General features: G+C 35.1%; 51 protein-coding genes (1 of these 51 running past the window's edge). 34 read left to right on the forward strand and 17 right to left on the reverse strand.

Going from position 1 to position 57,671, the window contains the following annotated elements; all coding sequences use genetic code 11:
- From L3049_RS11705 to L3049_RS11740, 8 genes are all read left to right on the forward strand, one after another.
- The coding region (locus tag L3049_RS11705) for a hypothetical protein (RefSeq protein ID WP_275110004.1) at positions 1-582 on the forward strand (582 nt) is incomplete at its 5' end.
- Between the two features lie 18 nt (positions 583-600).
- Positions 601-1,290: a hypothetical protein gene (locus L3049_RS11710; protein WP_275110005.1), complete on the forward strand. Its 690-nt coding sequence runs from the start codon at positions 601-603 to the stop codon at positions 1,288-1,290.
- A 19-nt stretch (positions 1,291-1,309) separates the two neighbouring features.
- Positions 1,310-2,119, forward strand: a complete 810-nt coding sequence (locus tag L3049_RS11715; RefSeq protein WP_275110006.1) for a hypothetical protein — start codon at positions 1,310-1,312, stop codon at positions 2,117-2,119.
- 28 nt (positions 2,120-2,147) lie between these two features.
- On the forward strand, positions 2,148-3,002 hold the full coding sequence (locus L3049_RS11720; protein WP_275110007.1) for a hypothetical protein: 855 nt from the start codon (positions 2,148-2,150) through the stop codon (positions 3,000-3,002).
- 86 nt (positions 3,003-3,088) lie between these two features.
- Positions 3,089-3,838: a hypothetical protein gene (locus tag L3049_RS11725; protein WP_275110008.1), complete on the forward strand. Its 750-nt coding sequence runs from the start codon at positions 3,089-3,091 to the stop codon at positions 3,836-3,838.
- A 6-nt stretch (positions 3,839-3,844) separates the two neighbouring features.
- Entirely contained in the window at positions 3,845-4,528 is a 684-nt protein-coding gene (locus L3049_RS11730; protein ID WP_275110009.1) for a hypothetical protein, read from the forward strand.
- A gap of 42 nt (positions 4,529-4,570) precedes the next feature.
- Complete coding sequence (locus L3049_RS11735) at positions 4,571-7,093, forward strand: T9SS type B sorting domain-containing protein (protein WP_275110010.1); 2,523 nt, start codon at positions 4,571-4,573, stop codon at positions 7,091-7,093.
- A 212-nt stretch (positions 7,094-7,305) separates the two neighbouring features.
- Entirely contained in the window at positions 7,306-8,364 is a 1,059-nt protein-coding gene (locus tag L3049_RS11740; RefSeq protein WP_275110011.1) for a PorP/SprF family type IX secretion system membrane protein, read from the forward strand.
- A gap of 68 nt (positions 8,365-8,432) precedes the next feature.
- Here the strand turns inward: L3049_RS11740 and rsmI are convergent, their stop codons facing one another.
- Together rsmI and L3049_RS11750 are read right to left on the reverse strand one after the other, a co-directional pair.
- Positions 8,433-9,146, reverse strand: coding sequence for a 16S rRNA (cytidine(1402)-2'-O)-methyltransferase (rsmI, locus tag L3049_RS11745; RefSeq protein WP_275110012.1), 714 nt, complete (start codon positions 9,144-9,146; stop codon positions 8,433-8,435).
- A gap of 2 nt (positions 9,147-9,148) precedes the next feature.
- Positions 9,149-9,802 (reverse strand): hypothetical protein, encoded by a 654-nt coding sequence (locus tag L3049_RS11750; RefSeq protein ID WP_275110013.1) that lies wholly within the window; start codon positions 9,800-9,802, stop codon positions 9,149-9,151.
- A 211-nt stretch (positions 9,803-10,013) separates the two neighbouring features.
- Between L3049_RS11750 and L3049_RS11755 the strand changes: the two genes are divergently transcribed.
- Positions 10,014-10,604 carry a thymidine kinase gene (locus L3049_RS11755; protein ID WP_275110014.1) on the forward strand — a complete coding sequence of 197 codons (591 nt, stop codon included), beginning with the start codon at positions 10,014-10,016 and terminating at the stop codon, positions 10,602-10,604.
- Positions 10,605-10,615: 11 nt separating this feature from the next.
- On the forward strand, positions 10,616-13,090 hold the full coding sequence (locus tag L3049_RS11760; protein WP_275110015.1) for a bifunctional UDP-N-acetylmuramoyl-tripeptide:D-alanyl-D-alanine ligase/alanine racemase: 2,475 nt from the start codon (positions 10,616-10,618) through the stop codon (positions 13,088-13,090).
- A 185-nt stretch (positions 13,091-13,275) separates the two neighbouring features.
- Here L3049_RS11760 and L3049_RS11765 read toward each other — a convergent pair whose 3' ends face one another.
- A complete protein-coding gene (locus L3049_RS11765; RefSeq protein WP_275110016.1) occupies positions 13,276-13,992 on the reverse strand; it encodes a Crp/Fnr family transcriptional regulator in 717 nt (238 codons plus the stop codon).
- Positions 13,993-14,565: 573 nt separating this feature from the next.
- Here L3049_RS11765 and gldB point away from each other — a divergent pair.
- Genes gldB through L3049_RS11780 form a run of 3 tightly spaced genes read left to right on the forward strand, consistent with a single transcriptional unit; the run spans position 14,566 to position 16,921 of the window.
- Positions 14,566-15,579, forward strand: a complete 1,014-nt coding sequence (gldB, locus tag L3049_RS11770) for a gliding motility lipoprotein GldB (protein WP_275110017.1) — start codon at positions 14,566-14,568, stop codon at positions 15,577-15,579.
- A gap of 11 nt (positions 15,580-15,590) precedes the next feature.
- A complete protein-coding gene (locus tag L3049_RS11775) occupies positions 15,591-16,364 on the forward strand; it encodes a nitrilase-related carbon-nitrogen hydrolase (RefSeq protein WP_275110018.1) in 774 nt (257 codons plus the stop codon).
- An 8-nt stretch (positions 16,365-16,372) separates the two neighbouring features.
- On the forward strand, positions 16,373-16,921 hold the full coding sequence (locus L3049_RS11780) for a 5-formyltetrahydrofolate cyclo-ligase (protein ID WP_275110019.1): 549 nt from the start codon (positions 16,373-16,375) through the stop codon (positions 16,919-16,921).
- Between the two features lie 55 nt (positions 16,922-16,976).
- Here the strand turns inward: L3049_RS11780 and L3049_RS11785 are convergent, their stop codons facing one another.
- The gene (locus L3049_RS11785) at positions 16,977-17,147 is read right to left on the reverse strand and encodes a DUF362 domain-containing protein (RefSeq protein ID WP_125029604.1); all 171 of its coding nucleotides are present in this window, start codon (positions 17,145-17,147) and stop codon (positions 16,977-16,979) included.
- A gap of 202 nt (positions 17,148-17,349) precedes the next feature.
- Positions 17,350-18,531 (reverse strand): M20 metallopeptidase family protein, encoded by a 1,182-nt coding sequence (locus tag L3049_RS11790; RefSeq protein WP_275110020.1) that lies wholly within the window; start codon positions 18,529-18,531, stop codon positions 17,350-17,352.
- 458 nt (positions 18,532-18,989) lie between these two features.
- Here L3049_RS11790 and L3049_RS11795 point away from each other — a divergent pair, with 458 nt between their 5' ends.
- From L3049_RS11795 to L3049_RS11830, 8 genes are all read left to right on the forward strand, one after another.
- Positions 18,990-20,090 (forward strand): DUF1573 domain-containing protein, encoded by a 1,101-nt coding sequence (locus tag L3049_RS11795; RefSeq protein WP_275110021.1) that lies wholly within the window; start codon positions 18,990-18,992, stop codon positions 20,088-20,090.
- A gap of 153 nt (positions 20,091-20,243) precedes the next feature.
- Positions 20,244-21,371, forward strand: coding sequence for a methylmalonyl Co-A mutase-associated GTPase MeaB (meaB, locus tag L3049_RS11800; protein ID WP_275110022.1), 1,128 nt, complete (start codon positions 20,244-20,246; stop codon positions 21,369-21,371).
- A 91-nt stretch (positions 21,372-21,462) separates the two neighbouring features.
- A complete protein-coding gene (locus L3049_RS11805; protein WP_275110023.1) occupies positions 21,463-22,557 on the forward strand; it encodes a redoxin domain-containing protein in 1,095 nt (364 codons plus the stop codon).
- A 249-nt stretch (positions 22,558-22,806) separates the two neighbouring features.
- Complete coding sequence (locus L3049_RS11810) at positions 22,807-23,673, forward strand: metal ABC transporter solute-binding protein, Zn/Mn family (protein WP_275110024.1); 867 nt, start codon at positions 22,807-22,809, stop codon at positions 23,671-23,673.
- Positions 23,674-23,683: 10 nt separating this feature from the next.
- Positions 23,684-24,424: a metal ABC transporter ATP-binding protein gene (locus L3049_RS11815; RefSeq protein ID WP_275110025.1), complete on the forward strand. Its 741-nt coding sequence runs from the start codon at positions 23,684-23,686 to the stop codon at positions 24,422-24,424.
- A gap of 3 nt (positions 24,425-24,427) precedes the next feature.
- Entirely contained in the window at positions 24,428-25,291 is an 864-nt protein-coding gene (locus tag L3049_RS11820; protein WP_275110026.1) for a metal ABC transporter permease, read from the forward strand.
- 58 nt (positions 25,292-25,349) lie between these two features.
- A complete protein-coding gene (gene lpdA / locus L3049_RS11825) occupies positions 25,350-26,744 on the forward strand; it encodes a dihydrolipoyl dehydrogenase (RefSeq protein ID WP_275110027.1) in 1,395 nt (464 codons plus the stop codon).
- Positions 26,745-26,877: 133 nt separating this feature from the next.
- Positions 26,878-28,266 carry a C1 family peptidase gene (locus L3049_RS11830; protein WP_275110028.1) on the forward strand — a complete coding sequence of 463 codons (1,389 nt, stop codon included), beginning with the start codon at positions 26,878-26,880 and terminating at the stop codon, positions 28,264-28,266.
- Positions 28,267-28,368: 102 nt separating this feature from the next.
- Here L3049_RS11830 and L3049_RS11835 read toward each other — a convergent pair whose 3' ends face one another.
- Positions 28,369-28,824: a hypothetical protein gene (locus L3049_RS11835; RefSeq protein WP_275110029.1), complete on the reverse strand. Its 456-nt coding sequence runs from the start codon at positions 28,822-28,824 to the stop codon at positions 28,369-28,371.
- A gap of 165 nt (positions 28,825-28,989) precedes the next feature.
- Positions 28,990-29,448 carry a hypothetical protein gene (locus tag L3049_RS11840; RefSeq protein WP_275110030.1) on the reverse strand — a complete coding sequence of 153 codons (459 nt, stop codon included), beginning with the start codon at positions 29,446-29,448 and terminating at the stop codon, positions 28,990-28,992.
- 244 nt (positions 29,449-29,692) lie between these two features.
- On the opposite strand from L3049_RS11840, the gene L3049_RS11845 reads away from it, so the two are divergent.
- Complete coding sequence (locus tag L3049_RS11845) at positions 29,693-30,172, forward strand: Dps family protein (RefSeq protein WP_275110031.1); 480 nt, start codon at positions 29,693-29,695, stop codon at positions 30,170-30,172.
- A gap of 36 nt (positions 30,173-30,208) precedes the next feature.
- On the opposite strand, the gene L3049_RS11850 is transcribed toward L3049_RS11845, so the two are convergent.
- Entirely contained in the window at positions 30,209-30,856 is a 648-nt protein-coding gene (locus L3049_RS11850; RefSeq protein ID WP_275110032.1) for a DEAD/DEAH box helicase, read from the reverse strand.
- Positions 30,857-30,969: 113 nt separating this feature from the next.
- The gene (locus L3049_RS11855) at positions 30,970-32,844 is read right to left on the reverse strand and encodes a vWA domain-containing protein (protein ID WP_275110033.1); all 1,875 of its coding nucleotides are present in this window, start codon (positions 32,842-32,844) and stop codon (positions 30,970-30,972) included.
- Between the two features lie 147 nt (positions 32,845-32,991).
- On the opposite strand from L3049_RS11855, the gene L3049_RS11860 reads away from it, so the two are divergent.
- Both L3049_RS11860 and L3049_RS11865 read left to right on the forward strand, forming a co-directional pair.
- Entirely contained in the window at positions 32,992-33,582 is a 591-nt protein-coding gene (locus L3049_RS11860; protein ID WP_275110034.1) for an RNA polymerase sigma factor, read from the forward strand.
- Positions 33,572-34,909, forward strand: coding sequence for a carboxypeptidase-like regulatory domain-containing protein (locus L3049_RS11865; protein WP_275110035.1), 1,338 nt, complete (start codon positions 33,572-33,574; stop codon positions 34,907-34,909). Before L3049_RS11860 ends, L3049_RS11865 begins: the two co-directional genes overlap by 11 nt.
- 12 nt (positions 34,910-34,921) lie before the next feature.
- Here L3049_RS11865 and L3049_RS11870 read toward each other — a convergent pair whose 3' ends face one another.
- Positions 34,922-35,797 (reverse strand): DMT family transporter, encoded by an 876-nt coding sequence (locus L3049_RS11870; RefSeq protein WP_275110036.1) that lies wholly within the window; start codon positions 35,795-35,797, stop codon positions 34,922-34,924.
- Between the two features lie 94 nt (positions 35,798-35,891).
- Positions 35,892-37,064, reverse strand: a complete 1,173-nt coding sequence (locus tag L3049_RS11875) for a MalY/PatB family protein (protein WP_275110037.1) — start codon at positions 37,062-37,064, stop codon at positions 35,892-35,894.
- A 173-nt stretch (positions 37,065-37,237) separates the two neighbouring features.
- Between L3049_RS11875 and L3049_RS11880 the strand changes: the two genes are divergently transcribed.
- On the forward strand, positions 37,238-38,341 hold the full coding sequence (locus L3049_RS11880; RefSeq protein WP_275110038.1) for a pyridoxal phosphate-dependent aminotransferase: 1,104 nt from the start codon (positions 37,238-37,240) through the stop codon (positions 38,339-38,341).
- A gap of 36 nt (positions 38,342-38,377) precedes the next feature.
- Here L3049_RS11880 and L3049_RS11885 read toward each other — a convergent pair whose 3' ends face one another.
- Positions 38,378-39,124, reverse strand: coding sequence for a hypothetical protein (locus L3049_RS11885; protein ID WP_275110039.1), 747 nt, complete (start codon positions 39,122-39,124; stop codon positions 38,378-38,380).
- A 259-nt stretch (positions 39,125-39,383) separates the two neighbouring features.
- Here L3049_RS11885 and L3049_RS11890 point away from each other — a divergent pair, with 259 nt between their 5' ends.
- The 4 genes from L3049_RS11890 (at position 39,384) to L3049_RS11900 (ending at position 45,136) form a co-directional block, all read left to right on the forward strand.
- Positions 39,384-40,376, forward strand: coding sequence for a lytic transglycosylase domain-containing protein (locus tag L3049_RS11890; protein WP_275110040.1), 993 nt, complete (start codon positions 39,384-39,386; stop codon positions 40,374-40,376).
- A gap of 33 nt (positions 40,377-40,409) precedes the next feature.
- Complete coding sequence (locus tag L3049_RS21645) at positions 40,410-41,927, forward strand: excinuclease ABC subunit UvrA (RefSeq protein WP_425440816.1); 1,518 nt, start codon at positions 40,410-40,412, stop codon at positions 41,925-41,927.
- The gene (gene uvrA / locus L3049_RS21650; RefSeq protein ID WP_425440817.1) at positions 41,878-43,269 is read left to right on the forward strand and encodes an excinuclease ABC subunit UvrA; all 1,392 of its coding nucleotides are present in this window, start codon (positions 41,878-41,880) and stop codon (positions 43,267-43,269) included. The genes L3049_RS21645 and uvrA overlap by 50 nt, the downstream gene beginning before the upstream one ends.
- A gap of 199 nt (positions 43,270-43,468) precedes the next feature.
- Positions 43,469-45,136 (forward strand): nucleoside kinase, encoded by a 1,668-nt coding sequence (locus L3049_RS11900; protein WP_275110041.1) that lies wholly within the window; start codon positions 43,469-43,471, stop codon positions 45,134-45,136.
- A gap of 294 nt (positions 45,137-45,430) precedes the next feature.
- Here L3049_RS11900 and smpB read toward each other — a convergent pair whose 3' ends face one another.
- The 3 genes from smpB to L3049_RS11915 form a co-directional block, all read right to left on the reverse strand.
- On the reverse strand, positions 45,431-45,877 hold the full coding sequence (gene smpB, locus L3049_RS11905; protein ID WP_275110042.1) for an SsrA-binding protein: 447 nt from the start codon (positions 45,875-45,877) through the stop codon (positions 45,431-45,433).
- A 33-nt stretch (positions 45,878-45,910) separates the two neighbouring features.
- Complete coding sequence (locus L3049_RS11910) at positions 45,911-46,501, reverse strand: YIP1 family protein (protein ID WP_275110043.1); 591 nt, start codon at positions 46,499-46,501, stop codon at positions 45,911-45,913.
- Between the two features lie 92 nt (positions 46,502-46,593).
- Positions 46,594-47,166: a Yip1 family protein gene (locus tag L3049_RS11915; protein ID WP_275110044.1), complete on the reverse strand. Its 573-nt coding sequence runs from the start codon at positions 47,164-47,166 to the stop codon at positions 46,594-46,596.
- Between the two features lie 154 nt (positions 47,167-47,320).
- On the opposite strand from L3049_RS11915, the gene miaA reads away from it, so the two are divergent.
- The 5 genes from miaA to L3049_RS11940 all read left to right on the forward strand — a co-directional run bounded on the left by miaA (position 47,321) and on the right by L3049_RS11940 (position 54,940).
- Positions 47,321-48,232, forward strand: a complete 912-nt coding sequence (gene miaA / locus L3049_RS11920; RefSeq protein ID WP_275110045.1) for a tRNA (adenosine(37)-N6)-dimethylallyltransferase MiaA — start codon at positions 47,321-47,323, stop codon at positions 48,230-48,232.
- A 516-nt stretch (positions 48,233-48,748) separates the two neighbouring features.
- The gene (locus L3049_RS11925; protein ID WP_275110046.1) at positions 48,749-49,813 is read left to right on the forward strand and encodes a sensor histidine kinase; all 1,065 of its coding nucleotides are present in this window, start codon (positions 48,749-48,751) and stop codon (positions 49,811-49,813) included.
- Positions 49,814-49,833: 20 nt separating this feature from the next.
- Positions 49,834-50,532 (forward strand): LytR/AlgR family response regulator transcription factor, encoded by a 699-nt coding sequence (locus tag L3049_RS11930; protein WP_275110047.1) that lies wholly within the window; start codon positions 49,834-49,836, stop codon positions 50,530-50,532.
- Positions 50,533-50,838: 306 nt separating this feature from the next.
- Positions 50,839-51,672 (forward strand): hypothetical protein, encoded by an 834-nt coding sequence (locus tag L3049_RS11935; protein ID WP_275110048.1) that lies wholly within the window; start codon positions 50,839-50,841, stop codon positions 51,670-51,672.
- A 148-nt stretch (positions 51,673-51,820) separates the two neighbouring features.
- Positions 51,821-54,940, forward strand: a complete 3,120-nt coding sequence (locus L3049_RS11940) for an ATP-binding cassette domain-containing protein (protein WP_275110049.1) — start codon at positions 51,821-51,823, stop codon at positions 54,938-54,940.
- Positions 54,941-54,944: 4 nt separating this feature from the next.
- Here the strand turns inward: L3049_RS11940 and L3049_RS11945 are convergent, their stop codons facing one another.
- Entirely contained in the window at positions 54,945-55,859 is a 915-nt protein-coding gene (locus tag L3049_RS11945; protein WP_275110050.1) for a DMT family transporter, read from the reverse strand.
- A gap of 121 nt (positions 55,860-55,980) precedes the next feature.
- On the reverse strand, positions 55,981-57,671 hold the 3' portion of the coding sequence (gene dpp5, locus L3049_RS11950) for a dipeptidyl-peptidase Dpp5 (RefSeq protein WP_275110051.1). It continues 403 nt past the right edge of the window; only the last 1,691 of its 2,094 coding nucleotides appear in the window; the start codon falls outside the window, past its right edge; its stop codon occupies positions 55,981-55,983.

Raw genomic sequence — 57,671 nt, forward strand, 5'->3', positions numbered from 1 at the left:
GCTCCAGTAGCTCCTGTTTTGGCAGATGCAACCGGTGAGTGTACAGCTACTGCTGTAGCACCAACTACAACGGATAATTGTTCAGGTGTAATTACAGGAACAACTAGTGATCCATTGACTTATAATACTCAGGGGACTCATGTAATAGCTTGGACGTTTGATGATGGAAATGGTAATTCAATTGTGGTTAATCAAAATGTTGTTATTACTGATATTACAAATCCTGTTCTTGCTGATTTATCAGACCTTGCAATTGTTGATTGCGCGGAGGATGAAAGTGTTTTGCCACAGGTGAAGAGTTTTACAGGAATGGATCTTCAATCTTCAAGATATACAGATAATTGTTCTGCAACTTTTGTTGTTCAATATAGTATACAATTACCTAATTCTTCCTTTGCAAATGCTTATGGTGTTCAAGCAATGGGAGCAGTATCATCTGCTGATCCTTCAGGTTATAGTTTTCCGGAAGGTGTCTCGACTGTTCATTTTAGAGTATTGGATGCTAGTGGAAATGTTTCAAATGTTAGAACATACACGGTTTCGGTAAATCATAAGCCGATTCCATCAGGAATAATTTATTAAAAATTAAATATAGTCAACATGAAAACAAATTTTACAAAACTTTTAAGCGTATGCTTCTTCCTACTCCTTGGATATACCGCCTCTGGTCAGACGGATAATCAGAGTGTTGGGGCAACAAACGTTTATACTGTTACTCCAGAGAGTGGAAGTAATGGTTTATTATGGGCCATATCGGGAACGCAAGGCACTGACTGGAGTGTTACTGCAGGATCATTAACTTCAGCTTCAATTACAGTAGTCTGGATGAAACCAGGGACTTACAACATGACTTTCACAGAAACGGAGAGTCATACAGGTGCAACTTGTTCTACCACACAAAGCTTAACTGTAATAGTTGATGCTGACTTTAGTGTTGCAATTGCTGATGCTACGATTTCAGGATCTACGATTACTGAGAGTTGTGCGACAGGGTCAACTGGAAACACTGATGTTACTTACACTCTAACTAAAACAAATGGATCGGAAAATTGGACATTTGATTATACAACAAATGGGTTAGCTTCTGAAATTACAGGTGATGATGTTGCAGCGACAGGTGCAACTTATGATCTAATAATTTCTTTAACTAATACTGCTGATGGTAGTGATCAAATTTTCACAGTAGAAATTACTGATGTGAAGGATAGTTTTGGCAATCCTGCTGGTGATGTTAGTGCAAATAGTGTTACTATTTACGGAGTGCCAAATACAAGTGTAATTGGATATTAATAGCATAAAATAAATCGATATGAAATCTCTTTTTAAACTTTTAATGGTTTTTGTTGGAGTATTAGTATTTACTAATATTCAAGCACAAAATACAGGTATTGCTCCTTATGTAGGATCAACACACCCATATACTATCACAAAAAGTAGTATAGCAGGAACAACTTTAGCTTGGAGTGTAACCTCAGGTTCTGCTGGTGCAGAATATAATTTTATTGGTGCTACCGATGGAGTTACTGCCAATGTAGAATGGTTAGTTGCTGGTACATATATTTTACAAGTAGTTGAAACTAGAACTGATGTTACTCCAGCTTGTCCAACGACACGTCAGATTTCTGTTACTGTGACTGCAAATACATTTGATGTTGTTACTGCTTTAGCATCGGCTGCTACTGATTGTGCGACAGTTTCAAATCCAGTTGTAGATATTTCTGCAGATGGAAATAATACAGATGATGTATTTGGTACAACCAGTAGAGAATATACTGTTAGTATGGCAGGTGGTGACCCAACAAAAACATGGTCATTTGATTACGCTATTAGCGACATTGCAACTTCAGATAAGGTAACTGGTGTTCTTGTAAATGGAGCGGCTGCACTGACAGGTACAATTAACGTTCCTGCAAACACTGCTTCCCAAACAATAACGGTTGTGTATAGCACAAATAAAAACACTTTAGGCACTAACGGACAAGATCCAGATATTTCAATTGCACTTACTATTACTAATGGACAAGATGAATTAGGAACGCCAGATAGTAATGCAGCAAATGATGTTGCCACTTATATTGTGAATGCTGTTCCAGCAACTACAGGTATTACAACTGACTAATTAAAAACTCTGATAAAATTAATATATCATGAAAAGATTATTAAAAATTACTCTAGTTCTTGCAATTTCTTTAATTGCATTTGGAACATACGCACAGGATGCTACTCATGCAGTAGGTTCGGTACATAAATTCAAAACAAATGTAGATGGTAGTAATGTGCATTTAGGAGATCACGTTGGCAACACCTATACTTGGGCTGTTTATCAAGCGGATGGTACAACAGCAGCTGTTGATAATACTGATTTCACTTTCACTACTGCAGATAATGGACTTAATATCAATACTACAGATATCCAGTGGTTACAAGCGGGTACTTTTTATGTAGAGGTAACTGAAGCAAATGCTGCAGGAGCCTGTACAACATTAAGAAGATTACAGATTTTAGTTTCTGCTAGTGCTCTTGATTTGGCAGTGATTGCTTCTGATAATGTTGGAGCAACGATTACGGGAGCTGCATTGACAGATTGTAATGATATGAGTGGTAAAGTTATAGCAAATGCTGCTGTTGATTTTGGAACTACGACTCGTTATTTTACTGTGAAAATGACAACTGATACGCAGCCATGGACAACAGGGGCTTGGGGATTTAAATTCACGACTTCTGTAGCTTCAACAGTTACGTCTTCAGCTGGAGGGACAGTAACTGGTTCTGATGTTGCAGTTGCTTTAGGAACGTCTGAAGTTGTATTAACTGTTGTTACAGCTAACACACCAGGTGTATCGCCAGCAAGTGATATTACTTTAAATCTTGTTGCTACTGATGCATTTATTACAACTGGTGCTGGAAATACAAATGAAGATGGAGCTAACTTAGCTAATAACACATCAGAATCATTCGTAATAACAGCATCACCAGAAACTAATGTGATTACTATTGACTAAATATTGTAAAGTTTGTTGACTTACATATAGAATCCTTCCCGGATTTCGATCCGGGAAGGTAATTCAAACATAAAAAATAGAAAGATTTGTTAAAAGGTATACTACATAAAATTCTGATTGTCATTGTCTTTACAATGATGGCTTTGGCTTCTGCTAAGGCACAGAGTCCGTATGTAATATTGCCTGGAAGTACGCATAAACTTACAATAACAAATCATGTTGGGAATACTTATGAATGGAATGTTTATAAAGTAACTGATTGGGCAGATCAAAAAGATGCTCTTTTAGCTGACAATGATGGATTAGGTGGGGATGATGACTTTTTATTTGTTGGGGGAGAATTTAAAAACGCGGAAGTTGACATTACCTTTTTAAATGAGGGGAAATATTATGCAATTGTAGAGGAGTTTAATTCAGGAACTAATTTCTGTTCTTCTCGTAGAGCAATACCTATAGAGGTGTTTGGAAATGAGGCGACAATTGCATTTAAAAATTTAACATCAGATGATTGTGCTGATACTGATCCACAATTTGCTACAGAATTGGTAGCGATGTTTAATTCCGGTACCGAGTTGCCAGAATCACAATACCCGATTACAGTTAACTATCGATTAGATGGAGATACTGCTGATCGAACTGCAATTGTAAATTTTGCAGATAAAATGCTCCAAGTGGTGGGCATTATTGAAAATGAAATTAATGATACAACAAATCATATAAGCATAACAAGTGCGACCAATAGTTATGGAGGGATTTTGAAAATAGTTCCTGGTCAAGAAGTACATACAAGAGAAATTTATAAGAAACCTATTATATCAACGATACAATTAAACTAAACTACTATGAAACTGACTAAAATATTTGGAGTACTATTTATTAGCTTAATAGCATTTGTGGGAACTGCTAATGCACAAGATCAAACGGTGACTATCAACACGACTCATACTTATAATGTTGATGCTGTTGCAGGAGTAACATACACATGGGCTACAACAGGAGGTACAAGTACTGATTTAGTGGCTCAAACCGGAAATTCCATAACAATAGTTTGGGATGCGGCAGGAACCTTTGATTTAACAGTTTTTGGAACCGATGCTAACGGCTGTTTAACTGAAACAAGAACATCTGAAATTGAAGTTGTAGGAGCAGCTACTGTAATGTTTGCTAATGCACCAGCAAATGATGCTGTTATTGATTGTTCTCCTCTATTAGGTGGAGCTATTACGACAAGTAATTTTACAGTTGAATTTACTGGCGGAGTTGCACCATTTGATTTAGAGTATGAAATTACTGCAATTGATGGAACTAAAACAACTCAAAATGTTTCAATGGCTGCAAGTGGAACTATTTCTATCGATGATTGGGAAAATGTATCAGGTGGTGATGAAACTGTAAGTATTCAATTGATTAGCGCGACTACTTCTGATGGAGGTACTGTGACAGTTGATCCTGATGTTGCCGATAATACAAGAAGTGTTACTGTTCATTCTAAGCCAACAATTTCAGGTGCAATTACGCTTAACTAATAAAATAACAATTGCGTTTTAAATAATTTTAATAAAATATAGATGTTAAGAACTTTACTACATAAAACACTGCTTACTGCAATAGCCATCCTTCTTGGAGGATTGGCTGCTGTGGCGCAGCAGTATGTAGTTAAAGGAACTTCGCTTAATTTTAAGGTGGAGGAAGTTGCTGGCTATGCATATCATTGGTCAGTAACGCATACATCTAAAGGTTCTGTGGCATATCTTGCTTCAAAAACTTTTGAATCTGATAATTATGTATTTGATACGGAAGGTACATATGAAGTTAAGGTATATCCAGAGGATTTAGGAACACATTGTTTTGGAGATGCATTAATCATGCTAGTAGTTGTTGATGGCGCTGCCCCAACAGCTGAGTTTGATGAATTAGAGGTACCATATGTTTGTGCAGCAAACAACGGTGGTGATGGAAATGGTAAGATTAATATTACAGTAAAATATACTGGACCGAAACCATGGACGTTTAAATATTCTGTTGATCGTGCACCTGCTGAAATGCCAGTCGGAGCAGATGAATTATATGTTAATGAATTTGAATTCGAATTAGAAATTCCGAATACAACCGGTAAAACTCATCGAGCTGAAATCTTATTAGTGGAAGCAAAGACACTATCAGGAATTGCAGTTGCTGAAGATTTACCAAATCAAACTTTAGAAGTAGATGTATTGGCTCTTCCGAATACTTTATTTGGAGATTTTACTCCAGTAATTCAGGCAGGAACAATTCAAACCTATACAGCTACAATTGAAAAGAACGAAAATTACGAAATATTTGTTCCTACTGGAGCTACAGTAATATCTGAATCAACTAAGAAGCTAAGTGATAAGTTCCACAGCGAATTAACATTTGATGTACAATGGGGAACAACATTAGGTGATTATCAAATTAAATTAATTGAACGTACAGCTTTTGATTGTGCAGGAGATACAATTTATGCAGATATAACATTAGTTGAGTCATTTGTTGTTAGTTTGGGTAGTGATATAGAAATTTGTGAAGGAGAAAGTGCAACATTGACTCCTACTATCGATTTTGATGGTAATTATACTTACTTATGGTCAGATGGATCTACAGGTTCTACTTTATCAGTTACTGAAAATGGAACTTATTCTGTAACAGCAACAGATTCGGATACAGGAAAATCTTCTTCTGCGACTGTAAATGTTACAGTATATAATAAACCAGTTGTAGATCTTGGTCCAGATTATGTTTTGGCTGATTCGGAAACGAAAGTATTGGATGCCGGAAATGCTGGAATGACTTACTTGTGGTCTACTGGAGATACTGATCAAACTATAACTGTAGGTACAAGTGCTACCTATAGTGTTGAAGTTACAAATTCAAATTCTTGTGTTGGAACTGATGAGATTATCATCTCGAGTGTGAATGATATGTTTGCCATTAATCTTGGAGAGGATATGAATATTTGTGTTGGCGATGAAGTTATTTTAAATCCAAATCCAACAATATCTCAAACGTATACTTATTTATGGTCCAATGGAGCTTCAACATCAACCTTAACAGTTACTGAATCTGGTATTTATTCTGTGACATTAATGGATGGTGCAGGCAATGAAAAAACAGATGAAATAGAAGTAACTGTTAATGCATTACCAATTGTTGATTTAGGAGATGATATCGTATTGTATGATGGTGAAACAGCAGATTTAGATGCAGGTAATCCAGGTTCTACTTACGATTGGAATACAGGTGAAAACAGCCAAATAATAACTGTTACTGACGAGAATATATATTCTGTAGAAGTAACCAATGAATTTGGATGTAAGAAAGCTGGAGAGATTAGTGTTGATAGAAGAGATGGTCATAAATTCTCTGTTGATTTAGGTGGTGATATTGAAATTTGTGAAGGTGATAGAGTTTATCTTGAAGCAAGCATTGATAGAACATTTAGTTCAGATCCTACTTACAAGTGGATTCCTTCAGAATCTACAGAAAAAGGAATATTTGTTGATAAATCTGGTAAATACTGTGTTGATGTAACAGATCCATTCGGAAATGTTGAACAAGATTGTATTGAGCTGACTGTTAATTCTTCTCCAATAGTTGATTTAGGGGATGACCTAACTGTTGAAGCAGGTGAGATTGTAACATTGGATGCTGAAAATGATGGAAGTTTTTACAAGTGGTCTACAGATGATATTTCGCAAACCATAGCTGTTGAACAGGCTGGTGAATATTGGGTAGAGGTTACCAACCAGCAAAGATGTATGGGTAGAGATACTATTCTAGTTAGCTTTCCAGAAGGTGATCAGTTTGTAGGATTAGCCACAGGATTCTCTCCAAATGGTGATGGCGAAAATGATATTCTATTCGTAAGAGGAAATAATATTAGTGCTATGAATTTGATTATTTATAATCGATTAGGACATAAGATATTCCAATCTAATAGACAAGATGTAGGTTGGGACGGAACCTTCCGTGGACAAAAACAAGATATGGATGTTTACGTTTATTTCTTACAAGTAACCTTCTTAGATGGTACATCTGTGCAAAAGCGCGGAAATGTTACACTATTGTATTAATATAGTTGATGAATAAAGTAAATTTTTACTGTTAAGTTTCATCATATTAATTATATTTAACCCCAAATAATTTGTCCCCAAAAATTAAATGTAAAATAAAAAAATCAATTTGGGTAATAGGCAATTATTACCCAAATTTATATTTTTGCCTGGGTTTTTTCGTCATTGTGTTAATATGATACTTTCATGACAAAAAGCCCCTAAAATTGCGTATGAGGAAGAGTTTAATAGTTCTAATACTTATGTTGTTATATGGTGGCTCTAAAGTCTCCGCTCAACGTGTGCACTCTTCTCAATTCTATTCTGTACCATTATTGTTAAATCCAGCACTGACTGGTAATTCTGATTATAACCTTCGTGGTGGGATGAATTATCGTAATCAATGGAACTCAGTTACTACTCCTTTTGTTTCTCAAGCTGTTTTTATCGATGGTAAGTTATCTACTCAATTGTTAAGCTCTTCATGGCTTGGTGTTGGAGGAATGATTTTTAATGACAAAGCAGGTGAGGGAAGTTTGAAAACAACTCAGGTTATGCTTGCCGGTTCCTTAAATAAAAGTTTGAACGCTGGAAACACACTATTTATTCATGCCGGTTTGGGTGTGGAGATGGTAAATAAATCAGTTGATTACAACAAGCTAGTTTTCGATAACCAGTGGACAGGAACAATATTTGATCCTAACGAGGAAAGTTTTGAGATACCTAAATCTCAATCTTTATTCTATGCTGATTTTTCTGCAGGAGGTATGATAACCTATTTTAGAGGGAAATCAAAATACTTCATGGGGGTTGCTGTTAGTCATTTGAACCAACCAAATGAGTCCTTCTATGAGATTACAAACAATCTGAAGAGACGCTTTGCTTGGCACGGAGGTGTAGAGTCAAGATTAACGCCACGATTGTATGTGAAGCCTGAGATAATGCATACAACAGAAAAAGATGCCAATGAGTGGATTGCAGGTGCAAATTTCATGATGTTGTATGGAGAAAAAGGAACCATTCTTCACTACGGTTTATGGTATCGATTTACACAGGATATTATTCCAACCTTTGGATATGAGAAAAAACGTTTAAAACTGATGATCAGTTACGATGTTAATATTTCAGATTTACAAGCAGCTTCTTCTAATCGTGGAGGTCTAGAGATATCACTTACCTATAATTACAATTACTCTAACCCTAGAGAAATTCGTAAGTTAAAACGACGTCAAAAAGTTAAGAAACTTGGCGATAAGGCAATTTCTTGCCCTAAATTCTCACACGAAGACTAAATTCAGTTATCAGTTGAACTTGCGTAATTTTGTTCATGGCTAACTGTTCTCTGTTCACTGCTCACTGTTTAAAGACGGTCTTTCTTAATATATTCTTTCTTCTTTTTCTCAATAACTTTACCTGAAAGTACAATTACAATTTCGCCTTTAACTGTTTTTGCCGAGAAATGAGCTACTAATTCGGTTAAGGTTCCTCTTGCATTTTCTTCGTGTAATTTGGTTATTTCTCTGGAAACAGAAGCTTTTCGTTCCTCACCAAATACCTCAGCAAACTGTGTTAAAGTCTTAACTAAGCGGTGAGGAGATTCATAAAAAATCATTGTTCGTTGTTCTTCACTAAGCTCTTTTAGTTTGTTTTGTCGACCTTTCTTTTGAGGAAGAAAGCCTTCGAAACAAAAGCGTTCATTAGGAAGTCCGGAATTAACCAGTGCTGGTACAAATGCTGTTGCGCCTGGCAAGCACTCTACTTCAATATCATTTTCTATACAATGTTTTACCAAGAAATATCCGGGATCGGATATGGCTGGTGTACCTGCATCAGAAATTAATGCAATAGATTGTCCTGCTAATATTCTATCGACAATTTGTTGAGAACTTTTGTGCTCGTTGAATTTATGATGAGAATGAAGAGGTTTCGAAATTTGGTAATGTTTTAAAAGAAAGCCAGATGTCCTAGTATCCTCGGCTAGAATTAAATCTACCTCTTTTAATATGCGTAAAGCTCTTAGTGTAATATCTTCTAAATTCCCAATTGGAGTAGGAATAAGGTATAATTTAGACATGCTTAAAATTTTCTTTTTGTGATTTCAAGGAATTGAACAACTGTTGGATCTTCAAGGTCCCAATTTTGATCATTTTTAACCCAACTCATAACGGAATCAAAATTAGTAGCCTCATTTACGAATGAAATGGCAGAATGATAGGCCTCACTATTATTCTCAAATAATTCTCGCGTAAATAAAAAACGATCATTAATACCTATGGCCGATTGAATATCTGAAAGTTTTTGGGCCGATAACTTTTCACTAATAATTTTTATTGGTTCAGCCTGAGCATGGTCATTAACAATTGGCATCTCAAATTCTTCCTTGTTTTCTATTTCTGTTATTTCTTTTTCTTCAAGAGAGAGGACTTCCTCTTTAGGTGGAGCAATTTTTTCAATTTCTTTGCTCTCTTCTTTTATGATTTCTGTTGGTTTCAGTTCAGTTTCAGAAATATTTTTCGCAACAGGCTCATTAATTTCTTTTACTTGATGAGTTGGTGCTGGTTCAATATTTCTTTTAAGAATTTCAAAATCTTGAGATAATCCATTAATTCTCGACTCTAATAATTCTATTCCACCCTCTAATTCGAGAGGTTTATCAGCAAAATGATCCAAAAGATTTTGGATTTCACATGTTTTGCTTTTAAGAAGTTGAATGACCAATTTACTGTCCATGAGCAAGGTTTTAGAGTAATTAGAATATGAAATTCTAATGTACAAAAGTAAAGCTATTTTTTGTATAATGTACTTGTGTGATGCATCAATTAGATAAAAACGCTTTCTTTCTGCAAAGTATTGTTCAAAAGTTTATCAACACAGTAAGGTAAGTCTGAAAGTGTTTTCCTATTTTTGTGTATCTATGTAAAATAAGCTAAAAGTTGTCTACATGTTTCTTGAGAATGATATAAATAGAGCTGGAAAAAATGGTTGGGTCGAAGTAATTGTTGGTTCAATGTTTTCTGGTAAAACTGAAGAATTAATTCGTCGTTTAAACCGTGCTAAAATTGCACGTCAGCAGGTCGAAATTTTTAAACCTCATATCGATGTGAGATATTCTGAAGATGAAGTGGTTTCTCATAATTCTAACTCTATTCGTTCAACTCCTGTTGAAACTTCTGCAAATATTTTATTGCTTGCAAGTAATGTAGATGTTGTTGGTATTGATGAAGCACAATTTTTCGATGAAGGTTTAGCTGAAGTGTGTAACGAATTGGCCAATCAAGGCATTCGTGTGATTGTAGCTGGCTTAGATATGGACTTTAAAGGAAATCCATTCGGACCAATTCCTTCTTTAATGGCAACAGCAGAATATGTCACAAAAGTGCATGCCGTTTGTATGCGTTGCGGAAATTTAGCAAATTACTCTCATCGTTTAGCAGAAGCTGATAAGTTGGTTTTGTTAGGCGAAAAAAGCGAGTATGAACCTCTTTGTAGAAACTGTTACCAGAAAATTTATCAGGATACTTCAAATAAATAAATGGCTGCAAAATGACTTCTGCTCAATTGTACACTATTGAATCGATTGCTTCTCTTGTTGGAGGTGAAATTTATGGGAATGTAAATGTTAAAATTACTTCCTTATCGATTGATAGTAGAGCTTTACAATTGCCAGAGGAATCGCTCTTTTTTGCAATCGTAGGTGAAAGACACGATGGGCATTCTTATATAGCAGATTTGTATCAAAAAGGTGTTCGAGCCTTTGTAATTAGTGAATCGGAGAGTACCAATTCTATTGATTGTCCTGATGCAGCATTTGTACTAGTAGACGATACCTTATTGGCACTTCAAAAACTAGTTTGTCAGCATAGAGAAAAATTTACCTATCCGGTAATTGGCATAACAGGAAGCAATGGAAAAACCATTGTGAAAGAATGGTTGTACCAATTGTTGAACGAATCCTATTCTATCGTTCGTAGTCCCAAAAGCTATAATTCACAGGTTGGAGTTCCTTTATCGGTTTGGAATATGAGTGCCGATGCTGAAATGGGAATTTTTGAAGCTGGAATTTCACAGACTGGTGAAATGGAACGTTTGGCAGAAATTATTAAACCTACTATTGGTGTATTTACACACTTGGGCGATGCGCATAACGAAAATTTCAAAGGCAAACTTCATAAATTAAAAGAGAAGATTAAATTATTCTCTTCTTGCGAAAGCATTATCTATTGTTCGGATGAACCTCTAATCGGGAAGGCCCTGCAAGTAGAATATGGGAATAAGAAAAATAATATTACTTGGTCGCGAAAACATCCTGCAGACTTAAAAGTAGTTAGTGAGCGTATATCAGGTGGTCAAACGCATCTTGAACTAAAATCTTTTAATGAAAAAAAAATAATCACAGTCCCTTTTACCGATAGGGCATCAGTTGATAACGCAATATTGTGTTATCTCTGCTTGCAAAGTCTTAGGGTTTCAGATCAAATTATAAGCAAGCAAATTCAGAAATTAGAACCAATCGCAATGCGATTGGAAATAAAGGAAGGAATTAATGATTGTACGCTGATTAATGATTATTATAATTCTGATTTAGGATCGCTAGAAATCGCTTTAGATCTAGCAAATCAACAACAAACAGATAAGAAGACAACTTTACTCTTATCGGACATATTGCAGTCGGGATACAGTGATAAAAAATTGTATGCTTTGGTTGCCAAAATGCTTGAACAAAAAAAAGTAGATCGATTGATTGGTGTTGGAGAGGCAATTTCAGCTCAATCTAAAATGTTTAAGTGCGATACATCTTTTTATCGGTCAACCGATGTGTTTCTTGCAGATTTGAATCGAAATCAATTCAAAAATGAACTCATTCTGATCAAAGGAGCGAGGCCATTTCATTTTGAAAGAATATCTAATGTTCTTCAATATAAGGCCCATCAGACCGTTTTGGAGGTGAATATGAGTGCCATGGTGCACAACCTAAACTATTTTCGTTCATTGCTTACGCCAAGCACTAAATTGGTGGTTATGGTGAAAGCTTTTTCTTACGGAAGTGGGTCTACTGAAATCGCAAATTTATTGCAATATCATCGGGTTGATTATTTGGCAGTAGCCATTGCAGACGAAGGTGTTGAGCTGCGAAATGCTGGCGTTACAATTCCCATAATTGTGATGAATCCAGAGCCTCATAGTTTCGATACGATGATTGAGTATCGCCTGCAGCCAGAAATATACAACCACAGTATTTGTGCTGATTTTGAGAAGGCATTGCGAAGAAATGGAGTGAAAAAATACCCAATCCACATCAAATTGGATACGGGAATGCATCGCTTGGGATTTGTGGAGGATGATTTGGCACAATTGGGCGATACCATTAAGGATAACGACCACTTTTTCATTCAGTCAATATTTTCACATTTAGCAGGAGCAGATGAGTCACAACACGATGATTTTACAGCTCAGCAAATCGATTTGTTCAATCTGTGGAGCGAACAAATCAGAAAGCACTTCCCTTATCATATCGATAAACATATCTTGAATTCTGCAGGAATAGAACGCTTCCCAGAGGCACAATTTGATATGGTTCGTTTGGGAATTGGTCTGTATGGAGTTAGTGCTACACATCAAGAAAAATTAATGAATGTAAGCAGTTTAAAAACCACGATCTCTCAAATAAAAGAAGTCGCAAAAGAGAATACGGTTGGTTATGGTCGAAAAGGCCAATTGCAGAGCGATACACGCATTGGCGTAATTCCAATAGGTTATGCCGACGGCTTTAATAGAAAACTCAGTAATGGAGTTGGCAAGGTAGTGGTGAACGGTAAATTAGTTCCGGTTGTTGGCAATGTTTGTATGGATATGAGTATGATCGATCTCACAAATGTGAACGCTAAAGAAGGAGATGCTGTGACTATTTTTGGTGACGACTATTTGGTTAGCAAGCTGGCTGAGCAGTTGGATACCATTCCTTATGAAATTCTGACAACAATTTCTCGTCGTGTAAAACGGATCTACTTTCAGGAATAAAATATTTTGGGTGTTCCCCTCGTAAACTCGTGGCGGGCTATTCACTTCTACTCCTCACTCATTCTTCGCTGTGGGGTATCCGTTTCTATCCCTAACACAAGCATTTGAATATTACCATCAGTTTTTAATATAAACGAAAAGCCATCCCTAACGAGATGGCTTTGTATATTTTCGAAAATCAGGTTTTAACCGAGTTTGCTAATTCTATCAAGTTTTACTTTATCTATTATTTTGATTTTTCGTCCATCAATAGCAATAACCCCTTCACTAGCAAATGTAGATAGTGTTCTGATCGCATTAGATGTGGTCATGTTTGATAGGTTTGCAATATCTTCTCTTGAAAGATAAACCTTAATCGTTGTGCCATCATCCTCGAAACCGTAAGTGTCACGAAGGAATAATAAAGATTCAGCCAAACGTCCGCGAATATGCTTTTGAGTAAGTGTTACTGTTCTGTTGTTAGAGAAACCCAGTTCAGTAGCAAAAGATCGGATAATACTTAAAGAAAGTTCTGAATTTGTTTTAATAAGCTTCAAAATCATCTCATAGCTTACCGTACAAGTCACTGAATCTTCGATTGCAACAGCTGAAGCGATATTGTTTTCTTCAGCAAAAAGTGCTCTATAACCGATGAAACCTACTGGTTTAGCCATACGTACAATCTGCTCACGACCACCAACTCCTTCTTTGAAAATTTTAACCTTACCATCTGATAAACAGATAAGACCGAGTGGCTTTTCTCCTTCTTTATAAATGTATTCACCCTTCTTAAAAAAACTACAGCTCATATTGTGTTGCAGCGTTTCTTTTTCTTCTGGAGTGAGAACATTAAATACTGAATTTGGGTGGTTTATTACCTCCCCACAAATAACCTCTCTCGATTTTCTATCATTCTCAATCATACACAAAGTGGAATATCAAATTAAAATACATTGTATGTTTTAAAACACTTCAAAAGTATACAAATGAAATGAAATGAGAAAACGAATGAAGAAAAATTTCATTATTTACGTAATGTTCGACAACATGCTATTTTATAGGTGTTTATACCCATTGGATAGTGTTTTTCTACTAAGGTATTTTTTTGATCAAAGCCAAAAGCCTTCGATGAAACGCGTAAAACAGGTGCTGTTTGGAATCTTTTGTATTCATTCATGTTTGCCATTCGAATGGTCTTTGATACGATTTCAGCTTCGAAATCTTATTGAATTATTTCTTCCGAAGACATATTTTTTTCTATATATCGGAATAAAATGCCGTCTAACACATCGTAATCGGGTAAAGAATCCGAATTCTTTTGATCGAGACGTAATTTAGTGTTCGAAATAGGGAATAGATATTTCTCTGATCAGCAATATAGATTCAGATGTGAAATTATTGTTTTGAGAATATTAGGGGACAATAATCTTCACTTAACTTATTTTTAATATTTTTGAGAAACACAATTACAGTTAGCACTCATTTAATTCAGAAGAATGTACTTGAATTACTATAAAAATATAAGTAGGAATATTTTAATTCTGCTATTCACCTTTCTTGTTTCGTGCAATTCGGGTCCTAAAAAACCTGATACATCAGATATCCAATTAGAAGTTAAGATTCTACGATTTGATCAAGAGCTTTTTGCCTTGAAGCAGAATCCAGATATTAATCAGTTAAGGAAAAGATATATTGATGTGTTACCAATGTACAGTAATAAAGTAATTGGTTTAGGAGATTCTAATGATCCAAATTATATGGAATATTTAAACAAGTTTTTAAATGATTCCACAATGACTTTGGTAGCCAATAGAGTTTCGGAAGCATTTCCTTCTTTAGAAAAAGAGGAGAGTGAATTAAAAGATGCATTTAAGTACTTGAAGTATTATTATCCAAGCAAACCAGTTCCTAATTTTTATGCTCAAATTTCAGGTTTTAATCAATCGATAGTTGTAGCTGAAAATTTGGTTGGTATTAGTTTAGATAAATATTTGGGTGAAGATTGTGAGTTTTACTCTTATCTGGGTACACCAATGTATGCTAGGGAAAATATGATTCCTGAGCGCATTTCGCAAGATGTTGTTTTGGCTTATGGCTTAACCGAATTTCCTTTTCAACCCCTAAAAGATGATCTAATCAGTAACATGATCTATCAGGGGAAAATAAGATACTTTGTTCAGGCGATGATGCCAGACAAGAATGAATCAGATATTTTGAAATATTCAGAGTCAGAGTTTGAGTGGTGCGTTGAAAATCAGGAGTTGATGTGGGGATATGTTATCGAACAAAAACATTTGTTTAGCACTGATTACAGAACCATTATTAAATATATAAACGATGGTCCTTTTACTCCAGGAATGCCACAAGAATCACCTTCTAGAACTGGAATTTGGCTTGGTTTACAAATTGTAAAGCAGTACATGAACAAACATGAAGGATTTACCTTAGTTGATTTGATGAAGGAGAATGATTACGGAATGCTTCTTCGTGAGTCTGGCTATCAACCTTGATGAAAACTGCCATGAAACTAGCGATCATTCAATTCGCTCCAGTATTTGGAGATCTAAAAGCGACTTTAGCTGTCTTAACTGACTTATTAGAGCAAGTAAAAAAGGCTGATTTGGTTGTATTGCCTGAGTTAGCGAATTCGGGTTACAATTTTAATTCTAAGGAAGAGGCTTTCAGTTTAGCTGAAACGATTAAGTCTAGTGTATTTCTAGATTTTCTTCAAGCTAAATGTAAATTGTATGGTTTTACGATTGCTACTGGTTTCGCAGAAAAAGAAAATGATAGTTTATACAATTCTTCGGTGTTGCTAAATGGGGATGGAATTATAGGAACTTATCGGAAATTGCATCTTTTCATGAATGAAAAGCAGATATTTAAGCAAGGCAACTTAGGATTGCCGGTTTTTGAAATTAAAGGTGTGAAAATTGGGATGCTGGTTTGTTTCGATTGGATGTTTCCCGAAGTTTGGCGTAAATTGGCTTTGAAAGGAGTCGATCTTATTTTGCATCCTTCCAATTTGGTATTGCCATATGCACAATCGGTTATTCCTTCTTATGCATTGGTCAATCGAATTTTCATTGCTACAGCAAATCGAATTGGAATCGAAAAGGAGCTTTGTTTTACGGGACAATCAATAATTGCAAATCCAAAAGGAGAGCTTCTTGCTAAAGCGAATAAAGGAGAAGAAGTTTTGATTGTTGATATTGATCCATTAATTGCGCGGAACAAAATGATAACTCCATTGAATAACGCTTTTGAAGACAGACGAACAGATATTTACGAATAGCCTCAATAATGAACACTGCTGATATCGACCAACAAAAAAGAATTATCCGAAAGGAAATAAAACTGCTTAAGCAAAATTATTCTGAGCAGCAAAGTAAGGAAATGTCAATGCCTATTCTCGAAAAACTTGAGAGCTTGAAGGAATTTAAAGAAGCTAGAACAATCATGTTATATTGGTCGATGAAGGATGAGGTGTTTTCACATGATTTTGTTTGTAAGTGGGCGAAAGAGAAAAAAGTTATTCTTCCTAGTGTTAAAGGGCAAACGCTGGATTTAAAAGTATTTGCAGGGAAAGAGGAATTGGTTGATGGTGAAAATTATGGAATACCCGAGCCAGATGGACCTGTATTTATGGCTGAAGATGAAATTGATTTGATTTTAATTCCAGGAGTTGCTTTTGATAAAGCAAATAACAGAATGGGTAGAGGAAAAGCTTATTACGATCGATTGTTACAATCCTTAAGTGCTTATAAAGTTGGAATTTGTTTTCACTTTCAGCTTTTGGATGATGTTCCAATCGATGAACACGATATTAAAATGGATGCAATTGTTTATTAAATAAAAAAAACCGATGATCTAATCATCGGTTTTTTTAATATCTGTAGAGATACGGTTATTCAGGATGAATAGCTTCTACAGGACAAGCATCAACGCAAGTACCACAGTCAGTACAAAGATCTGCATCGATAACATAACGCTCATCTCCCATAGAGATCGCTTCAACTGGACATTCCCCTTCGCATGAACCGCAAGAAATACAATCGTCGTTAATTACGTAAGCCATTGTGTTTTATTTTTTAGTGTTAATAATTAATGCAAATGTAATATCATATTTTAAACTCAAAAAGAAAATGGAGTAGAAATCTATTATTTTAAAAGAGATTAAATAGTGAACAGTAGACCAAAATAAGAGTTTCAGGTGTTTTATCCTATGAAGATAAAAATGTCATTATTGTAATGTGCTCTGAGTCAAAGCATTGATCGGGTTATTTATTTAGGTGCGAGATTGCTAACCAAGCCATTGTATTCATCGATGTCTCTAACGAATCATCATTTGCTTCAAAATTTGAAGTGTGCAAGGAGCCGTTTTTGTCTGATTTAACGCCAAAACGATAGAAGGTAACGGGGTATTTTTGCGAGTAAAACCCAAAATCTTCCGTTGTCATTCTAATATCCATGTTCACAACCTTGTCATCGCCGAGTATATCTATTGCATTTTTTTTGGCTTCGTGAGTTAAATCTTCATCATTAACAAGAAAAGGATATCCATGTCTTATCTCGACTTCACACTCGGCACCCATTCCAGAAGCTGTTGATTTTGCAATGTTGGTAATTAACTGTTTCGCCTTTGCTCTCCATTCTTCGTTCATGGTTCTAAAAGTACCTTCTATTTTTACCTCTTCGGGGATAATATTGGTAGCACCATTGGCAATCATCTTGCCAAAAGACAGTACCGTAGGTATTCTGGCATCACAATGTCTGCTTACTATTTGTTGCAATGCAACGATAATATGAGATGCAATAAGAACATTGTCAGTGCATTTGTGAGGCATAGCAGCATGGCCTCCTTTACCTTTAATGTTTAAGTAAATCTCATCACCCGAAGCCATGTACATTCCCGATCGGAAACCAACTGTTCCAGCAGGCATATCCGGAAGAACATGTTGTCCTAAAATCCATTCTGGTTCGGGTTGCAAAGCTCCTTCTTCCATCATTAATTTTGCCCCACCTGGTAATAGTTCTTCACCAGGTTGAAAAATAAGCAAAACGGTTCCTTCCCATTCATCTTTAAATTCGCTTAATATTTTAGCAGTTCCTAATAAGCTAGCCATGTGTAAATCGTGCCCGCAAGCATGCATTACACCATTGTTTATAGAACAATATTTATTTTGTGGATTTTCTGTAATAGGCAAAGCATCCATATCTGAACGTAAAGCAATTACCTTTTTGTTTGGGTTTTTGCCTTCAATTTTCCCAACAATACCTGTTTTAGCAAAGCCGCTTTTGTAAGGGATTCCTATTTTCTTTAAATAATTTTGAATGAATTTTGAAGTTTCAACTTCTACAAAAGACAATTCTGGATTGGAATGTAAGTGTGCTCGTATATCTTTAATTTCAGCATTAATTGATTTTGAGAATGCCTTAATTTTGGTTTTTAAATCGGTCATGTGTGGTTAATTTTATTTTTCGAAAATCTGTTTAATGCAATAAACAAGCTAAATATACCAAAGATTTTCTTTACGGCTTACAGCATGATTTTTTATAAAGTACAAATCTACAAATTGTTTAGCACAGAAATTACTCGTCTTATCTCGCAATGGCAATTTCATTCTTTTATATTTAAACTGAAATTTTTGGTTTGGTTTTTGTTTTGTATTAAAATGGATATTTAGAAAATGCAATTAATTTCACAATTGTATTGATGATAATAATGGTTAGAGACTTGATAGGAATAGCATTGTGGAATATTTTTAGGCTTAACAACTATTTAACGATATTCTGAGATCCATTTAGCTATTTTTTTTTAATTTTGTATACTTAAACCAAATTTTACGGGAGAATTTATAACTCTTTAAATAGTTTGTCGTAATAGACAAAGTCACTGTAATTAAAATATTTAATTGATATGAGTAAAAAAATATTTTATTTGTTGGTAGTTGCCATTTTGGGAAGCACACTTTTTGTTTCTGCTCAGAATGTGAAACCAGTAATGAAATTTGATTCGAAGGAGCATGATTTCAAAACATTTAAGGAAGAAGATGGGAAAACATCTTACTCATTTGAATTTATTAATACGGGAAATCAACCTGTTATTATAAACAATGTAAGATCATCGTGTGGATGTACATCTCCAGAGTGGAGCAAGCAACCTGTTGCACCAGGTCAAAAAGGTTTTGTTAAAGCTACTTTTGATCCTAAAAATCGTCCAGGCCCATTTAGTAAAACGGTTACTATTACAGCAAATACAAATCCTGCAATTACTATTTTGAGAATTAAAGGAAATGTAATTGAACGTGTAAAAACGGTTGCTGATTTATATCCTCGTGAAATGTCTGGTTTACGTTTAAAGAATAACCACCTTTCTTTTACTAAAGTGAAAAATACAGATGTAAAGGAAAGTGTTATGGAAGTTTATAATGATAGCGATAAAGCCATTAGTCTTGGATTTAAAAGAGTTCCAGCTCACTTAACGCTTCGTTTGGTGCCTGAGAAACTTCAGCCAAAACAAAAGGGGAAAATTGTTGCATCATATAACGCAAGTCTGAAAAAAGATTGGGGTTTTGTAATTGATTATTTAGATGTTCTAATAAATCAGGAATACAAGCCAGGAAATCGTTTAACCGTTAGCGCTAATTTAATTGAAGATTTTTCGACAATGTCGAAAGATGAATTGGCAAAATCACCTAAAGTAAAGTTTGAAAAAAATGTTTTTAATTTTGGAGAATTGACTCAAGGAGAGAAAGCGGAGCATGCTTTTATAATAAAAAATACGGGTAAGTCTGATCTTTTGATTCGCAAAACAAAAGCTTCTTGTGGATGTACAGCTATTGCACCTCAATCAAAAATTATAAAAGCTGGTGAAACATCTGAATTAAAGGTTGTTTTTAACTCCAGAGGAAAAAGAGGTCGTCAAAATAAGATGATTACTGTAATTACTAACGATCCTGTTGATTCAGAAGTAAAATTGCGTGTCACAGGAAATGTTGTAATGCCAAAAATGAACTAATCAATTGATCAGATAAATATTGATTCAAAAGGCTTTTCCATTGGAAAAGCCTTTTTTGTTGCTCATAAACATATGCATTTTTCCTTTGCTTTGCTAAGTCATTACTTAGTATATTTATAACTTCGCAGTTAGAACGAATGGAAAATTCTTGTCATGTCAGATAAAAATAAAAACGAACATATCGAAAATGCTCCTGATTATAAAGCTTTAAAAGTAAACTCAGGAATAAGTAAGCCACCTTCAATCAACCCTCGCATAGCGGATCGATTGAAGATGAAGAAAAGAAAAAAGCATACTGTTGATGACTTTGTGAAAGGGATTTTGGATGGTAATATGGCTATATTAAGTCAGGCCATAACATTAGTTGAGAGTGCTAAGTTTGAGCATCAAAAAATAGCTCAGGAAATCATTGAGCGTTGTTTGCCTCATTCTGGTAAGTCAACAAGAATTGGTATTACTGGTGTTCCGGGTGCAGGAAAAAGTACTTTTATCGAAGCATTTGGAAAGCATGTTACAAGTATGGGACATAAGCTTGCTGTTTTAGCAATAGACCCGAGTAGCGAACGAACAAAAGGTAGTATTCTTGGGGATAAAACAAGAATGGAGGAACTGGCTGTAGACCCTCATGCTTATATCCGACCTTCTCCTTCAGCGGGGTCGCTAGGTGGTGTTGCGCGTAAAACACGAGAGAGCTTAATTCTATGTGAAGCTGCAGGTTTTGATACAATTCTTATTGAAACTGTAGGTGTTGGTCAATCAGAAACAGCTGTTCATTCTATGGTTGATTTCTTTTTATTGATTCAGATTGCAGGAGCAGGAGATGAGCTACAAGGGATCAAGCGTGGTATTATGGAGATGGCAGATGCCATTGCTATTAATAAGTGCGATGGATCTAATGTAACCAAAGCACAGTTAGCTCGCGTTCAGTTCGAAAATGCTTTACATTTGTTTCCTTTGTCACCATCCCAATGGTCTCCTAAAGTGTTAACCTGTTCCTCAATAGAGAAAAAAGGGGTTGACGATATTTGGAACACTATTATGGATTATTGCAAGCATACATTCGAGAATGGCTACTTCGATAATAGAAGAAGTGAACAAGCTAAATATTGGATGTATGAAACAATTAATGAGCAATTACGTGATAATTTCTATCACGATAATGTGATAAAAAATATGATTCCTGATTTTGAGACAAAAGTTTTAAATGACGAAATGAGCTCTTTTATTGCAGCTTATAAATTATTGAATACCTATTACGATCAAGTGAAAAATAAAGAATAAGTAATTGGCTTCATCGAAAATCTTTTCATTTAATTGAATAATTTGGTAGATTAGAGCAATTAATTAACATATTAACAAAATACTTAATCAAATGAAGAAAATTTTCATCGCGGTTTCTGCGATTGGGCTTTTTTTAGCCTCTTGTAACTCTGCAGATCAATATAAGTTGACTGGGAAAGTTGCTGGTATGACTGAAGGAAAAGTATACCTTTCTAAACCTCAAGATAGTAAGTTAGTAAAGGTAGATTCTACTGTTATTGGAGAAAATGGTTTCTCTTTTGAAGGTACAGTAGAAAGTCCAGAAATGTATTATATTGAATTAGAAGGGCAAAAGGGAGCTATCCAGTTGTTTTTAGAGAATTCTGTAATTTCTGTTGATGCAAATCTTGAGAATTTGAGAGAAGCAAAAGTTGTTGGTTCTGCAAATCAAGATATTATGCTTGCTTTTGGTGAATCTCAGAAAGCTGTTCAAGAGAAGCAGCAAAGCATGTATCAGGAATACCAAAAAGCAATGCAGGCTAAAAATCAAACTGCTGCAGATTCTATTCGTGGTGAATTTGATAAGTCAGAAGAAGTGAAGACGGCTGCAAATATGGAATTTGTGAAAGCAAATGCAAATACTGTTGCTGCTGGCTTTATTGCTCAAAGAATGTCTGGTCAGATGGAGATACAAGAAATGGAAGACTTATATAACCTTTTAGGGGAAGCTGCAAAAGAATCTTCATATGGTGTTAAGATTAATGAAAAGATTAACACGATGAAAAAAGTTGCAGTTGGTCAACCAGCTCCTGATTTTACTTTAAATACACCTGAAGGAACTCCTTTGAGTCTTTCTAGCCTTAAAGGTAAGGTTGTTGTTATCGATTTTTGGGCATCATGGTGTGGTCCTTGTCGTAGAGAGAATCCTCATATGGTAGAAATTTACAATGAATTAAGCCCTAAAGGTGTTGAATTCTTAGGTGTTTCTTTAGATAAGGATAAAGATAAGTGGTTGAAAGCAATTGAAGATGATGGGTTAATTTGGAAACACGTTTCTGATTTACAATATTGGAATTCTAAAGTTGTAAAGTCTTATGCTGTAAGTGGTGTACCTTTTACTCTTTTGGTTGATCAGAATGGAAACATTGCTGGAACAAAATTACACGGAGAAGAATTGAAAGCTGCTATTGAAAAATTACTTCAGTAAGCTTTAATATATAAGATATTGAGCCCGACGGATTGTTAATCTGTCGGGCTTTTGTTATCCTATGAATTTTGCCTAAATTCAGTTGATGGAAAGATGAACAAAACCATCCAGTAAGAAAAAGTAGAATCTTGTGTTAAAATTGTGAAAATGAATATAGATTTCAGTTGAAATTCCTTTGTTGAAACAAAAAATAATCTACTTTTGTTATTTAAATAAGATCTAAATAGAACAATACTTTTTTTTGTACAAATGAATACAATAAACAAAATTATTTTATTTCTGTTTGCCATTGTGGTAATGTCTTGTCAATCAGGAAAAATAGAAAAAGAGAACAACTTACTTTCGGTAAGTATTTTACCGCAAAAATATTTCATAGAGCGAATCGCTGGCGATGATTTTAAGGTTAATGTGTTGATTCCTCCTGGAGCAAGCCCTGCAACCTATGAACCAACACCAATGCAAATGACAGGTGTAGCAAAATCGATTGCTTACTTAAGAATTGGTCACATCCCTTTCGAACATGCATGGTTATCTAATTTAATTGAAGGAGCAGGCGAAATTAAGGTCGTTGACTTGTCAAAAGGAATTGAGTTAGTAAAAGGAATGGCAGTTAAACATGGCGACCATTTTCATGAAGGTGGAATTGATCCGCATGTGTGGTCATCGCCTTTAAGTGTTAAAATAATTGCGAAGAATACATTCGAGACATTGGTTGCATATGCGCCAGAAAAGAAGGGTGAATACGAAAAAAATTACAATGCCTTTTTAGTAGAATTAGAAGAATTGGATCGAATGGCTCTTGAGGCTTTTCAAGCGAAACAAGGGAAATCATTTATGATTTTTCATCCTGCTTTATCTTATTTGGCCCGAGATTATGGTTTGAATCAAATATCGGTTGAATTGGATGGAAAAGAACCTTCTCCTACTCATATGAAACATTTGGTAGAAGAAGCAAAAAGCAAGGGAATTAATCAGATTTTTGTGCAAAAACAATTTAATGTGGAAAATGCCAAGGCAATTATGGCTGAGATTGGTGGAGAAGTAATTCAGATTGATCCCTTATCAGAAGATTGGCTAAGTGAAATGAAGCGCATCATCAATATACTTAAAGATTGAAAGAGAGCAGATGAAAAATATTCTGGAACTGAAATCTGTAACTGCTGGTTACGACAATAAAGTTGTCTTAAAGGATGTGAACCTCACAGTTAAGGAAAATGATTTCTTAGGCGTTATTGGACCTAATGGAGGAGGAAAAACAACTCTACTTAAGGTGATTTTGGGATCATTGAAAACCATACAAGGTGAAATTTTGCCTGAAGGTAATGATCGATGCAATATTGGTTACTTACCACAAATCAATCAGATTGATAATAAGTTTCCAATTCAGGTAAAAGATGTTATTCTTTCGGGTCTAATGTCTCACAAAAGATTATTCGGAAGATATGGAAAAGAGGATAAGCTTCGCGCCGGTGAGTTGATGACTCAAATGGGTATTCTTCACCTTAGAAATAAGAATATTGGAGAACTATCAGGAGGTCAGTTGCAACGTGTTTTTCTTTGTAGAGCCATAATTTCTGATCCACAGATTTTAATATTAGATGAGCCTGACACCTATGTTGATAGTCATTTCGAAACGGAATTGTATGGTGTTTTAGATCAGCTCAACGATCATATGGCTATTATTGTTGTTTCGCATGATGTAGGAACCATCAGTTCACATGTAAAAACCATAGCCTGTGTTAACGGAAGCTTGTGTTATCACGATTCGAACATTATTAACGAAGAACAGCTTAAAACTTATAATTGTCCTATCGATTTGATTACACATGGCGAAGTTCCTCATCGCGTACTAAAGCATCATCATTAAAATATGAATTCATTAATAGAATTGTTTCAATATAATTTCTTTTTAAATGCTGTAGGTGCGGCTTTATTGGCAAGTATATCATGTGGTATAATTGGAACTTATATTGTCGCACGCCGTATTGTATTTATTAGTGGTGGTATAACGCATGCATCCTTTGGGGGAATTGGCATCGCCTGGTTTTTAGGTTTGAACCCTGTACTTGGCGCTGCGGTATTTGGTGTATTCTCGGCTTTGGGTATCGAATGGGTATCGAAAAAAACTGATGTTCGGCAAGATTCAGTTATTGGTATTCTTTGGGCACTTGGTATGGCTCTGGGTATCATTTTCATTTATATGACACCTGGTTATGCCCCAAACCTAATGAGTTTCTTATTTGGAAATATATTAACGGTAGGCTCTTTAGATTTATATCTGTTATTGGCTTTGTGTATTGTTACCATTACCATCTTTATCTTTTTTATTAGGCCAATACTATTTGTTGCCTTTGATGAGGAATTTGCACGAACACAAAAGGCTCCTGTTCAGTTTCTAAATTATTTAATGATATCATTAGTGGCTTTAGCCATTGTGTTAAACATAAGAGTTGTAGGAATTATTTTGGTTATTTCTTTCCTCACAATTCCTCAGACCATTGCTGGGATGTTTACAAGCGATTTTAAGAAAATGATATTGGGTTCAATAGGATTTGGTATTTTAGGTTCTTTTATTGGTTTGTTGGTTTCATATGAGATCAATGCGCCATCGGGAGCCACTATTATTTTTTCGTTTGTTATTCTTTTTGTTGTCGCTAAAATCATTCAGTTAATTATGATTTCGGTGAAAAGAAAGAATAATTCTTTACGAGAAAATAAGATCACGGTAAATTAAAAAAGAAGATTTAAATTAGTAAACTATACTTGTACAAATATAAACAACACAAATAAAAATGACTTACGATTTAATAGTAGTAGGAAGTGGACCAGGTGGTTATGTTGCTGCCATTAGAGGGGCACAATTGGGTATGAACGTTGCCGTAGTTGAACGTGCTGAACTAGGTGGTATTTGTTTAAACTGGGGATGTATCCCAACCAAATCCTTATTAAAATCAGCTCAGGTTTACGATTATATGAAGCATTCTGCTGATTATGGTATAGCTGTTGAAGGTGAAATTAAGCCTGATTTTGAAAAGATAGTTGAGCGTAGCCGTGGGGTTGCTAATAAGATGAGTGCCGGTATTCAGTACTTACTTAAAAAGAATAAGGTTACTGTGATCAATGGTTTTGGTAAACTTACTGTTGACAAAAAGCTGGAGGTTTTAGCTGAAGATGGTAGCAAAACAAACTACGAGGCTAAGCACATTATTTTAGCTACAGGTGCTCGCTCTCGCGAATTGCCAAACTTACCACAGGATGGTAAAAAAATCATTGGTTACCGTAAGGCGCTAACGCTTGACAAATTACCTAAATCGATGATTGTTGTTGGTTCCGGTGCTATTGGGTCTGAGTTTGCTTACTTCTACTCAAGTTTGGGAACTCAAGTCACTTTAGTTGAGTTTATGCCAACCATTCTTCCTATTGAGGACGAAGAGGTTTCTAAGCAAATGGGACGTTCTTTCAAGAAGAATAAAATTAAAGTCATGGTGAAATCTTCAGTTGAGTCGGTTGAAGGCGAAGAGGGTGACTTGAAAGTAAACATCAAGAATAAAAAAGGTGAGATTGAAGTTCACGAATGTGAGATTGTTCTTTCTGCCGTAGGTATTTCACCAAATACCGAGAACATTGGACTTGAAGAAGCTGGTGTTGAAACTAAAAACGGACGTGTTGTTGTTGATGACTATTTCCGTACCAATGTTGAAGGCGTTTATGCTATTGGTGATATTCTGGAAGGTCCTGCTTTAGCTCACGTTGCTTCGGCTGAAGGGATCTGTTGTGTTGAGAAAATTATGGGAATGAATGTTGAGCCTATCGACTACACAACCATTCCTGGATGTACATATACCACACCTGAAGTTGCTTCGATGGGATTAACTGAGAAAGCGGCTAAGGAAGCCGGTCACGAAATTAAGGTGGGTAAATTCCCATTCTCTGCTTCGGGTAAGGCTAGTGCTGCCGGTGCAAACGAAGGTTTCGTTAAACTGATTTTCGATGCTAAATATGGCGAGCTTTTAGGTGCGCATATGGTAGGTGCTAACGTAACCGAAATGATTGCTGAATTGGTTACGGCTCGTAAGCTTGAAACAACAGGTCACGAGTTAATTAAAGCTATCCACCCTCACCCAACCATGAGTGAAGCGGTAATGGAAGCTGCTGCAGCTGCTTATGATGAAGTGATTCATATCTAAGAAAAATAGAATAATTTCATATAAAAGCCATCCAATAGGATGGCTTTTCTTGTGGAAATAAGGGTGATTTTGAATCAGATTATTTAAGTTTGTGAGAATAATTTTGGAACAACAACCTACTAAAACAAAACAGATGAAGAAATTTTTATTGGTACCTGTTATGGCTTTGGCATTTTGCGGAATGTCTTTGGGGCAAAACAAGGGAACTGTAGATGCTAAAATGTTAAACGATATTCGATCTAGTTTTTCTCTAGATGCATCAAATACAGCAATTCAGAATGCAATTACCAATTCGGAAAGCATTAGAGAGCTTTCTCTAAACAGAAGTAAAATTGGAAAAACTGATCATTTTTTCAAGTATAGAGTTGCCGTAAAAGGTATTACCAACCAAAAGAGCTCTGGGCGTTGCTGGATGTTCACATCAATGAACACGATTCGTCCGAATGTTATCAAAGATTTAAACCTTAACTCTTTCGACTTTTCACATAACTACAATTACTTCTGGGATATCTTCGAAAAGTCAAATCTATTCCTTGAGAACATTATCGCTACTGCTAATAAAGATATGGACGACAGAGAAGTTGTTCGTTACTTAAAAAGCCCTGTTGATGATGGTGGTGTTTGGAATTCATTTTTCAATGTAGCTAAGAAATATGGTGTTGTACCTGCTGAAGTAATGCCAGAAACAAAAGTAAGTAACAAGACACGTGAAATCAATAGCCTGTTAAAAGAGAAATTAAGAGGCGAAGGGTATAAGCTTCGTAAATTGGTTGCTGATAAAGCTTCTGCAAAAGAAGTGAAAGCTGCAAAAGTAGAAGCGCTAAAGTCTGTGTACAGAATGTTAGCACTTTGTTTGGGTGAGCCTCCTGTTGATTTCACTTGGAGATACAAAGATGCTGATGGCAAAATCAGCGAAGCTAAGAAATATACGCCTCAGGAATTCATGGCTCTTGTAGCTCCTGAATTTGCAAAAGACGAGATGGTAATGATTATGAATGATCCAACTCGTGAATATTATAAGGTTTACGAAATCAAAAACTACCGTAATGTTGCTGAAGGTATTAATTGGACTTACTTAAACTTACCAAATGATGAGATTAAGGCATTCGCAATGGCTTCTATCAAAAATAACCAGGCTATGTATGCATCTTGTGATGTAGGAAAGCAGCACAATCGTAAAGCTGGCGTTATGGATATGAACACCTACGATTATGCTTCTCTTTTTGGTGTTGAGTTCGATATGGATAAAAAAGCCCGAATTCTAACTCGTCAATCAGGTTCTTCTCACGCAATGACTCTAATTGGAGTTGATGTTGATGAGAATGAGAAACCAGTTAAATGGGAATTCGAAAACTCTTGGGGAACTTCTTCTGGAAATAAGGGCTACTTAACTTTCACTGATGAGTGGTTTAGCGAGTACATGTTCCGTGTTGTAATCAACAAGAAGTACTTGGATGAAAAAGCACAGAAAGCTTTAAATTCAGCTCCAATAAAATTACCTGTTTGGGATTATATGTTCTAAAGAGCAAAAAAAAAGATAATATAAAAAAGGACCTCCATTAGAGGCCCTTTTTTTTTGTGATAGGATTTGAAAAATTAACGATTGTTTGATCTTGAATTGATATTATTGGATTACATCTAAGTTTAATAATTGACCAATTTTTTGAGCTTCTAATTTGGCCTCAATAAGATCTTTACACCTTTTAAAGGGGATTTTGCGATTTCGATTCTTAACAAATAGAACCACAAAGCAATCGTCCATGATCAATTTCATTCGTTTTTTCTTTTGCTCATAAGTAGAACGATGCATTACTGGAGTAACTCCCGCTACGCGATCTATTGTTTGCAAACTTCTCCACGATCCAGATTTGAATATTCCAAAGTAGGCGTAGTAAAATTTATATTTGTCATTATCATGATCGAGGTATATTCCTGAATAGGAAAAGGCCATAAACGATCCGATTAATAGTAGGAGTATATTAAGTGGTAATATTGAGATGAAAATCCCTACAAGCATGACTCCCCATCCTAATATTGAACCAGCCTGTCCAAATAGTTTATCGAGTTTGTTGTGAATCATCATTTTAGTTTTTTGTTAAAATAATTTGATTTATACACTATAACCGATAATCTTATGGGTTTACCCTACTATTATGATGTGATAAAAGTGAGCATTACAAAAACAGCTCTGAAGTTTTACCTCAGAGCTGCAGTGTTTTGTGTTCGTATTTAAAGTGTTATTTGACTATTGTTTTAGGCGTTTGAAAATAAAACGAGTAATGAAAATTCCTTTACCATCACCTTTACCACTGTCACTTTCAACACCACTTGTTACAAATGCAAGTTCGTAACCAGATTCAACCAATTTGTTAATTTTTGAAGAAATTAAAGCATCGTTTGAAGCAATATTCTGAAAGTTAATTCCAGCAATACTGTAAAAGTTTAACAATTTAGTTTCTGCAAATAGGCTAACCTTAGCATCGCTACGCTTTACTTCTTTTTGCTTGCTTTTTTTACCATCAGTTCTTTCTGTAGTAAAATTCTCAGCATCAATAGGAGATTTTTCCTCAACAATTCTAGATCGACCGATTCCCATTGGAACGATTGATTCAATACTAGTTACTACTTTGTATTCATACGATTGAGCATTTACTTCAACAATTAATCCGCAGGCAATAATTAGTAATAGAACAAATTTTTTCATGTGATTTGGTTTTAATATTAATATTTAAATAAAAATTATGTGTTAAAAGGATGACGAAGATACAAACAATTCTAATGCCAAAACAAGCGGAATTGTGCTTATAGCGAAGAATTAATATTATAAAATAGATTGTGATTTATTTTCACTATAAGTTTTTCTTATCGATGTATAAAAACAAATAATGTGAATGAGCGGATATTTGTAACAGATAAAGAAAACAAATCAATTATAAAAAATAGAAATCATGACAAATTTAAAAAGTAACGAGGCCGTAGTAGAGTTAAATGCACAAGAGAGAGAAATTGAACAACTTCAAATATTATTAGCAAATTATCAGTTGTATTATCAAAATCTTAGAAACTTTCATTGGAATGTAGGAGGAAACGATTTTTTCGAGTTGCACGCCAAATTTGAAGAGCTATATAACGATGCGAGTGATAAGGTTGATGAGGTAGCAGAGAGAGTTTTAACTTTAGGAGGACATCCTCTTGGTAATTTTTCCGATTATGTGGCAATTTCGACGATTCAGGAAGCAAATTCGAATTGCTCAGGTTCAGATATGGTGAATCAAGTTATTGAATCGCACAACATTTTAATTGCGAAAGTAAAAGAAGTAATTGTTGAAGCAAATGAGAATGATGATGAAGGTACTTTAGATATTTTACCAGCTTACGTTTCATATTTAGAGAAGCTGAACTGGATGTTTAAAGCTTACTTGAGATAAAATAAAAATGCCTCCTGATTAAGGAGGCATTTTTATTTATTCTTTTTCTTCTTTTATTTCTTCTTCGATCTCTTCTTCAATTTCTACTATTTGCGGGAAATTCATAAAGTTTTCCATATAATCTTGCATTCTCTTGTTAATCCTTGTTGTAAAAACAATTTTCTGAGATTTAGGAAGATATTCTGAAAAGCGATTAACCTCACAAAGTAGTTGATCTTTCATGATCATTTCAGCATCATCAACAATAAACATTTTCAGGTTATTCAAGTTGATACCGCTATAAGAGTACAGTTCGTTAAATTTCTTAGCCGTTGCGATAACCACATCCGACCCTGCATAAATGATATCACGCAATTTGTGCAAGTTCCCTGCATCACCCTCGCCGAATATTCGTAGGTCTATCTCTTCAGTAAAAGCTTCGAATTTTTCTTTTAATTCAATAGCTGCTTCTCTATCAGGAACAACAATAACAGCTCTGGGTACATCTTCAAATTCAGTTTTTAATTGCTGAATAACGCTAATGATAATAGTACTGGTTTTTCCAGATTTTTCGGGAGCCTTAACAAATAAATCTACACCACTCTTTATTTTAGAGATGCAAGCTTTTTGCACTTTTGTAGGCGTTTCAAAGCCATTTTCTTCAATTGCTTCCAAAAGCGGCTGATCTAATTTTTTTAAAAACATCTGGGTTTGTATTTTTTTGTTCGCGACAAAATTACAAAATATCCGATGAATAGAAACTATATCCTAACATTTGAGAGAAAGAGACACTTAATAAGTGCCTCTTTGTGTTTATTCTATAGATGATTTGCCAGTTTCATTAAGCGAATAAATTCACTTCTGTATCCTTCTTTATCTTCCCCTTTAGATTGTTGTGCCAAATTAATTAACATATCGTAAGAGCAGTTTCCTTTAAATTTGGATTCCCTAAGAATCAAGCCAAAGCCTGCAACGGCAGCCGAGAATTTGTAGTTGTTCGACAATTCATTTTTAGCCATTAAGCTATTTGGAATGATCTGTTCGATAAGTGTGCTTTTTTTACCTGTAGGCTTTTTGTAGCGGAATTTTACGGTCGCAATTTCATCTTTATTGTAAGCCTTCGTATTTAAACTTGTGTTCTGGTATTTTAATTCCTGATTTTGCTTTTTATTGTTTTCGTTTAGCTTTACTTCATAAATTGCCGTAACACTATGACCAGATCCCAATTCGCCAGCATCCTTTTTGTCGTTTGCAAAATCTTCATTAGCTAACAACCTATTCTCATATCCAACCAATCGGTATTCAGCAACAATAGCTGGGTTGAATTCAATTTGTATTTTCACATCTTTAGCAATTGTAAATAAAGTACCACCAAATTCATTAACCAATACTTTTTTGGCTTCAAGAATATTATCGATATAGGCATAATTACCATTTCCTTTATCAGCAATAATCTCCATTTTATCGTCTTTGTAATTTCCCATTCCAAAGCCAAGTACCGATATAAATGTTCCGTGCTCACGCTCTTTTTCAATCAATCGTTCCAATTCGGCATTACTCGATTGTCCTACGTTAAAATCACCATCCGTTGCCATTATGATTCGATTGTTGCCGCCATCAATAAAATTTTCTCGGGCAACTTTATAGGCCAATTTTAAACCTGATGCTCCTGCAGTAGATCCGCCAGCATTTAATCTGTTTAAAGCTTCTAAAATGTCTTTCTTTCTGTTTCCAGTTGTAGATGGAAGCACCAAGCCTGAATTCCCTGCATAAACAACTATCGCCACTTTATCATCTTCTCGTAATTGATTTACCAATAGTTTGAATGCTTTTTTCAACAATGGCAGTTTATTTGAAGAATCCATTGATCCGGAAACATCCAAAAGGAAAACTAGGTTAGAAGCGGGTAAGTTTTCATTCAAAACTTTTTTCCCTTGCAAGCCAATGTGAAGCAGTAGGTTTTCTGAGTTCCAAGGACATTCGGCTACTTCATGATTGATCGAAAATGGATGCTCTCCTTCGGGTTGCGCATAATCGTAATTAAAGTAGTTGATCATTTCTTCAATACGAACAGCATCAACGGGCGGTTTTCTTCCATCTGTTAAAAAACGACGAACATTACTGTAAGAAGCAGCATCTACATCAATCGAAAAAGTAGAAAGTGGACTTTTAACAGCATTCTTATATCCGTTTTCACGAATTGTAGAATATCCTTCGGTATTGAATTCTTTATTGATAGGATAGCAATATGATACATCCATATCCATTTCTATTTCCATATCGCAATCTTGTATTGCATAGACACCTGCCACCTGTCCTTGTAAATGAGAAGCTACAGATTTATTCTTTTTTGCTCTTTTATACCTCTTTCCGTATCCGACTACTATCACTTCATCCATGCCAATTTGAGATGATTTAAGAACAACATTGATAATAGATTGATCTTTTATTTTGATTTCTTGCGTTATCATACCAACAAATGAATAGACCAGTATATCTCCTTTTTCTGTATCGATACTGTATTTCCCATCGAAATCAGTAACGACACCTTTTATGGTTCCTTTATTAATGATACTTACGCCGGGTAAAGGCATTTTACTATCATCATATACAGTTCCGGAAATGATGTTTGCGAATAAATTACAACCAATTAGTATACCTACGATGCTAAGAAATAATGCTTTTGTTTTCATGGTTTATCTTTTTTAGTACTTATTAATTTGTCTGTCTTTACCTTTAGGATGCAAGCGAAAAACAAATTCCATAAAAAGTTTTCATCTTTTTTTCTTTTTTGTTAACTAGCAAGTGTTAATCCATTGTTTTTAAAGAGAAATTTCTAAATGTTCCGATCTAAAAAAAATCTAAAAAATAAGAATGATCAACAGTTGCTGTTGGATTATTTGGCGGATGGTGATTTGGATGTTCTTGGAGAATTATTTGGGAGATACATGCATCTGGTATATGGCGTAGCATTGAAATATCTAAAAAATAGAGATGAGGCAAAAGATGCTGTTACGCAGATTTTTGAACGTTTGATTACTGAAATCCCTAAATTTGAAATACTGAACTTTAAGTCTTGGTTGTTTGTAGTGACTAAGAATTATTGCCTGATGGAAATTCGAAGAGAAAAAGCCAATAAGAACAGGTTTGAAAAATTTTCAGCAGATCAGAATATGGAATCGACAGAATTGTTGCATCCTATAGATGAGGACTTGAATTCTTCTTTGCAAGAAAATTTGAAACATTGCCTGGATCGCTTGAAAAAGGAACAGCAGGAGTGTGTGCAGTTATTTTACTATCAGGAAAAGAGCTATGGTGATATTGCTGATGAATTAAATATTGCAGAGAAAAAAGTGAAAAGCTACATACAGAATGGAAAACGCAATTTGAAAATTTGTTTGGAGCAACTAGAAAAGGAACATGAAGTTTAAAGGAAGATTGACATATCGAAACTTTATAGACTACTTCAGCAATAAGCTAGAGAAGAAGGAAAAGCATGCCTTTGAAAAAAAGATCATGCAAGATTCTTTCGAAAGTGAGGCTTTTGATGGTTTATCGAAACTTGATGCAGCGGAGTTTGAAAAAGATATGACTGATTTAAATAGTTTAATTCATGCTCGAACAAAAGAAAAGAAGCGTAGAATTCCTTTTTGGCTTCCTTATGCTGCAAGTGTTATAATATTGCTTGGTTTAAGTTCTGTACTTTACTATTTGAGTCAATATTCTGCACAAGATGAAATGATAAGTGCTCAAATGGAAGACTTGGTGCCGAAAGTAGAAAAGTCAGTTACCGAGCCTGAAATAATAAAGCACGACTCGGAATATGTGGATATAATGGAAATGGTTGAAGAGGAATTGGACATGGAAATTTCTGATGCCGATGAAATCATAGAAGAGGAGCTGATGGTTATTAGCGAAGATGAAGAACTAGATGATCAAACTATCCCAGAAGAAAAGATTGAGAGAGTTATACCAATTGCGCCTATTGAGCAGTTAACGATAGCAAATAAAAAGTACAAAAAGACATTTAAAACAGCTGAAGAAAGTATTCAAAAAACTTTGGAAGGACAAGTTGCAGGAGTAGAAGTTCAGAAGGCAATAAGGCAAAAATCTGCGAAGAAATCTTATGCAAGTAGATTGATACAAGACGATAAAATAATATCTGGCAAAGTAGTAGATGAGGATGCTATGCCAATTCCTGGGGTTAGTATAGTTGTAAAAGGAACTGCCAATGGCGTTGTTACTGATGTGGATGGGCAATTTAAATTGAAGGCTTCTGATACTAGTGAAGATTATAGATTAGTGGCATCTTTTATTGGTTTTGAATCGAAAGAGATAAATGCTTTAACTGATTCATCTTTGTTGGTTATTTTAGAAACGAACCAGCAAAGCATGGATGAGGTTGTAGTTGTTGGATATGGAATAAGTACAAGCAAAACGGAACGTGGAAACACATCTTGGGAAAAGGCAAAGCCAAATCAATTTGCTTCTGTTGATAAATTTGAAGACTACCTTGTTAAAGAATTAATGGATGCTGATTTTAGGCATCTAAATGGCATACACAAAGTGAAATTCACTTTCGTTGTTGAGCCTTATGGTGCGTTAAAAGACATCAAATTTAGAGGTAAGCCAGATGCCATTTTAGTGAAAGAAATAGAACGTTTACTATTCGATTCGGGAGATTGGTATCCAGCCGAATCAGGAGGCGATGCTGTAGCCTCAAAAGTGAGAATTAGCCTAAAATTGAAATTCGACTAAGCGCTTTTAGGTTTATTTTTTTCGATTAATCAGATAAACACCCAATAGGATAAGTACCATACAGGTTATGTGCAGGATATTTATTTTCTCACCATCAAGCACTCCCCAAAAAATGGCAAATACGGGAATGATATAAGTTACCGATGAGGCATATACAGCAGAAATATGACGAATTAAACTGTTCATTAACAGCATGGCAAAGGCTGTTCCGATTATTCCCAAAGCGCACAATGCTAAAAAGTGAATGTGCCAATTTGGTGATGCCAAAACGGGTTGAAAATCGGTTGTCAGCAAATAAATTAATGCAGCTGGACCTGTAAAAAAGAATGCTAAGGAGGTTATTTGAACACCACTTAAATGCGATAAACGTGCTTTTACTACATTAATATTTATCCCGTAAAAGACGGTGGCTAGTACGATAAGTAAAGCGTAACTATTAATGTTTCCAAAGGAAAGATCTTGTCCAGAGGTAATCAGGCCAATTGCACCAAATAATCCTAAAACCAAACCGGATACTTGGAGCCATTTTAATTTTGTTTTGTAGAAAATCATTCCAATCACCAAAGTGAATATTGGTGTCATTGAATTTAGCATTCCTGCCAATGCACTATCGATTTGAGTTTGTGCCTTTGTAAATAAAAAGGCTGGGATAAAACTTCCAATGAACCCAGCTACTAACAAACTTTTAAGATCTTTCTTTTTTAGATACTTTAAATTCTTTATGGAATATGGCAAAAGAACGAGTGATGCCAACAACATTCTGATACCAGCCGCTTGATCATTTGTAAAGCTTTTCAATCCAATCTTCATAAGAATAAAGGATGACCCCCATACAAAAGCAAGTATTAATAGTATCGTAAACTGAAACCAAGGTTTTTTCCAGTTCATTGTGTAGTGTGTTTGTCGCGCAAATGTACGAGATTTTAGTTAGCAAACAAGAGTTGACACTGCAGGTGAACCAGATGTGAAAAACTTGATATTCTTAAAGTTCATCAACAATCAACTTAATCTTCTCAAGAGCTTTTTCAAGAACAGATCTCGGACAACCGATATTTATGCGAAGGAAGCCTTCTCCGTCATTGCCAAAGGTGGTTCCTTTGTTTAATGCCAAACCAGCTTTTTGTATTAATAGTTTATTTAGTTTTTCGGTGTCGATATTTAGAGATCTGCAATCGAGCCAAAGTAAATAGGTAGCTTCAGGTTCTATTAGTTTAATAGTTGGAATGTTTTCTTTTAAATACGAACGTAGAAAATCAACATTTCCTTTTAGGTAATCCATTAACTGATCGAGCCATTCTGCACCGTCTTCGTAACCAGCTTGCATGGCAGTATGTCCAAATAAATTGCCAGAATTCAAATGCAAAGAAGAAAGTAAAGTTTCAAACTTTTGTTTCAATTTAGCATTTGGAATGATGATAACAGAACTTGCTAATCCAGCAACATTAAATGTTTTCGAAGGAGCAATGCAAGTAATTGTTCTTTGCGCCAATTCATCCGATAAGGAAGCCAAAGGGATGTGCTTGTAACCTTCGTAAATTAAATCTTGATGAATTTCATCAGAAATGATTAGGAAATCGTAGGTGTTTGCTAAATTACCTAATTGAACTAACTCTTCTTTTGTAAATACTCGACCAACCGGATTGTGCGGATTACTTAAGACAAGTGCAGTTAATCCATTTTTTGCTAGTTCTTCCAGTTGTTCAAAATCCATCTGATAGCCTTCATCAGTAAGACGAAGAGGATTTACAACCAATTTGCGTTTGGTATCATTAATAACTTGTGCAAATGGATGGTAAACGGGCGATTGAATCGCAATCTGATCACCTTCATTGGTCAAACTCATCAATAAAATAGAAAGACCTGTTACAACACCAGGACTCGATGAAATCCAATCTTTAGGAATTGCCCAATCATGTCTTGTTTTTAGCCAATTTTGAATGCTTTTAATGCAAGAATCTCCACGAAAAGTGTAGCCATATATTTCATGATTTGCCCTCTCAATAATTGCTTCAGAAATACAAGGTGGAACTTTAAAATCCATATCAGCAACCCAAAGAGGCAATAGATCTTTTGCTCCAAAATAGCTTTCTAGTTTATCGTATTTTACACAATCGGTATTTTTTCTTTCGATAATCTCATCAAAATTATAGCGCATATTTTTCTTTTTTAGAAGGAGAGTGAATTTAGAAAAAAGGCGCCACTAAAAAAAGACTTTTGCACAGCAGAGAGAAAAATTTGTTAATCTGATAATTGCTTGCTTATTTGCCATCTTGTTGTTCTAGTAGAAAGAATTGCAATGATTGTATTTAATAAAATCTGAGGGGATAAATGAAAATAAATAAAAGTGGAGCAAAGTATTCTGCAATAGTTGGAATTGGCGAACGAATTAAGAATATCAGTAAAGAAACAGGAGAAGCTTTTTTATTGCTGAATAGAGGTGTAAACTCCGTATGCAATATCGATTTAAATGAGCTGGTAAAAGAAATCGATTTTAATACCAATGAGATGCAGGTTTATCCACCTTCGCAAGGTAAAATTGAATTGCGAAAGGCGATTAATAAGCATTATTTCGGAGATAGAAGCAATGCTGAAAATATTTCGATTTGTGGTGGTGGAATGTCGGCGCTTGATATTGTGTTTCAGACCTTGCAAGTAGATCAAATTGTATTGCCTGATTATTATTGGGGATCGTACATGCAGGTAATGACGATTCGCGGTATTAATTCGGCTACTTACACAGATTTAAAATATATAGAAGAAAACCTTGATGCTTATAAAAATTCTGCGGTAATCATTTGTGATCCAAATAATCCCTTAGGGAATAAGCAAGCTGATAGGGAACTATTGAAACATATTCAGCTTTTAAATGATAATGGGACCATTGTAATTGTTGATTGTCCTTATCGAAGAATCTTTTTCGGTGAAGAAGACGAGTTTTTTCAGAACCTTTTGGCATTTGAAAATGTAATTGTTGTAGAAAGCTTTAGCAAATCACTTGGATTAAGTGGGCAGCGATTGGGTTTTGTGCATTCGCCAAATAAGGATTTTAATAACGAATTGGGAATCCGTTTAATGTACGCAACAAACGGTATTAATGCATTTTCTCAGATTCTGGTTGAAAAATTGTTGTGTTCAGAGAAAGGACAAAAAGCAACAAACGATTTTAAACGAATTACAGCAAAAGGAATTGAAAGAAACATAGCCTACTTGCGTGATAAAAATTTATTGGCTAATGAATTTTACAAGAATTCGGAACCTGTAGGGATTTTTGTGATTGTAAATAAATCTGAAGAAGAATTGCTAGAAAAAAGAATTGGAAGTGTTTCTTTGAGCTATTTTACAAGGGATAAAAAAGAGGAAGCTGCAAAGTATGCACGTATTTGTGTTTCTGTACCTCCAGAAAAATTCGAAGCGTTTTTTAAAGTATTTTAGATATTGAAAAGCATTGCGATTAGGGCAATGCTTTTTTTATGGCAATTTATCGCCCGATTGGTCAATCATCTCAACAATTCCTGAGCCATATACGCCAATTTCCCAATAATGACGTTTAATGCACCCGGAAGGACAATCGCCCCAGCCATAGCTGAATATAAAGTGGATAAAATCAGATGTGTAATCAATGATTTCAATTTGTGAGCCATCGCCTATGCAGGAAGTTGCTCTTGCGTCAATAATAAAGGATAGCCTTTTTAGTTCCGAAGCTAATGCTGTATGATTTATTCCCACCTCACTTTGATAATTGTATAAAGTAGGTGAAAGGGAATCTATTGTAATCTTATATTCATAGATAAGGTCATCAAGAAAACCATTGTCAGAATATCCATCTTGTAGCCATGATTTTATTTTTTTGCTGGTAGAGTCAGCTTTTAGTGTTCCTTGGTGCAAGTGAATAGGACATAGCGTATGAATATCGTATTCGCGAATTGCAGCTGCTGCAGGAAGCAAAGAGTCCATTTGAACCATTTGGAGAGCTGCTATAATTGGACCTAGATGTGAATCGAGAATTTCGATATTATTAATTTCTCTTCTTTCTTCAATTGTATAAATATTGAGGCACAAAAGTTTGGCATCATCCAAAAGGATATTAAACAAAGAATCTGAAACATTGGGATGTTGAATAACCTCTTTAGGAAAGTCTATTGTTGTTTCCCCATCGCATGAAGGAAATAATGCGAATGCCAAAAAAGAGAAGAAAAGCAGAAGGTAGTTTTTCATTCTTGAAGATTTTGGTACTGGGTTAGTAATCAACTAATAAATTGCGATGCAATGGCTTATTTATTCAGTAACGGAAACAAACTGAAAATGTTGCGTTTATGTCTTCATAAAAGGCCTTAATTTTGAAAAAATATTTATTTAGAATCATTCTTGACGAAGAGGCGTTTTTTTATGACGTAAATGTCAGAATTAGGGGAACTTTTTTGATAAAAATAGAGTAGAATCTTTTACTTTTGGTAACCATTTAAAAAAATCAAGCGTGACTATATATACTTCATTAAAGAAATTCGGAATTTTACTTGTCTTTTTAGCAGGAATTTATGTAACAGCTCAGTTGTTTAATTACTCCAAAGTAGATGATCCCACAAAGGATCATATTGGAAGTGAGTACATGAGTAAATACAATGTTTATGCCTTAAAAACGCCTTTGGATATGCGTTTTGCTGGCGAACTGGTTCCATTAGAAAGGTGGGATGTGAAAGAATCGTTGGACAGAGAGTTATTGGTGAATACCTATTGGCAATCACAGACCTTATTATTTTTAAAACGCGCCAATCGATATTTCCCGATTATCGAACCCATATTAAAAGAACAAGGTATTCCTGATGATTTTAAGTATTTGGCATTGATTGAAAGCGGCTTGATTCCAACCGTTGTCTCTCCTGCCGGAGCTGTAGGTTTTTGGCAATTTATGGCACCTACTGCTAAAGACTACAAGCTAGAAGTTAATAAAGAAGTTGATGAGCGTTACAATATTGAAAAATCGACCTATGCAGCATGTAAGTACCTAAGGGATTCTTATAAAAAATACAAAAGTTGGACATTAGTTGCTGCTTCGTATAATGCGGGAAGAAGATTTATCGATAAACAATTGAAATTGCAGGATGCGGGAACCTATTTCGATTTACTTTTAGGTGAGGAAACGGGAAGGTATGTGTTCCGAATTTTAGCAATTAAAAGGATCATGGAAAATTCGGAAGATTTTGGATTCCGTTTTCGAGACGGTGATTTGTACCCAAATATACCTACTCGTAAGGTGAAGGTGAATACTAAGGTTGAAAACTTTGCTGGCTTTGCTAAAGAAAATGGTGTGAATTACAAAATACTAAAGTTCTTTAATCCTTGGCTTAGAAAGCCCTATCTCACAAATAAGTATAAAAAAGAGTATGAAATTACACTTCCTGCCAAAGGATATATTAATTTTGCGTTTTCTGAATACAAAAAACCATCCGATTCTGCGACTGTAAAGTAGTGTATTTCGAGGGTGTAAAAGGGAGATTGTAAATTGAGTACCACAAAGAAGAAAAATAGCAAAGAGGAAGGACAGTTAGAAACCGAAAACATTGATGTTCTTGGTGCCAGAGTTCATAACCTAAAAGATATTGATGTTAGTATTCCTCGTAACCAACTTTCGGTTATTACCGGATTGAGTGGTAGTGGAAAATCCTCATTGGCTTTCGACACCATTTATGCCGAAGGTCAGCGTCGCTATATCGAAACTTTCTCAGCCTATGCGCGCCAATTTCTTGGTGGCATGGAACGACCTGATGTGGATAAGATTACAGGATTGAGTCCGGTAATTGCCATCGAACAGAAGACGACCAATAAAAACCCACGTTCTACCGTAGGAACCATAACCGAGCTTTACGATTTTCTTCGATTACTTTATGCCAGAGCCAGTGTTGCCTATTCATACGAGACGGGTGAAAAGATGGTAAAGTATACCGATGAGCAAATTATTGAACTCATCTACAATAAATTCAACGAAAAACGAATTTACATCCTTGCTCCTATTGTGAAAGGACGAAAAGGGCACTATAAAGAACTTTTTGAACAAATTCGAAAAAAGGGTTTCCTGTATGCGCGTGTTGATGGCGAAATTGTCGAATTGCTTCATGGCTTCAAAGTCGATCGTTATAAGAGTCACACCATCGAAATTTTAATTGACAAATTGGTGGTTGATGAAGTTGGCGATAAGCGACTAAAAGAATCTATTCAAATGGCTATGAAACATGGTAAGGGAATTACCATGATTATGGATAAGGATAGTGACGAAGTCAAATATTACAGTCGTCTATTGATGTGTCCCAGCACTGGACTTTCATACAACACGCCAGCACCTCACAGTTTTTCTTTTAACTCACCACATGGTGCCTGTCCAAAATGTAAAGGCCTTGGAAGAATTAGTGCTATCGATATTGAAAAAATTATTCCTGACAACAGCGTCAGTATACATGCAGGTGGCATTATTCCTCTCGGCAAATATAAAAACAGCCTCATCTTTTGGCAAATTGAAGCCATCGCACGTAAGTACGATTTCGATTTAAAAACACCTATTAAAGGCATTCCTGATGAAGCATTGAGCATTATTCTTGATGGCTCGAGTGAGACCTTTAAATTGGAAAATACGCCCTTGGGAAATTCATCAAACTATTTCTTAAGTTTCGATGGGGTTTTAAAATATATTTCCAATCAGGAAAGTAGCACGACTTCGAAAAAAGCGAAAAAGTGGGCTGAACAATTCATAAAAAATACACTTTGCCCTACTTGTGAAGGGCAACGACTTAAGAAGGAATCACTTTACTTTAAGATTCACGATAAAAACATTACCGATCTTGCTCAAATGGACTTAAGCCTTTTGAGTGAATGGTTTGGTGATTTAGAACAACATCTAAATGAAAAACAACAAATAATTGCCAAGGAAATATTAAAAGAAATTAGATCTAGATTAGGCTTTCTTACTCGACGTTGGCTTGGAATATTTATCTCTAAACCGAAGTTCAATCAGTTTATCAGGTGGTGAGTCTCAACGTATCCGACTAGCAACTCAAATTGGTTCGCAACTGGTTAACGTACTTTATATTCTCGATGAACCAAGTATTGGACTGCATCAGCGCGACAATCAAAAGTTGATTCAGTCCTTGCGTCAGCTTCGCGATTCAGGTAACTCAGTTGTAGTTGTTGAACACGATAAGGACATGATTGAATCTGCCGATTACGTGGTGGATATGGGACCTTTTGCAGGTAAGCATGGTGGTGAAATTGTTGCAGCTGGATTGCCTGATGATATCTTAAAGGGAGATAGTTTAACGGCTCACTATTTGAATGGCGATAAAAAAATAGAAGTTCCTGAAACGAGAAGAAAAGGAAATGGCAAAACGATAAAGCTTACAGGCTGTAAGGGGAATAACCTTAAGAATGTTGATGTCAGCTTCCCACTTGGCAAATTCATCTGTGTCACAGGTGTTTCCGGGAGTGGTAAGTCAAGTTTAATTAATGGTACCCTGCAACCAATCTTATCTCAACATTTTTATCGCTCAGTAAAAGATCCATTGGCATATGATAAGGTTAAAGGTATCGATAATGTGGATAAAGTTGTTGAAGTAAATCAAGCACCACTTGGTAAAACGCCTAGATCGAATCCCGCTACCTATACCAATGTTTTTGGTGATATTCGTAAACTGTTCGAAAAATTACCTGAATCACAAATTCGTGGTTATAAGGCCGGACGATTCTCCTTTAATGTAAAAGGCGGACGTTGTGAAACTTGCCAGGGAGCTGGTGTTCGTGCTATCGAGATGAACTTCTTACCAGATGTTTATGTCCACTGCGACGAATGTAACGGGAAACGATACAATCGCGAAACTTTGGAGGTGCGTTACAAAGGAAAATCTATCGGTGATGTTCTGGATATGACCATCAATCAAGCCGTTGTATTCTTCGAAAAAATCCCGAATATTCTACCTAAGCTTAAAGTTTTACAAGAAGTTGGTCTAGGCTATATTACGCTTGGTCAACCCTCTACGACCCTTTCCGGTGGCGAATCGCAACGTGTAAAACTAGCAACTGAGCTTGCTAAACGAGATACGGGTAAAACCATGTATATTCTTGATGAACCCACTACTGGTCTTCATTTTGAAGATATTCGAGTTCTACTTGAGGTATTAGATCGTTTGGTAAACAAAGGCAATACAGTCTTGGTTATTGAACACAATATGGATGTGATTAAAGTTGCTGATCATGTGATTGATATCGGAAAAGAAGGTGGACGAAATGGTGGTGATGTTTTATTCGAAGGCACGCCTGAGGATTTATTGAAATGCAAAAAATCTTTTACTGCTGCATTTTTAAAGGAAGAATTATAAAATTATAATATTCATTGTGAACAAAAGATCTCCAATAGGGGATCTTTTGTCGTTTGTATAGCTTGGTGGAGATTTTTAGAATAGTTTTCAAAAAAAGCTTAACAAAAATTAACCCGCTTGCGTAAAATTGCCCAGTCATTATTATTATCTTTAAATTATGATCTAATCATAACTAGATCTATTGTAAATTTAGAATTCTATGGGGAAACTAATTGATATTTATTTCGAAGATATAAAAGAGAAGAGATCTTATCCGGTTGGGACAGACTTGCAAACCATTTTAAAAGACCTCGTTCTTGAAAAAAAAGGTGAGATTTTGGGTGCAATGGTTAATAATAAGATGAAAGAATTGACTTATGAAATTTACAAACCTAAAAATGTAACATTCGTTGATGGAACACACCCTGATGGCAGAAGAATGTATGTCCGATCTTTGTGCTTTCTATTATATAAGGCTGTTCATGATTTGTATCCAGGTGCTGGTTTTCGTGTTGAACATTCCATTTCAAATGGCTTGTATTGCCGATTGACAGATAAAAATATCATCTTAACTCCGCCAGATATTGACGCGATTAAGAACAGAATGCATGAGATTATTGAGCAAGATTTACCATTTGTTCGAGAAGAGATGGAGACTGAGAAGGCAATAGAAATATTTGAAAGTCAGGGATTGAAAGAAAAAACAAGCCTGTTTAAAACTCGTGGTAATTTGTATACTTCGGTGTACCACTTGGGAGATAGTGTCGATTATTTTTATGGATTTTTGATTCCTTCTACAGGATCGCTTAAGGTTTTTGATTTGCTGCCCTTTTCGAGAGGAATGCTGCTGGTGACACCTGGCAGAAGAGATGCCTCTGTTCTTGAGGAGGTAATACCTCAGGAGAAGATGTTGAAAGTGTTTAGTGAGTACAAGCGCTGGGGTAAAGTATTGAATATTTCGAATGTTGGTGATCTTAATAATTACGTAAAAAATGATAATATATCAGAGCTGATAAAGATTTCTGAGGCTTTACATGAGAAGAAAATTTCTCAGATTGCAGATCGTATTCGAAAAAGAAGAAAGCGTACAAAGTTGATTCTAATTTCGGGTCCATCATCTTCTGGTAAAACAACCTTCGGTAAAAGATTGGCAATCCAATTGAAGGTAGCTGGTTTAAGTCCAGTTAATCTATCCTTAGATAATTATTTTGTAGATCGAGAACATACACCTAAAGATGAAAATGGGGAGTATGATTTTGAAGCATTAGAAGCTCTAGATGTGCGTCTGTTTAATGAAAATTTAGTTGATCTGTTAAATGGAAAAGAAGTTGAGTTGCCAAAGTTTTCTTTTGAAACAGGCACTCGGTATTACGATGGAGAAAAATTGAAAATAAACGGAAAGCAAGTCTTGGTTGTGGAAGGCATTCATGGATTGAATCCAAAATTGACTCCTTTGATTGCTGATGACTCTAAGTTTAGAATTTACATTTCTGCTCTAACCTCTATTTCTATTGATGGACACAACAGAATTCCATCTACTGATAATCGTTTGATCAGGCGAATAGTGAGGGATCATAAATATCGAAATTATAGCGCCTACGATACAATTAGTCGTTGGCCTAGTGTGAGAAGAGGCGAAGAGAAAAATATTTTTCCTTATCAAGAGGAGGCAGATGCGATGTTTAATTCAGCCTTACCATATGAATTGGGGGTTTTAAAAAGACATGCAGAGCCAATTCTAAAAGAAATTCAGCCAAACATGGTTGAGTACTCGGAAGCGAATCGATTATTGAAGTTTTTTAGCTATTTCCGACCAATTAGCGACGAGGAAATACCACCAACATCCTTAATGAGAGAATTTTTAGGAGGAAGTACCTTTGACTATTAATTGTTGATAACTTTTTACCTGTTCATATTCAACCCTGTTTTACTTGTTAATAGCATTAGCAAATAAGGCAGGGTTTTATAGTTATTAACAATTGTATGTTCGGTAATTAGGGGTGTTCGGAAGTTATTAACAACTCATCAACACTGTTGATAACTTGTTAGTTTTCTGTTAATAAACCCTAAAATGACATGGAGCCGTTTTTTCTCGAAACGGGCTGCAAATATAGGATAAAAAGAAGGAGATTTGAAAAGAAATTGTCGGTTTTTTTAGAAAAAAAAGATTCGCTTAAGCTAACTATCTCTTCATCATGCGATCTATTTCTCTCTTGTGGTCTTTTTGCTTTAAACTTTCTCTTTTGTCGTAGTGTTTTTTACCTCGACAAATAGCAATTTCCATTTTGGCAAAACCTTTTGGATTAAGGAATATCTTTAAAGGAACAATGGTCAAACCACTTTCTTTGGTTTTTCGATCCATTTTATCTAATTCCTTTCGATTTAATAGGAGTTTTCTTTCTCTTTTTTCTTCGTGGTTGTAATACGAACCAAATTTGTATTCAGAAATATGCATGCCTTTCACATAAAGCTCGTTTCCGGCAAAATAGCAGAAGGAGTCTGCTAAACTTGCTTTTCCAGCTCGAATAGATTTAATTTCAGTTCCAAATAGTTGAATTCCTGCTACAAAGGTCTCAATGAATTCGTATTCAAAGCTGGCTCTTTTATTTCTAATGTTTATTTTCTGCATTGCAAATTCTTAATTTCCCCACAAATTTACAATTTAAATCGTAACTGGTAGCTTGAATAGAATGGAAAACATTCGATCGAATATTAAAGGTAGTACTAAAACCAACAAGCTTGCCATTATAGTGAAGCCTGGTTTTTTATTTTCTGCTATAGGTAGAAGAGGTGTTGTTCCAATCCATAAAATTCGAATAAAATACAGCTCGCAAAGTAGACATATCTGATTTAGAAAGGAATAAGGGCTAAAAAGCTTGGCTATTCCGTGAAAAACACAGAATGCAGCACCGCTATAAATGATCAGTTGAAATATAATGTATGGCTTTATTGTGAGTTGGAAATTTGGAGCCAATAAAATGATGATTTTAGCAGCGAAAAAAAGACCAACAATTAAAGAGAAAAAAGAAACAAATAGCTGAGAAATACTAACGCCAATACTTTTGGTGTGAATTAATACACCAAAAAATGAGATGATAGAACACGCCGCAATTAAAGGTATTGCAAAATAAAGGAATAATGACTTTACTGATGTTTCTTCTTGCGCAATTGCATTCCATTCCTTTTTGGGAATGAAGAATAGGTTTATTAGCCTTGAAAAAGAATGTATAATAGTTTGTGAGCGATATTTCATTGTCTTTGTTTCTTCATTTTGATTAAGATCAAAATTAAGCAAGCTTTTTAAATATCAGGATGTTTTAGATGAATTTTATTTTGAACTTTTTATTAAAATCCTAAATAGCTAGCAATGCCAATAAAGAAAGCTCCTAAAACAGCATAAACAGATAGAAGTCCGATAAGGATAAAGGTGAAATAACCCGATTTTTTATCTTCGGGAATGTTTAGCATAGGGCCAATTCCTTTGTATAGTATGAAAAAACTAAACAGACCTAGGATGGTTAGATAGTTTATGCTAGGCAATAAAAATGCAAGTGAGTTAAATATAATTCCTGGAACAAAGGAGTATCCTACTAAGGTAAAAGCTTTAGTGAATCGTTCTTGTTTCGTTTCATAGTGAGCAAACTTTGCAATTAACAGTGTTGAAATGTAAAAGGATACTATGGAAAATAGAAAGGTTGCACTAGCAGAAAATAAATGCATTTGAATGTGTTGTGCAGGATTTTGCTCGAAGAGTTGATAGCCTAAAAAATTGCAAGTGCCCATTATTACTAATAATGGCAGTATAAGTTGAATGAAAATTTCTTTGGGTGTATATCTTTCTTGGGCAATTTGTTTCCATTCCTGTCCGGCTTGAATAAACAATTGAAATAGGTGTTTATAAGTACTATAAATTGTCATATTAAAAGGAGTTGTTGGTGAATTCAAAAAACTTAAAGTAATTTTGCTGTGTGTGTTCACATGCAGTTGTGTCTTATTGTAAGATAAACATTATCCGGATAAAGAAAAATTGATCTTATTTAGTTTTCTCTGAATTCTTGTAAAATTACTCGAAATGCAAAATAACTTATTAGTCGTACTTGGAGCTACCGCAACAGGAAAAACAAGCTTAGCTGTACATTTGGCAAAAGAATTTCAAGGCGAAATTATAAGTGCCGATTCACGCCAAATTTATAGAGGTATGGATTTGGGCACAGGAAAAGATATCGAGGAATATGTTGTTGATGGAATGCCAATTCCATACCATTTAATCGATATTGCAGATGCGGGTTACAAGTATAATGTTTATGAGTTTCAGAGAGATTTTGTGAAGGCTTTTGAGCAGATTTCTGCTAAAAATAAAATGCCAGTTGTCTGTGGTGGAACGGGAATGTATTTGGAGGCGGCTTTAAAAGGATATAAGTTAATTGCAGTGCCAAAAGATCAAGAATTTCGTGACGAGTTAGAGGCAAAGTCATTGGACGAGTTAGGAGTCATTTTGCGTTCATATAAAGAAGTGCACAATAACTCTGATTTAGAAACGCAGAAGAGAGCGATTCGTGCCATTGAGATCGAAAGATATTATGCATCCAATCCGCAAATTGAAATGGATTATCCGGAGTTGAATCCCTTGTTAATTGGTATTAAATTCGACCGTGAAGATCGAAGAAAAAGAATCTCTCAGCGTTTAAAGGAAAGATTAAATTCTGGAATGGTGGAAGAGGTTGAAGGACTAATTAAATCAGGTGTTTCTCCAGAGGATTTAATTTACTATGGCTTGGAATATAAATTTCTAACGCAATATGTGGTTGGCGATTTAACCTATGATGAGATGTTTTCAAGACTCGAAGTTGCTATACATCAATTTGCTAAGCGACAAATGACATGGTTTCGAAAAATGGAACGAAGTGGCTCCAATATTCATTGGTTAGATGGATTTATGCCTTTAGAGGAGAAAATTCAAAAGGTAAAAGAGCTCATGCTTTAAACGAAGTCCTTTTCGATTTCCGATATATCGACAGAGGTGTTTCTATCTGCTAAGCCAATTGAACGCGATCTGCACAGGGATTTTCGCCGATGTAATGTTGTCTTATTCAATGAATTATTTGATTCCATTCTCTTAATGTAACTAGCTTTTTTTCTTTATTTTATCAGTTCCTTTAGTGTTTGCCAGGCAATGTTCTGGAAATGCGATATTGAAATCTGGTTTTTTGATAGTTTCTCTGAATTTTAGAATGAAAACCTACAAGATTTAAAATTTATCTATCGATATTCTAGAATAAAATGACTTTAGCAATCACAGCTTCTTTCTTATTTAAATTAGAATAGGCTATGATATTGCAACAGCAATAAAAGACCTCAAAACAGAATGATCGTTTTACTCAATTAAGATATCGGAAGATTATTGGCTTTTAACAGGAGAATTGCATCTGACAACGAATAATTTTTAAGGAATCTCAATTCTTTTCTACTTTACCTATATAATTTAGAAGTAAGTCAGTTCATGAGTAACATAAAAAAAATATCTCGAAGTAGAATCGCATATCATATTTTGTTTTGGGTACTTGCGTTAACGTTTTGGTTATTTACCATGTTTGTGGCAAGTAGTTTTAAAAACATTGTAAAATTAGAGCCTGTTTTAATGACTTTGATTTTTAATCTTTGTTTTGCGGCTGCAGTCTATTTTAATCTGTTAGTGTTAATTCCACGTTTGTTTAAAAAACAACGATTTTTTCTGTATAGTGTTTCTCTTCTGATAACAATTTCAATAGCTGCCTTTTTTATCGATTTCTTACTGGTTTATCCCTTGCAAAGCTTTGTTCAGGGAGAAGAGTATTTTCAAGAGTTGACCTTTTTTGTCTGGTTTAATTTTGCATTTTTCACTTTTATATATGTTGGGGTAACAAGTTTTTTATCCTTGATGCGGGAGCTATTTGTTCTCCAAAAAATATCATTTCAGTTAAAGGATATTGAAAGAGAAAAATTGGAGGCTGAGTTAAAGGCTCTTAAAGCACAAATAAATCCACATTTCTTATTCAACACCTTAAATAATATATATTCGTTAACACTTGATAAGTCGGATAAAGCACCTAGTTTGGTATTAAAGTTGTCGGACTTAATGAGATATATTTTATATGATTGCAACGATCGTTTTGTTTTGTTAGAGAAGGAATTGGATTTTCTCAATAATTATCTTGATTTGCAAAGAATCCGATTGGATGATAAAATTCCAGTTCAGATGACTGTGAAAGGGAATGCTAATAGCAGTATGATTGCACCCTTATTGTTTGAACCTTTAATAGAAAATGCATTTAAGCATGGCGCTTTTGGTAAAATGAATAATGGATTTGTGAATATTCTCTTTAATTTTGAGGATAAAGAGCGAATTGAACTGGTGATAGAGAACAGTTCTGAGTCAGATTGGAGTCAAGAGGACAAAAAGGACAGTGGAATAGGGATTAAAAATGTAATTCGTCGATTGGAATTGTTGTATCCTGAAAAACACAATCTTGAAATAGCAGAGGTTGACAACCTGTTTAAGGTTTCATTGAAAATAGATTTATCCTAAAGAAACTAAACTTTATGAAGTTGAAATGTTTAATAGTTGATGATGAGCCTTTGGCGCAAAGGGTTTTGGAGAAATATGTCTCAGAATTGCCAGGTCTTGAATTGATAGGGAAGTGTAGTGATGCAATTGAGGCGATGGAAGTTTTACAAGAAAATGAAGTTGATCTGATTTTTCTAGATATCAATATGCCTCGTTTAAGCGGAATTAATTTTTTAAAAACATATAAAAATCCACCAATGGTGATAATAACAACGGCATATACCGAATATGCTTTAGAGAGTTATGAGCTGAATGTATTGGATTACCTTAAAAAGCCATTTTCGTTTGAACGTTTTTTACAATCGGTTCAGAAAGCAGAGGAAAAAATGAAAGGTACTCCGGAGCCTCAAGAAGCAGAAAAAGAGGAGCGAGAATATATTTTTGTTAAGGCAAATAAAAAAACAATTAATATAAATCTTGATTCCATTCTATATGTAGAGGCTTTGGGAGATTACGTGAAAATATTTACGATCGATGGGCATGTTGTGACTTATCAATCTTTGAAAGGAATAGAGCGTTTGTTGCCTTCGCAGAAATTTTATCGAATTCATAAATCGTATATTGTGTCTTTATCGAAAATTAAATCGATAGAAGGAAATATGGTTCATTTAGAAAAAGCTACTATTCCTATTGGAAATAACTACAAACAAGGGTTTTTTCAAGTAATACACCCTGTTTAAAATTATAATCAAGTTTGTTTTTCTGAAAGTGATTCGAAGCTTTGTGCTATTGGGTCACTTTCTTTATTTGCAGATAAATGAAGGTGAATGTTTTTCTTATCTGTTTGATTGGCAGGGCGAATCGGTATTGTGAAATTTGATGGCATGCATGGAGCTTACCCGAATAATTTTCAACATGTTAAAAAGATTGGGAAGGCTTATGAATAAGGAGAAAGATATTGAATAAATCATGCTTGTAAATCGCTCTCTTTTTGTTAAATTTAGACCTGAAAAACTAGAATTTTAGATTTTAAAAATTAAAAATCCATGAAAAAACTAACTAATTGCCGTTATATCACATTTCTTTTGGTTGCCGTTTTTGCTTTGAATTTTGTTGCGTGTAAGCCTGTTGATAAAAAGAAAGGTGAAGGACAAACAGAGAAGCCATTACTTAAAAAAGCGATTGCTAAAGAGGTAAAAGATGTGGTTTATCCACTTCCAACAACCTTCGAATTGACTTCAATGTTGAATAGAATTGGTGCTGACTATATTTTAGGCATTTCAAATTCTACTGAAAATGCAGATAAATATTTTACAGAAAAAGCCAGAGCTTTAAATCTTGGTATCTATAGTGCTGACCTAAGTTATGCAAGTACATATCACAGAAAGCAGGAGACTATGTTGTTTCTTAAAGCTTCTAAAAAAATTATCGATAATCTGGAGATTACTTCAGCTTTCAATGAGACATTAGTTAGCGATGTTGAAAAGAACTTGGATAATAAAGAAGAGCTTATTAAGCTTATCACAAATTCATTTTATGACACTTACGCTTTCTTAAACAAAAATGGTAAAGCAAACCTTTCTCTTTTTGTAGTTAGTGGTAGTTTCATCGAAGGGCTTTATATTGCAACTCACATTTCTGAAAATACCTTTACTAATCCTGAAATTGTAAAAGTAATTTTCGATCAGAAAGCAATTCTAGAGAAGTTGCTAGATGTGTTAGCTCCAGAGGCTAAAGATGCTAATATTGCTTCTTTAATTGCTGATTTAACTGGTTTAAAAGCAAGCTACGATAAAATAGTAGATGGTAGCATGACAGAAGATCAATTGAATGAAATTTCTGCTAGTGTAGCAAAACTAAGAGAAGGTATCGTTCAGTAAATGATCCTTAAAAAATATCTAACTGCCTTTCGATTTCGAAAGGCAGTTTTTTTATGTCCATATCTCTTCTTTCTAATTCTTTATGTTTGGGAAATAAATTGTATTTTTAAATCATTCCGAAATAGGTATACCAAAATTCCATAAGTAAATGGGGGAATCGATTTTAAATGCGTTAATGCATCTGTTTGCGATTGTAGCAAATGCAAAAGAAGAGGGGGTTTCGCGAGAGGGAAGGGTGATTGTTGAAGGGTTTTTGAATCGCTATGTTAATTCTGAGCTTCAAGTAGAATATTTACGATTATTTGAGAACTATTCTGAATTCTATCGTCGAGAGATGGAGTATCAGGCATCTGTTCATGCCCAGCAGGCAAATATACTTTCTTTAACAGAAGCATCTAAAGTTTGTTCTAAGATTAAAGTAGAGCTCGTACAGGAAGAACGCTTGATTGTATTGATGCGCTTATTGGAATTCGTTTATGAGGATAAATTGGTAAGCGAAAATGAATTCGAATTCATAAGTATCGTTGCTGAAAATTTTAAAATACCACGTTCCGAATTTATTAATTGTCTCGCCTTTGTTTGGGGTGATACGCTCGATGAATACGATAAAAGCAAGTTTCTGATAATCGATAATAAGGTTACCGAGTGGTCCGAGAATTTATCGTGGTTCATGAAAAAGGATGTAAAGAAGAAGGAAAATGACTTCAAGCATCTTTTTTGTGAAAATTTGTATGGTAGACTTATCGTAATGTTCGCAGAAAGTGTGAATTTACTGGTTTTCAAGTACGAAGGTGAGCTTAATTTATATTTAGAAGGGAATAAAATAAAACCAGATAGGACCTACCAATTAAGCAATGGATCAATAATTAAAGGGCCTAATATCAAGTCAATTTACTATACGGATATTGCTGGTAAATTTCTGAAAGAAGAATCTCAGGAAAAGATCATATTTTCAGCTAAGGATATTGAATTTAAATTTAGAAATTCTCATAATGGGATTCACAACTTCAACATCTCCGAGAAAAGTGGCCAACTAATTGGCATCATGGGTGGTAGTGGTGTAGGAAAATCAACACTATTAAACGTCCTTAATGGCAATTTACCTCTTAATAGCGGTGAAATCTTCATCAACGATTTCGAAATTCACAGAAACAAGTCTGCTATTCAAGGATTAATTGGTTTTGTTCCTCAGGATGATCTTTTAATTGAAGAATTAACGGTCTTCCAGAATCTATACTATAACGCAAAGCTCTGTTTCAAAGAATTTACTGAGCATCAAATTTTAAAAACAGTTCACACTTTACTCCATGATTTAGCACTTTATGAGGCTAGAAATCTAAAAGTAGGTAATCCTCTAAATAAATTCATTAGCGGTGGACAACGTAAGCGTCTAAACATCGGTTTGGAGCTTATGCGTGAACCATCAATTCTATTAGTTGACGAACCGACTTCGGGTCTTTCATCTACTGATTCAGAAATGATTATGAATCTTCTGAAGCAACAAACTTTAAAGGGAAAACTAGTTATTGCTAATATCCACCAGCCCTCATCGGAGATCTTTAAGATGTTCGATAAGCTATGGATTATGGATAAAGGTGGTTATCCGATTTATACAGGAAATCCGATTGATTCAATTGTTTATTTTAAAACACAAAACTCACAAGTTAATGCCGCTGAAAGTGAATGTATCACCTGTGGTAATGTAAATCCTGAGCAAATTCTACAAATTGTAGAAACTCGAAAAATTGATGAAAACGGTAAACCAACTCGTGAAAGAAGAATTCTTCCGGTTGAATGGTATGAAAAATACAAGGAGAATATTGAAGCTAACCATTTGCCATTGCGTGCCGATAAAAAATTACCTAAAAGTAATTTTAAAATACCAAGTAAAGTTAAGCAATTCTCGATTTTTTGGATTAGAAATTTACTCTCAAAACTAACAAACAGGCAATACTTAATTATTAACCTGTTTGAAGCACCCTTGTTAGCCTTTATTCTTGGCTTTTTCACAAAATACACTTCAGCTGGCAACTATGTTTTTGGCGACAACAAGAACTATCCCGTTTTTCTATTTATGGCTGTCGTCGTTTCCATGTTTATAGGACTTAGTGTCAGCGCCGAGGAAATTATTCGTGATAAAAAGATATTACAACGAGAGAAATTCCTGAATTTGTGTAGGATTAGTTATCTGGCATCTAAAATTATTTTCTTGTTTGTTTTATCAGCGATACAATCCATTTCATTTGTGTTGATAGGCAATTACATTCTTGATATAGAAGGAATGACCCTTTCCTTTTGGCTCGTTCTGTTTACAACATCCTGTTATTCTAATATGGTTGGCCTAAATATTTCTTCCGGGTTAAATTCTGTAATTACAATTTATATCCTCATACCATTAATTCTGGTACCGCAACTTCTTTTGGGTGGTGCTATGATTAAATTTGATGATTTACATGGAGGAATTACTAATAAAACCTATGTCCCAATTATAGGTGATTTAATGACTACACGATGGGCTTACGAGGCTATGGCTGTCACTCAATTTAAGGATAATGAATTCGAAAAACACTTCTTCGATTATGAAAAAGGTGTCAGTGATGCTGCCTTCACAAGCTCATTCTTAATTCCAAAAATTGAATCAATTCTTATTGATTGTGAAAGGAATATTGAATTCGAAAAAAACTCAGAAGAGACCAACGCTCAATTTCTGATGCTTCAAAATGAAATAGAAAGATTGGCTGAAGAAGCTGGTTTTAATGTATTTCCTGAAATTAAAGAATTGAATATTTATGATTTTAATTTAAATGTAGCAGAGAATACCAGACATTTTTTAGATAAAATAAAGTTGTATTACGTTGGTTTGGGAAGTGAATCGGGCTATAAGAAAGATTTTCAGTACTCAAGATTAGTTGACTCACTTGGACGTGATGGTGTATATAATTTTAAGCAAAACTATTACAATCAAGCCTTGGCTGATTTGGTTTTAAACAGAACTGAAGTCAATAAAATGATTGAAGTCGATGAAAGGCTTGTTCAAAAGAAGGATCCAATATTCATGTACCCTGATTCCAGATTTGGGCGAGCTCATTTTTATGCACCCGTGAAACGAATTTGGAATTATTACATCGACACCTATTGGTTTAATCTGATGATAATTTGGTTAGGAACAGCTCTTCTTTTTTTTACTTTGTGGTCTGATGTTCTTCGTAAAGTGATGAATTACATAGAGGGAATTAAACTCGTTAGACGAGAGAAGAAAAGAAAGTAATGCGCTAAGCTTTTTTTGCTGCAGCCCTTCTGTTGAGAAAATTTACCAGAAGCAAGCTAAAGGCAATTACGCACATTCCAATAATTGAAATTACATCTGGATGTTCATCAGGTAGAATCATCCAGCTTAAGAATGCACCAAAAATTGGGATGATAAATTTCCATGTGTTTAGGTTGGAAACTTTAACCCCAGGACGTTGTAATAAGCCAAACCAAATTGTAATTGCAAAGGCAGAAACCATTGCTAACCATGCCAATGAATAATAATATTCGTTTGGGTGAATGGTAGTCCATGATGGATTTTCAACTGGGATTGAGATGAGCATTAATACGGCTCCTCCAATAATCATCGAGAAGGATGCTAGAACACGAGGTGGCATGTCTTTGGCATCTCGTGAAACAATTACATTGCCAGTACTCCCTACAATATTATTCAAAATTAAGATTCCAACACCAAGTGGAATTGTTGTAGACAGAACAAAATCTGCCCTTCCCAAGCTGATGATGCATACCCCAGTTAGACCCAATAGAATGGCCATTATTTTTTGCCAGTTCATTTTGTCATTTTTCAGCATAATATGAGCCATTATTGCTGCGAAAAGAGGTTGAGCTCCAATCAACATTGCACCTAAGGCTCCAGGTAAATAACTAATGCCAGTGTAAAATAATCCGTAAAGAAAGGTTGTCTGTAATAAGGCAACCCAAAGAATAAAGCGCCATCTTTTTTTAGATTCGAGTACTTTGTATTTTAAATCTTTTATGAAGGGTAATATGATAAGACCTGATAAGAAGAAGCGGATTCCTGCAAATTGAAGAGGAGTAGTGTACTTTAAACCAATTTTAATGGCAGTAAATGGTGTAGCCCAAAGTAAGCATGCGAATATGGCAAGTACTGTGGTAGATAGTAGAAACTTCTTCATGTAGGGAATTAATTATTTCTGCAAACTTAGGTAAAAAAAAGGCTAATACTGAATAAAGAGAGGAAACAAAAATCCCCACCAAAAAAGGGCAGGGATAATTCTATTCTGTCAGATCTGGGATCTACTTCTTTAACCATTTATCTAGCCAGCTAGCAAATTCGCGTTGCCATAGAATTCCATTCTGAACACCAAGTACCCAATGGTTTTCTTCAGGGAAATAAAGATATTTCGCAGGAATACCTCTCAAACGAGCAGCATTAAATGCTTGCATACCTTGTGAAGCAACAATACGGTAATCTTTTTCTCCGTGAACAACCATAATTGGCGTATCCCACTTGTCAACAAATTTATGAGGAGAGTTAGCATATGAACGCTGAGCAACCTTGTTTTTCTTATCCCAAAATGCTCCGCCAAGATCCCAGTTCACAAAAAACATCTCTTCCGTTTCTAAATATTGAGCTTCTAAGTTGAACATACCATCGTGAGCAATGAATGCTTTGAAACGCTTGTTGTGATGACCTGCCAACCAGAAAGTCGAGAATCCACCATAAGATGCACCAACACAACCTAAACGATCTGCATCAACATACTTCTCAGCTTTCACATTATCAATTGCAGAAAGATAATCTTTCATATTTTGTCCACCATAATCGCCTGAAATTTGCTCACACCATTCTTTACCAAATCCTGGTAAACCTCTACGGTTTGGTGCAACAATTACATAGTCATTTGAAGCCATCATTTGGAAATTCCAACGGTAACTCCAAAACTGAGAAACAGTTGACTGAGGGCCACCTTGGCAATAAAGTAAAGCTGGATATTTCTTATTCTCATCAAAATGTGGTGGCTTAATCACCCAAACCAACATCTTCTTACCGTCAGTCGTTTTTACCCATCTTTTTTCAACTGTACCCATGGTCAACTGATCAAGGATGTGCTTATTTACGAAAGAGATTTCATTTGACTCTCCTGTTTTAGCATCAACAGTATATAATTCAGCTGGCTTACTCATTGATACACGCTTAGCAATCAACTTATCACCAACAGGATGTACCGATTGGTAATTATGAACACCTTCAGTAATCTTGTGAATTTTACCATCAGCCATGTTCATACGGTAGATCTCATCAGTTGCATGCCAGTTAGAAATAAAGTAAATAGATTTACTATCCTTTGTCCAAGTTAGGTGACCAGCATTTTGATCGAAACCTTTTGTCATATATTTCTTCTCGCCAGTCTTCAAGTCCATTACAAATAAACGAATCTGATCTGCCTCATAACCTTCACGTTCCATACTTTCCCAAGCCATATATTTTCCATCAGGCGAAAAAGACAGGTTATTATCGTACCCCATCATACCTTTGGTCATGTTCTTGGTTTTTCCACTTTCCAAATTATAAAAATAGATATCTGTATTAGTAGAAAGACCATATGCTTGACCGAACTTCTTACGAGAAGAATAAGCAATCGTCTTACCATCAGTAGTCCAGTTTACTTGCTCAATTCCACCCCAAGGGCGAACAGGAGCTTCCCACTTTTCACCTTCCATAATATCCTTACCAGTTTTCAACATTGTTCCTTTGCTGAAATCAGCAACAAAAATGTGAGTGTAAGTTTCTACCCAATGGTCCCAATGGCGATAAAACTCATCGTTAATAACGCGACCATCAGATTTTTTCAAATCTGGGTGTTTATCATGAACATTCTCTTCAAGCTTTACCTCTTTCGAGAATAACATTTTCGACTCATCTGGAGAAAATTTAAAATCGTTAATTCCACCTTCAATATCAGTCAATTGCTTACGGCCTGTTC

The sequence above is a fragment of the Labilibaculum sp. DW002 genome, assembly GCF_029029525.1.
GTDB lineage: Bacteria > Bacteroidota > Bacteroidia > Bacteroidales > Marinifilaceae > Paralabilibaculum > Paralabilibaculum antarcticum.

Bases quoted from the DNA above. Each gene is read 5' to 3' on its own strand.
- L3049_RS11710 (WP_275110005.1), top strand. From the start codon at position 601: ATGAAAACAAATTTTACAAAACTTTTAAGCGTATGCTTCTTCCTACTC.
- L3049_RS11715 (WP_275110006.1), top strand. From the start codon at position 1,310: ATGAAATCTCTTTTTAAACTTTTAATGGTTTTTGTTGGAGTATTAGTA.
- L3049_RS11720 (WP_275110007.1), top strand. From the start codon at position 2,148: ATGAAAAGATTATTAAAAATTACTCTAGTTCTTGCAATTTCTTTAATT.
- L3049_RS11730 (WP_275110009.1), top strand. From the start codon at position 3,845: ATGAAACTGACTAAAATATTTGGAGTACTATTTATTAGCTTAATAGCA.
- L3049_RS11735 (WP_275110010.1), top strand. From the start codon at position 4,571: ATGTTAAGAACTTTACTACATAAAACACTGCTTACTGCAATAGCCATC.
- L3049_RS11740 (WP_275110011.1), top strand. From the start codon at position 7,306: ATGAGGAAGAGTTTAATAGTTCTAATACTTATGTTGTTATATGGTGGC.
- rsmI (WP_275110012.1), bottom strand. From the start codon at position 9,146: ATGTCTAAATTATACCTTATTCCTACTCCAATTGGGAATTTAGAAGAT.
- L3049_RS11750 (WP_275110013.1), bottom strand. From the start codon at position 9,802: ATGGACAGTAAATTGGTCATTCAACTTCTTAAAAGCAAAACATGTGAA.
- L3049_RS11755 (WP_275110014.1), top strand. From the start codon at position 10,014: ATGTTTCTTGAGAATGATATAAATAGAGCTGGAAAAAATGGTTGGGTC.
- L3049_RS11760 (WP_275110015.1), top strand. From the start codon at position 10,616: ATGACTTCTGCTCAATTGTACACTATTGAATCGATTGCTTCTCTTGTT.
- L3049_RS11765 (WP_275110016.1), bottom strand. From the start codon at position 13,992: ATGATTGAGAATGATAGAAAATCGAGAGAGGTTATTTGTGGGGAGGTA.
- gldB (WP_275110017.1), top strand. From the start codon at position 14,566: ATGTACTTGAATTACTATAAAAATATAAGTAGGAATATTTTAATTCTG.
- L3049_RS11775 (WP_275110018.1), top strand. From the start codon at position 15,591: ATGAAACTAGCGATCATTCAATTCGCTCCAGTATTTGGAGATCTAAAA.
- L3049_RS11780 (WP_275110019.1), top strand. From the start codon at position 16,373: ATGAACACTGCTGATATCGACCAACAAAAAAGAATTATCCGAAAGGAA.
- L3049_RS11785 (WP_125029604.1), bottom strand. From the start codon at position 17,147: ATGGCTTACGTAATTAACGACGATTGTATTTCTTGCGGTTCATGCGAA.
- L3049_RS11790 (WP_275110020.1), bottom strand. From the start codon at position 18,531: ATGACCGATTTAAAAACCAAAATTAAGGCATTCTCAAAATCAATTAAT.
- L3049_RS11795 (WP_275110021.1), top strand. From the start codon at position 18,990: ATGAGTAAAAAAATATTTTATTTGTTGGTAGTTGCCATTTTGGGAAGC.
- meaB (WP_275110022.1), top strand. From the start codon at position 20,244: ATGTCAGATAAAAATAAAAACGAACATATCGAAAATGCTCCTGATTAT.
- L3049_RS11805 (WP_275110023.1), top strand. From the start codon at position 21,463: ATGAAGAAAATTTTCATCGCGGTTTCTGCGATTGGGCTTTTTTTAGCC.
- L3049_RS11810 (WP_275110024.1), top strand. From the start codon at position 22,807: ATGAATACAATAAACAAAATTATTTTATTTCTGTTTGCCATTGTGGTA.
- L3049_RS11815 (WP_275110025.1), top strand. From the start codon at position 23,684: ATGAAAAATATTCTGGAACTGAAATCTGTAACTGCTGGTTACGACAAT.
- L3049_RS11820 (WP_275110026.1), top strand. From the start codon at position 24,428: ATGAATTCATTAATAGAATTGTTTCAATATAATTTCTTTTTAAATGCT.
- lpdA (WP_275110027.1), top strand. From the start codon at position 25,350: ATGACTTACGATTTAATAGTAGTAGGAAGTGGACCAGGTGGTTATGTT.
- L3049_RS11830 (WP_275110028.1), top strand. From the start codon at position 26,878: ATGAAGAAATTTTTATTGGTACCTGTTATGGCTTTGGCATTTTGCGGA.
- L3049_RS11835 (WP_275110029.1), bottom strand. From the start codon at position 28,824: ATGATTCACAACAAACTCGATAAACTATTTGGACAGGCTGGTTCAATA.
- L3049_RS11840 (WP_275110030.1), bottom strand. From the start codon at position 29,448: ATGAAAAAATTTGTTCTATTACTAATTATTGCCTGCGGATTAATTGTT.
- L3049_RS11845 (WP_275110031.1), top strand. From the start codon at position 29,693: ATGACAAATTTAAAAAGTAACGAGGCCGTAGTAGAGTTAAATGCACAA.
- L3049_RS11850 (WP_275110032.1), bottom strand. From the start codon at position 30,856: ATGTTTTTAAAAAAATTAGATCAGCCGCTTTTGGAAGCAATTGAAGAA.
- L3049_RS11855 (WP_275110033.1), bottom strand. From the start codon at position 32,844: ATGAAAACAAAAGCATTATTTCTTAGCATCGTAGGTATACTAATTGGT.
- L3049_RS11860 (WP_275110034.1), top strand. From the start codon at position 32,992: ATGTTCCGATCTAAAAAAAATCTAAAAAATAAGAATGATCAACAGTTG.
- L3049_RS11865 (WP_275110035.1), top strand. From the start codon at position 33,572: ATGAAGTTTAAAGGAAGATTGACATATCGAAACTTTATAGACTACTTC.
- L3049_RS11870 (WP_275110036.1), bottom strand. From the start codon at position 35,797: ATGAACTGGAAAAAACCTTGGTTTCAGTTTACGATACTATTAATACTT.
- L3049_RS11875 (WP_275110037.1), bottom strand. From the start codon at position 37,064: ATGCGCTATAATTTTGATGAGATTATCGAAAGAAAAAATACCGATTGT.
- L3049_RS11880 (WP_275110038.1), top strand. From the start codon at position 37,238: ATGAAAATAAATAAAAGTGGAGCAAAGTATTCTGCAATAGTTGGAATT.
- L3049_RS11885 (WP_275110039.1), bottom strand. From the start codon at position 39,124: ATGAAAAACTACCTTCTGCTTTTCTTCTCTTTTTTGGCATTCGCATTA.
- L3049_RS11900 (WP_275110041.1), top strand. From the start codon at position 43,469: ATGGGGAAACTAATTGATATTTATTTCGAAGATATAAAAGAGAAGAGA.
- smpB (WP_275110042.1), bottom strand. From the start codon at position 45,877: ATGCAGAAAATAAACATTAGAAATAAAAGAGCCAGCTTTGAATACGAA.
- L3049_RS11910 (WP_275110043.1), bottom strand. From the start codon at position 46,501: ATGAAATATCGCTCACAAACTATTATACATTCTTTTTCAAGGCTAATA.
- L3049_RS11915 (WP_275110044.1), bottom strand. From the start codon at position 47,166: ATGACAATTTATAGTACTTATAAACACCTATTTCAATTGTTTATTCAA.
- miaA (WP_275110045.1), top strand. From the start codon at position 47,321: ATGCAAAATAACTTATTAGTCGTACTTGGAGCTACCGCAACAGGAAAA.
- L3049_RS11925 (WP_275110046.1), top strand. From the start codon at position 48,749: ATGAGTAACATAAAAAAAATATCTCGAAGTAGAATCGCATATCATATT.
- L3049_RS11935 (WP_275110048.1), top strand. From the start codon at position 50,839: ATGAAAAAACTAACTAATTGCCGTTATATCACATTTCTTTTGGTTGCC.
- L3049_RS11940 (WP_275110049.1), top strand. From the start codon at position 51,821: ATGGGGGAATCGATTTTAAATGCGTTAATGCATCTGTTTGCGATTGTA.
- L3049_RS11945 (WP_275110050.1), bottom strand. From the start codon at position 55,859: ATGAAGAAGTTTCTACTATCTACCACAGTACTTGCCATATTCGCATGC.